Source organism: Melioribacteraceae bacterium (assembly GCA_035362835.1).
In the GTDB taxonomy this organism is placed as follows: domain Bacteria; phylum Bacteroidota; class Ignavibacteria; order Ignavibacteriales; family Melioribacteraceae; genus DSXH01.
Genome location: DAOSDY010000002.1, coordinates 490,705 through 548,375 on the forward strand (window position 1 = coordinate 490,705; position 57,671 = coordinate 548,375).

General features: G+C 39.3%; 40 protein-coding genes and 1 tRNA gene (2 of these 41 only partly in view). 34 read left to right on the forward strand and 7 right to left on the reverse strand.

The window, feature by feature from the left end; translation table 11 throughout:
• Positions 1-803, reverse strand: the 5' portion of a protein-coding gene (gene lat, locus PLZ15_09390) for an L-lysine 6-transaminase (protein ID HOI29955.1). It extends 556 nt beyond the left edge of the window; 803 of the gene's 1,359 nt are visible here — the first part of the coding sequence; it begins with the start codon at positions 801-803; the stop codon falls past the left edge of the window.
• A 267-nt stretch (positions 804-1,070) separates the two neighbouring features.
• On the opposite strand from lat, the gene PLZ15_09395 reads away from it, so the two are divergent.
• From PLZ15_09395 to PLZ15_09455, 13 genes are all read left to right on the forward strand, one after another.
• Positions 1,071-1,679 carry a hypothetical protein gene (locus PLZ15_09395; protein HOI29956.1) on the forward strand — a complete coding sequence of 203 codons (609 nt, stop codon included), beginning with the start codon at positions 1,071-1,073 and terminating at the stop codon, positions 1,677-1,679.
• Positions 1,680-1,751: 72 nt separating this feature from the next.
• Complete coding sequence (locus tag PLZ15_09400; protein HOI29957.1) at positions 1,752-3,284, forward strand: aldehyde dehydrogenase family protein; 1,533 nt, start codon at positions 1,752-1,754, stop codon at positions 3,282-3,284.
• Between the two features lie 99 nt (positions 3,285-3,383).
• Positions 3,384-4,103 carry a pyridoxine 5'-phosphate synthase gene (locus PLZ15_09405; protein ID HOI29958.1) on the forward strand — a complete coding sequence of 240 codons (720 nt, stop codon included), beginning with the start codon at positions 3,384-3,386 and terminating at the stop codon, positions 4,101-4,103.
• Between the two features lie 166 nt (positions 4,104-4,269).
• Entirely contained in the window at positions 4,270-5,784 is a 1,515-nt protein-coding gene (locus PLZ15_09410) for a T9SS type A sorting domain-containing protein (protein ID HOI29959.1), read from the forward strand.
• Positions 5,785-5,801: 17 nt separating this feature from the next.
• Positions 5,802-6,584, forward strand: coding sequence for a TIGR02757 family protein (locus PLZ15_09415; protein HOI29960.1), 783 nt, complete (start codon positions 5,802-5,804; stop codon positions 6,582-6,584).
• Between the two features lie 157 nt (positions 6,585-6,741).
• Entirely contained in the window at positions 6,742-8,691 is a 1,950-nt protein-coding gene (locus tag PLZ15_09420; protein HOI29961.1) for an oligopeptide transporter, OPT family, read from the forward strand.
• Between the two features lie 78 nt (positions 8,692-8,769).
• Positions 8,770-9,144: a PqqD family protein gene (locus PLZ15_09425; GenBank protein HOI29962.1), complete on the forward strand. Its 375-nt coding sequence runs from the start codon at positions 8,770-8,772 to the stop codon at positions 9,142-9,144.
• Positions 9,145-9,154: 10 nt separating this feature from the next.
• Positions 9,155-10,615, forward strand: a complete 1,461-nt coding sequence (locus tag PLZ15_09430) for an aminoacyl-histidine dipeptidase (GenBank protein HOI29963.1) — start codon at positions 9,155-9,157, stop codon at positions 10,613-10,615.
• Between the two features lie 78 nt (positions 10,616-10,693).
• On the forward strand, positions 10,694-11,956 hold the full coding sequence (locus tag PLZ15_09435) for an MFS transporter (GenBank protein ID HOI29964.1): 1,263 nt from the start codon (positions 10,694-10,696) through the stop codon (positions 11,954-11,956).
• A 54-nt stretch (positions 11,957-12,010) separates the two neighbouring features.
• Positions 12,011-12,757 carry a hypothetical protein gene (locus PLZ15_09440; protein ID HOI29965.1) on the forward strand — a complete coding sequence of 249 codons (747 nt, stop codon included), beginning with the start codon at positions 12,011-12,013 and terminating at the stop codon, positions 12,755-12,757.
• A gap of 16 nt (positions 12,758-12,773) precedes the next feature.
• Positions 12,774-13,736: an aminopeptidase gene (locus PLZ15_09445; GenBank protein ID HOI29966.1), complete on the forward strand. Its 963-nt coding sequence runs from the start codon at positions 12,774-12,776 to the stop codon at positions 13,734-13,736.
• Positions 13,737-13,840: 104 nt separating this feature from the next.
• Positions 13,841-16,015, forward strand: a complete 2,175-nt coding sequence (locus tag PLZ15_09450) for a UvrD-helicase domain-containing protein (protein HOI29967.1) — start codon at positions 13,841-13,843, stop codon at positions 16,013-16,015.
• A 19-nt stretch (positions 16,016-16,034) separates the two neighbouring features.
• Positions 16,035-17,081, forward strand: coding sequence for an ATP-dependent 6-phosphofructokinase (locus PLZ15_09455; protein ID HOI29968.1), 1,047 nt, complete (start codon positions 16,035-16,037; stop codon positions 17,079-17,081).
• Positions 17,082-17,133: 52 nt separating this feature from the next.
• Here PLZ15_09455 and PLZ15_09460 read toward each other — a convergent pair whose 3' ends face one another.
• The 4 genes from PLZ15_09460 to PLZ15_09475 all read right to left on the reverse strand — a co-directional run bounded on the left by PLZ15_09460 (position 17,134) and on the right by PLZ15_09475 (position 23,348).
• On the reverse strand, positions 17,134-18,747 hold the full coding sequence (locus PLZ15_09460; protein ID HOI29969.1) for an alanine/glycine:cation symporter family protein: 1,614 nt from the start codon (positions 18,745-18,747) through the stop codon (positions 17,134-17,136).
• 39 nt (positions 18,748-18,786) lie between these two features.
• Positions 18,787-20,154, reverse strand: coding sequence for a sodium-dependent transporter (locus PLZ15_09465; GenBank protein ID HOI29970.1), 1,368 nt, complete (start codon positions 20,152-20,154; stop codon positions 18,787-18,789).
• A 203-nt stretch (positions 20,155-20,357) separates the two neighbouring features.
• A complete protein-coding gene (locus tag PLZ15_09470) occupies positions 20,358-21,950 on the reverse strand; it encodes a sodium:alanine symporter family protein (protein HOI29971.1) in 1,593 nt (530 codons plus the stop codon).
• 33 nt (positions 21,951-21,983) lie between these two features.
• Positions 21,984-23,348 carry a sodium-dependent transporter gene (locus PLZ15_09475; GenBank protein HOI29972.1) on the reverse strand — a complete coding sequence of 455 codons (1,365 nt, stop codon included), beginning with the start codon at positions 23,346-23,348 and terminating at the stop codon, positions 21,984-21,986.
• A 437-nt stretch (positions 23,349-23,785) separates the two neighbouring features.
• Here PLZ15_09475 and PLZ15_09480 point away from each other — a divergent pair, with 437 nt between their 5' ends.
• The 13 genes from PLZ15_09480 (at position 23,786) to PLZ15_09540 (ending at position 46,531) form a co-directional block, all read left to right on the forward strand.
• Positions 23,786-28,141 (forward strand): fibronectin type III domain-containing protein, encoded by a 4,356-nt coding sequence (locus tag PLZ15_09480; protein HOI29973.1) that lies wholly within the window; start codon positions 23,786-23,788, stop codon positions 28,139-28,141.
• Positions 28,142-28,448: 307 nt separating this feature from the next.
• Positions 28,449-29,483 carry a dipeptide epimerase gene (locus PLZ15_09485; GenBank protein ID HOI29974.1) on the forward strand — a complete coding sequence of 345 codons (1,035 nt, stop codon included), beginning with the start codon at positions 28,449-28,451 and terminating at the stop codon, positions 29,481-29,483.
• A 208-nt stretch (positions 29,484-29,691) separates the two neighbouring features.
• Positions 29,692-31,347, forward strand: a complete 1,656-nt coding sequence (locus PLZ15_09490) for a glycoside hydrolase family 9 protein (protein ID HOI29975.1) — start codon at positions 29,692-29,694, stop codon at positions 31,345-31,347.
• Positions 31,348-31,499: 152 nt separating this feature from the next.
• Positions 31,500-32,759 (forward strand): ATPase domain-containing protein, encoded by a 1,260-nt coding sequence (locus PLZ15_09495; protein HOI29976.1) that lies wholly within the window; start codon positions 31,500-31,502, stop codon positions 32,757-32,759.
• On the forward strand, positions 32,759-35,860 hold the full coding sequence (locus PLZ15_09500) for a tetratricopeptide repeat protein (protein HOI29977.1): 3,102 nt from the start codon (positions 32,759-32,761) through the stop codon (positions 35,858-35,860). Before PLZ15_09495 ends, PLZ15_09500 begins: the two co-directional genes overlap by 1 nt.
• A gap of 87 nt (positions 35,861-35,947) precedes the next feature.
• The gene (locus PLZ15_09505) at positions 35,948-37,204 is read left to right on the forward strand and encodes a hypothetical protein (protein HOI29978.1); all 1,257 of its coding nucleotides are present in this window, start codon (positions 35,948-35,950) and stop codon (positions 37,202-37,204) included.
• 252 nt (positions 37,205-37,456) lie between these two features.
• A complete protein-coding gene (locus PLZ15_09510; GenBank protein HOI29979.1) occupies positions 37,457-38,893 on the forward strand; it encodes a glycosyltransferase in 1,437 nt (478 codons plus the stop codon).
• Positions 38,894-38,914: 21 nt separating this feature from the next.
• A complete protein-coding gene (locus tag PLZ15_09515) occupies positions 38,915-39,415 on the forward strand; it encodes a hypothetical protein (GenBank protein HOI29980.1) in 501 nt (166 codons plus the stop codon).
• Positions 39,406-41,307: a hypothetical protein gene (locus PLZ15_09520; protein HOI29981.1), complete on the forward strand. Its 1,902-nt coding sequence runs from the start codon at positions 39,406-39,408 to the stop codon at positions 41,305-41,307. The genes PLZ15_09515 and PLZ15_09520 overlap by 10 nt, the downstream gene beginning before the upstream one ends.
• Positions 41,308-41,534: 227 nt before the next feature.
• Positions 41,535-42,728 carry a fibronectin type III domain-containing protein gene (locus tag PLZ15_09525; GenBank protein ID HOI29982.1) on the forward strand — a complete coding sequence of 398 codons (1,194 nt, stop codon included), beginning with the start codon at positions 41,535-41,537 and terminating at the stop codon, positions 42,726-42,728.
• A gap of 15 nt (positions 42,729-42,743) precedes the next feature.
• Complete coding sequence (locus tag PLZ15_09530; protein ID HOI29983.1) at positions 42,744-45,869, forward strand: PAS domain S-box protein; 3,126 nt, start codon at positions 42,744-42,746, stop codon at positions 45,867-45,869.
• A gap of 15 nt (positions 45,870-45,884) precedes the next feature.
• The gene (locus PLZ15_09535) at positions 45,885-46,391 is read left to right on the forward strand and encodes a methylated-DNA--[protein]-cysteine S-methyltransferase (protein HOI29984.1); all 507 of its coding nucleotides are present in this window, start codon (positions 45,885-45,887) and stop codon (positions 46,389-46,391) included.
• A 67-nt stretch (positions 46,392-46,458) separates the two neighbouring features.
• Positions 46,459-46,531 (forward strand) — tRNA-Phe (locus PLZ15_09540).
• 183 nt (positions 46,532-46,714) lie between these two features.
• Here the strand turns inward: PLZ15_09540 and PLZ15_09545 are convergent.
• Complete coding sequence (locus PLZ15_09545) at positions 46,715-48,820, reverse strand: xanthine dehydrogenase family protein molybdopterin-binding subunit (GenBank protein ID HOI29985.1); 2,106 nt, start codon at positions 48,818-48,820, stop codon at positions 46,715-46,717.
• Position 48,821: 1 nt separating this feature from the next.
• Entirely contained in the window at positions 48,822-49,283 is a 462-nt protein-coding gene (locus PLZ15_09550) for a (2Fe-2S)-binding protein (protein HOI29986.1), read from the reverse strand.
• Positions 49,284-49,465: 182 nt separating this feature from the next.
• Between PLZ15_09550 and PLZ15_09555 the strand changes: the two genes are divergently transcribed.
• From PLZ15_09555 to recA, 8 genes are all read left to right on the forward strand, one after another.
• Positions 49,466-52,582 carry a hypothetical protein gene (locus tag PLZ15_09555; protein ID HOI29987.1) on the forward strand — a complete coding sequence of 1,039 codons (3,117 nt, stop codon included), beginning with the start codon at positions 49,466-49,468 and terminating at the stop codon, positions 52,580-52,582.
• 148 nt (positions 52,583-52,730) lie between these two features.
• On the forward strand, positions 52,731-53,627 hold the full coding sequence (locus PLZ15_09560; protein ID HOI29988.1) for a phosphoribosylaminoimidazolesuccinocarboxamide synthase: 897 nt from the start codon (positions 52,731-52,733) through the stop codon (positions 53,625-53,627).
• Positions 53,627-53,920: a DUF971 domain-containing protein gene (locus PLZ15_09565; GenBank protein HOI29989.1), complete on the forward strand. Its 294-nt coding sequence runs from the start codon at positions 53,627-53,629 to the stop codon at positions 53,918-53,920. Before PLZ15_09560 ends, PLZ15_09565 begins: the two co-directional genes overlap by 1 nt.
• A 12-nt stretch (positions 53,921-53,932) precedes the next feature.
• The gene (pgsA, locus tag PLZ15_09570) at positions 53,933-54,538 is read left to right on the forward strand and encodes a CDP-diacylglycerol--glycerol-3-phosphate 3-phosphatidyltransferase (protein HOI29990.1); all 606 of its coding nucleotides are present in this window, start codon (positions 53,933-53,935) and stop codon (positions 54,536-54,538) included.
• Complete coding sequence (locus PLZ15_09575; protein ID HOI29991.1) at positions 54,519-54,980, forward strand: phosphatidylglycerophosphatase A; 462 nt, start codon at positions 54,519-54,521, stop codon at positions 54,978-54,980. The genes pgsA and PLZ15_09575 overlap by 20 nt, the downstream gene beginning before the upstream one ends.
• 14 nt (positions 54,981-54,994) lie before the next feature.
• Positions 54,995-56,251, forward strand: a complete 1,257-nt coding sequence (locus tag PLZ15_09580; GenBank protein ID HOI29992.1) for a competence/damage-inducible protein A — start codon at positions 54,995-54,997, stop codon at positions 56,249-56,251.
• On the forward strand, positions 56,241-56,798 hold the full coding sequence (gene thpR / locus PLZ15_09585; protein HOI29993.1) for an RNA 2',3'-cyclic phosphodiesterase: 558 nt from the start codon (positions 56,241-56,243) through the stop codon (positions 56,796-56,798). The genes PLZ15_09580 and thpR overlap by 11 nt, the downstream gene beginning before the upstream one ends.
• A 10-nt stretch (positions 56,799-56,808) precedes the next feature.
• Positions 56,809-57,671, forward strand: partial view of a recombinase RecA gene (recA, locus tag PLZ15_09590; protein ID HOI29994.1) — the 5' portion only. The gene runs 190 nt beyond the window's last position; only the first 863 of its 1,053 coding nucleotides appear in the window; the start codon lies at positions 56,809-56,811; its stop codon lies off the right edge, out of view.

Sequence of the window (57,671 nt, forward strand, 5' to 3'; positions counted from 1 at the left end):
TCGTCGGCTATCTCTCTCAATTTTATGAAAAACTCTTTTCTGAAGAAATTGTCGCCTCCTTCACACTGAACAGGTTCAATAATAATTACAGCAATATCATCCTGATTTTTCGAAATAGCATCCTTAATTTCATCTATTGCCTGGTTTTCTTTTTTAATAATCTCGTTCAGGTGATTTTCTAAAGGGAAAGATATTTTGGGATTTATTATCCGGGGCCACTTAAACTTCGGAAAGTAATTTATTTTTGTCGGATCAGTATTTGTCAACGACATTGTATATCCTGAACGCCCGTGAAATGCCTCCTTGAAATGAATAACCTGATGTCCTCGCTCCTCACGATATCCTTTCTCGAGATTCTTTCTGACTTTCCAATCGAAGGCGGTCTTAAGACCGTTTTCAACTGCCAGAGTACCGCCGTCAATAAAGAAAAGGTGATTGAAATCGGCAGGTTTTGCGATCCTCGAAAATGAATCAACGAACTTTGCCATTTCAACAGTATATATATCTGAATTGGATGGTTTATTCATAGCAGCAATGGCCAGCTCCTCTCGGAACTCCGGCGTATTGATTTTATTATGATTCAAACCGACTGGCGAAGATGCAAAAAAGGAAAAGAAATCGAGGTATTCATCACCGGACCTTTCATCAACTATAGTCAATCCATAACTTCTTTCAAGATCGAGTACGAATTCGAACCCGTCGATCAGCATCGAGCGTTTCAGTATTTCATGTACTTTTTGAGCTTCTATCTTATCTTTTTGAGCCATAATAATCTCCTCGAATGAGTTTTCTTGATTACCCATAAACGGATTCCTCCCAAAATTAATTTGATATTTTAGAGATCTGTAAGTAAGAAAAGAGAATTAGAAGACTTCTTCGAGGCGGGAGGAGAAGTAATTACGAAGGTTTTTTCTGCCCGTTATTTTTTGATAATTAATGTATTTCATACTTCTTTTTACTCCTGGAACAAAAATAGGAAGTTAATAAAGGACTTACAAGAAAAGATTCATTTCATTTTATAGTTTTAACAAAAACATTTTTCTTAAATTTGTCCCGTGATAAAAAGCCATATGCAAAATTCGTTTAAGATAATATTCAGGTTCATTTTTCTTTTATTTCTACTTTCTTGTAAAGGGAATAATGACGGGGACTGGTTCAGCGGCGATTTCTATAATAACGATACGTCCAATCTTGCAGAAGAAATTGTTGATCAATCGCTCGGAACCAAATTCAATCCTCCCGCTAATTGGCTTATTCAGTCTGCCGAACTCTCCCGCAAAATAGAAACCAGAAACAAGTTTCAGGATTCCTCTCAAAACAGATTCGAATATTCACCTCAGTATCTATTCTTTAATCAGTCCGGCGGCAGTTTATTAAGTGTCGGTTATGTTGAATACTCGGATTCATCCTTGAATAGCGAATTATCGTTTAATAATTATAAAAATCTTCTCGGCAATAAACTGCGCAATGATAAAATATCCATTGCATCTTTTACTAAATCCGGGATTAAGTTCTTTCAGATAAAGAGTGAAAAAGAAGATCTAATCAATTTTAAAATTCTGTACCTAAACCAGAACTCAAGAATTATTCAGTTCGATTGTACTGTCCGAAGGGAAAATCTTGAGAGTGAATTGAAAAGTTTAAAGTCGACGATCGGTTCCATCCAACTGGTCAGGTGATCTGTTTCAATCGTGCTTTCTGAATTTTCTTAAAATAGAGTAATCTTTATACAAAACAAATCAGAGGTTATAATGGATTTTTTAAAACAGTTGGGGATTAAAGATGAAAATTACGGCGCCTCCACAGGATTAAATTGGTTCAAAACAAATGATCAGGGAATGATTAATGTGGTTTCTCCGGTGGACGGTAAACCAATTGCAAAGGTGTATCAGTGTTCCGTTAAAGATTATGATGAAGTAGTTGCAAAAGCCGACGAGGCATTTAAATTCTGGCGGACCGTTCCGGCTCCTAAGAGGGGAGAAGTTGTCAGGCAAATCGGAAATCAATTAAGACTTTTTAAAGAACCGCTTGGTCATCTTGTCTCTTATGAAATGGGTAAATCGCTTCAGGAAGGTTTAGGTGAAGTTCAGGAGATGATCGATATTTGCGATTTTGCAGTGGGTCTTTCCAGGCAGTTGTACGGATCTACAATGGTGAGCGAACGTGAGAAACACCGTATGTACGATCAGTATCATCCTCTCGGTGTAGTCGGTATTATAACAGCTTTTAATTTCCCGGTTGCTGTCTGGGCATGGAATAGTGCTCTTGCTACCGTTTGCGGTGACGCCAATCTCTGGAAACCTTCCTCAAAAACTCCTTTATGTGCCATTGCGGTGCAGAATATTATTTCTGATGTGATTAAAGAAAATAATTTGCCGGAAGGACTCTTCTCGCTGATTATTGGCAAAGGATCCACTGTCGGCGAAAAAATGCTTAACGATAAACGTGTTCCTCTAATTTCTTTAACTGGATCAACCGCTATCGGAAAACATGCAGCCGAAGTAATATCAAAAAGATTCGGCAAAACTATTCTTGAATTGGGAGGCAACAACGCAATTATAATTACACCAAACGCGGATTTTCAGCTGGCAATACCCGCTGTAGTCTTCGGAGCTGTTGGAACAGCGGGGCAGAGATGTACAACAACGCGCCGATTGATTATTCACGAAGATGTATATCCAAAAGTAAAGGACGCTCTTTTAAAAGCTTATTCCTCGCTTAAAATTGGCAATCCGCTCAATCCCGGTAATCACGTAGGTCCTTTGATTGATAAAGGCGCGGTAGAAGAATTTAAGCAAGCCCTAAAAATGGTTGAAAAAGAAGGAGGAAAAATTATCTTCGGTGGCGAACTCCTATCAGGCAGCGGATATGAATCCGGGTGTTATGTAAAACCGGCTATTGTAGAAGCAGAGAATAATTATAAAATTGTTCAGGAGGAAACTTTTGCGCCGATACTCTATCTGATCAAATACAAAGGCGACGTTCAGAATGCAATCGAAAAACAAAACGATGTTGTACAGGGGCTTTCTTCATCAATATTCACTACAGATATGCGCGAAGCCGAAACATTCCTTTCCCACTGGGGAAGCGATTGCGGTATTGCTAACGTGAATATTGGTACATCCGGAGCTGAAATCGGCGGTGCTTTCGGAGGCGAAAAGGAAACCGGGGGAGGAAGAGAATCCGGTTCGGATTCATGGAAACAATATATGAGAAGACAAACAAACACAATTAATTTCGGGACTAAACTTCCTCTGGCACAGGGTATTAAATTTGAAATTTGAGTGTGAGACTGTTTCAATTATATCAGTGACGTGGGATTTCACTTTAATTATTCTGAATATTTTTTTATTTATTGAATAAATAATTTAGAAAGGATTGATATGAGATTTTGTTTAAATGTTGATCATGTAGCAACTCTTAGAAATGCAAGAGGTGAATCACAGCCTGATCCTGTCTCATTCGCATTAATGGCGGAGCTTTACGGGATCGACGGAATTGTAGTACATCTTAGAGAGGACCGCCGTCACATAAATGAACGCGATCTGCGCCTGTTAAGGGAACTGATTACAACCAAACTCGATCTCGAAATGGCAGCCGTAGATGATATTATTAATATCGCTTGCGATGTTCAACCCGAACTGGCTACTATAGTGCCTGAAAAAAGACAGGAACTGACAACCGAAGGCGGTATTAATGTAATTGATAATATTAATCACTTAAGACTTGCAATCAGATCACTCCATGATGCAGATATCCCTGTATCACTTTTTATTGAACCGGATATCAACCAGATTGATGCGGCGGCTGAGATAAATGCCGACTTCATTGAAATCCACACTGGTCATTATGCCAATGCTGTGGGCGAGGAGGATATTTTCGATGAACTTGAAAGAGTACGTCTCGCGGCAAAACATGCTAAAAAGCTGGGACTCGGTGTTAATGCCGGCCACGGATTGAATTACAGTAATATGAAAGAATTTGTTGCAATTCCGGATATTGATGAAGTAAGTATAGGACATGCCGTTATTGCAAGAGCTCTTTATGTTGGCCTCGAACAGGCCATTAAAGAGATGATTAAATTAACCGGGGTGAATAAATGATTTTTGGAGAATTATTTTGGATTTGTAATTCGAAATAATTCTCCTTAATTATCTGTCGATTTATGACAAACTGCATATGATATTTTTTAAAAAAACTCTCTTCCTGTTTTTATTAACCCAACTTTTTTCTTTTTCAATAATATTCCCTCAGTTCAAAAATATTCAGGTGAACAATTCAACTGCCAGTCAGCCTAATGAAGTATCAATAGCTGTAAATCCGGTTAATCCAAATTTTATCTCAGCGGGCTCAAATCTGAACTTATTCTACTTCTCGAGTGACGGCGGCAATTCCTGGTCCCAGAAATTAATGAGCTCTGTATGGAGAGTCTGGGGCGATCCTTGTCTGGTCTATGATGCAAGCGGAAATTTATTTTTCGGACATTTATCAGATCAGAGAAATACAGGAACGGGCTACTGGATAGATCGAATTGTTGTTCAGCGTTCTACTACTAACGGATCTACATGGGATTATGATGTAGGTGTTGGCTTTTCACCTCCTTCCAGACAGCAGGATAAGGAATGGCTTTGTGCTGATTATTCCAACTCTCAATACAGGAATAACCTGTATATGGCATGGACTGAATTTGATAAGTACGGAAGTTCAAATCCCAATGATCGCTCAAGAATTCTGTTTGCGAGATCTACAAACAGCGGCGCTTCCTGGTCGTCTCCCATTAAAATCAGTGATATTGAAGGTGATTGCCTGGATGACGATAATACTATGGAAGGGGCCGTACCATGCACTGGACCTAATGGGGAAGTCTATTTGAGCTGGTCTGGTCCGCTGGGAATACAATTCGATAAATCAACGGATGGCGGTGTTACTTTTTCTGATGATATTCATGTTTCCAATCTTAATGCCGGTTGGGCATTCGATATACCCGGAATTTATCGCGCAAATGGTTTCCCTGTTACTGCTTGCGATATTAGCAATTCACCTCATCGCGGATCTATTTATATCAATTGGTCCGATCAGATCAATGGTGATACGGATATTTTTTTCTCGAAATCCGTTGACGGCGGCACTACCTGGAGTTCTCCTAAAAAAGTTAATAATGATCATTTCCCCAGGCATCAATTCTTTAACTGGATGACAGTAGATCCCGTTACCGGTAAAATCTATATTATTTTTTACGACCGGCGTGAAAATCCTGATCCAAATAACACTCAAACCCATGTTTATATTGCACGTTCGGATGACGGTGGAGAAACATTTTCTAATTATTGTATCTCTCAGTATTCTTTTTACCCTGTTAATACAGTTTTTTTTGGTGATTATACAAACATTGCAGCTTATGACAATAAAATCTTTCCGATATGGATGAGAATGGATGGTACTAAAATGAGCATCTGGAATTCGGTAATTAATGATTCCGAGTTCTTAACGGGAATTGAAGAAAACGGAAATCCTTTCCCGACACAAACCGTATTATTCCAGAATTTTCCTAACCCGTTTAATCCTTCAACAAAAATAAATTATGAAATTGAAAAAGAGTCGTTTGTTAGTCTCAAGGTATTTGACGTAATTGGTAATGAGATTAATTCACTGGTACATGATATTAAAAAGCCCGGGTCGCACAATGTTGTTTTCAACGGAAGCAGTTTAAGCTCGGGGATCTATTTCCTCAGACTTGTAACACCGACCCATCATTTTACAAAAAAAATGATTTTAGTAAAATAAAATTTGAAGAACTATTTTTGAAAAACAGAGGACTGAAAGAAAAATTAGATTTTTATTACGAGTTGTTCGATCGGTCAAGAATCTCTCCCGACCCGTTAGAATTTCCCCACAGATACAATAATCCTTCCGATATTGAAATATCCGGACTCATTTCTTCTGTATTTGCATACGGAAATATTAAGCAGATAATAAGCATTTTAGAGAAACTTAACGCTATTATGTCCGGCAGTCCATACAGCTTTGTGTTAAACTATGATAAAAATTTGGGATGCAGTTTTTTTAATCTGCTAAAACACCGGTTTTATTCCGGTGATGATATATCCCGATTGTTTCTTGCCTTAAATAATATTTATAATAAATACGAATCGCTTGAATCTTTTTTTATGGCCGGTCACACAGGTGATTCAATTGACATAAAAGAAAGATTATCAGTTTTTTCCGGAAATATGACCGGAATAATGTCTAAAGGGAAATCCGTTAGTTATGGTATTAGATTTATGTTCCCTGATCCGATGAAGGGGAGTGGATGTAAAAGAGTGAATCTCTTTCTGAGATGGATGGTCCGTAAAGATGATCTCGATTTCGGAATATGGAAAAGAATACCGGCTTCAAAATTGATTATTCCGGTTGATACACATGTGGCCAGAATCTGCCAAAAATTAAAACTGACCGGTAAAAAAAATATATCTTGGTTGATGGCCGAAGAGATAACCGGAAAGTTAAGTAAGTTCGATCCGGATGATCCTGTTAAATATGATTTTGCAATTTGTCACATCGGTATGAGAAAGATGAAGTTTTAGGTATAATATTCTCTCAAAGAAAAGATTAGTTATCCTCATAGATAGATTCATAAATTATCATGTTGCTCAGATATGTTGCGATATTTATATTAGCAAACCGTTAAACAAGATTTTATAATTAATTCATAAAATCCTCACATCAACACAGGAGAAAAGTATGACGGAACAGAAAAAGTTCGTCCCCTTCGTCTCTTCAGAAACTAATATGGCAGAATTTACAATCCGTGCTTTAATTATCGGATTGGTTCTGGCGGTTGTTCTCGGTGCAGCTAATGCTTATCTAGGTTTAAAAGCCGGAATGACAATTGCAGCCACATATCCGGCTGCAGTGATTGGAATGGCGATAATTAAATTATTCAAGGGTACCATCTTAGAAGAAAATTTTGCCCGTACTGTCGGCTCGATTGGCGAATCGATTGCAGCTGGTGCAATTTTCACTTTACCTGCCTTTTTTATTGCAGGAATCTGGGATCCTTTCTTTACACCGGGTAATTATATTATTTCCGCTGCAATAATGGTTGCAGGCGGTGTTCTCGGTATTATGTTCGTGGCACTCTTAAGAAGGGTTATGGTTGAAGATGTTGAACTTCCGTTCCCTGAATCTGTTGCGGCTGCAGAAATTCATAAAGCAGGTCAGCACGGCGGTTCCGGTTCCAAGTTCCTCTTCAACGCTATGGGCGTTGGAGCATTGATTCAGGCTCTCGGTCAGTTCAAATTATTTGCTACCAGTGCCGACGGGTTACTTTCATTGAGCAAAGGAAATATCCTGTTCCGATCTCCCGATGTCAGCCCTGCCTATATGGGCGTTGGATACATTATCGGTCCCCGTCTGGCTTCATTAAACTTCTCAGGAGGAGTTATTGCCTGGGGTCTGCTCGCTCCGATAATTGCTTACTTTAAATTCGGTAATACGCCGATGGAAGGTCAGGATTGGGCAGGTACAATTGTTCAGGTCTGGAGAGATTATGTAAGACCGATAGCAATCGGCGGTATGCTCGTTGGCGCCGCATTCACACTCTGGAGAATGAGAAAAAATTTAATAGCCGGTATTTCAAGATCAATTGGCGATGTTAAGAAAGCAGCCAGCGGCAGCCATACTGTTGATAGAATTGAAAAGGATATTGCTTTCAAGTGGGTTATGATCGGAATTCTTGCAACAGCAGTATTAACATTCATTATATATGAGTTCTTCGCTCAGAATTTAGTTGCAGCGTTTATTGCTACGGTAGTAATGATAATTGCCGGATTCTTCTTTGCGGCGGTTTCGGGTTATCTTGTCGGTATAATCGGTTCATCAAATAATCCTATCTCCGGATTAACACTTTCAACATTAGTTGTTGCTGCATTATTGATGGTTGTACTCGGTATGACGGGAACACAGGGAGTAGCCGCGGTTCTTGGCGTTGCAGCTGTTGTCTGTGTTAGTGCTGCAGTTGCTGGAGAAATGCTTCAGGACCTTAAAGCTGGTCATATCCTTGGCGGTACGCCCTGGAAAATGCAGATCGGCGATCTAATCGGAATTGCGGTATCGGCAGCTGTAATGTTTATTCCTCTTATTATACTTCATGAAGGCGATATAAAAATGGGAGGTACTGGATTCGGTGGAGAAAAATTACCCGCACCGCAGGCCAGCCTTATGGCAATTCTTTCAAAAGGAATTGTTGCCGGCGAAATGGAATGGATTCTTATCTTTACCGGTATGCTTATGGGTGTAGGTTTTATTTTAATGAATATTAAAAGCCCTATGCTAGTGTCTGTCGGTATGTACTTACCGCTCGGTACTACATTTGCAATTTTTGTTGGCGGTTTAATTAAAGGCGCCGTTGAAATGGTAAATGCTAAAAAGAAATTTAACGATGCACAGAAATCAAGAGTAGAGAATACTGGAATTCTGCTCGCAGCTGGTTTGATTGCAGGGGAGGCACTTATCGGACTTCTCTTTGCGGGTTTTGCGTTCTTCGAGATTTCCTTATTCCATATTTTCGATTCCCCGAGTTTCTACATTAGTCTTGTAGTATTTGCATTGATAGCCTGGTATCTGATCAGAATACCTGTTAAGAATGCCGGAAGTCCGGATCAACCGGCTCCGCCGCAAGTATCAATGTAATCGTATTATCATCATTATTTATTTCCCCGGTTCATTGCAGTGCAATGTGCCGGGGAAGATTTTTTTTAAGGATCGATCATGCCTCTTAGCTTTAGTCAACGCAGAAGAATTCTGAAAAATGCCAATTACCTTGACCTTAGACCTTTACGCTTGCACAAAGATGAAATAGGTGAAGATAATATAGTCACAATCCTTATTCCGAAATTCAAAAATAGAATTGCTCTCAAATATATTGTCCCGAAACTGAAATCACCCGAAATAAAATTAAAACTCGACGAGATCGGATCTCAGACATGGCTCCTTCTCGACGGCAAAAAAACTGTAAGAGAAATTTCAAGTATTCTTTTAAATAAATTCGGCGAAAAAATTGAACCCGTAAATCAGAGACTAACAAAATTTCTTACGGGCCTTTACGAACAAAGATTGATAACATTTCAAGAAATTAATTTATAGGAGGTATTAGATGGGAAACGTATTAGGAAATTTAAAACCAGGACTATTATGGAAACATTTCGAAGAGATTTGCAATATTCCGCACCCGTCCCGCAAGGAAGAAAAAATTGCTAAATATGTAACAGGATTTGCAAAAAATAACAATCTTGAATTTCAAACCGATGAATTCGGAAACATTGTTATCAGAAAACCGGCTACACCCGGATTTGAAAACCGCACTCCAGTGGTCCTGCAGGGACATCTCGATATGGTTGCTGAAAAGAACAATGATGTAGCACACGACTTCGATAAAGATCCGATTCAAGCGTATATAGACGGCGACTGGGTAAAAGCGCGCGGAACAACCCTTGGAAGCGATAACGGTATCGGCGTTGCTGCTGCGCTTGCAGTACTCGAATCGAATGATCTGCAGCACGGTCCGGTTGAAGCACTTTTTACACTTGACGAGGAGACCGGTTTAAACGGGGCACAGGCATTGAAACCGGGATTTCTGAAATCGAAAATACTTATCAACCTCGATTCCGAAGAAGACGGCGCTTTTTATATAGGATGTTCGGGTGGGCAGAATACTTTTGTAAAATTCACTTTCAAACCCTCGGAAATTCCTGCTAACACTATTGCTTTAGAATTAAAAGTTACCGGATTGAAAGGCGGCCATTCAGGTCTGGATATTCAAACCGGAAGAGGAAATGCGGTTAAATTAATGTCCAGACTTCTTCACGATTTAAACAATAAATTCGGAATACGTCTAGTCTCCATAAACGGAGGTAGCAAGCATAATGCAATTCCAAGAGAGACATTCGCTGTTGTTCGGATTGCGAAGAAATTATCCGCGGATATTTTTGCGTATGTAGAGAGTTATAATGGTATTGTTAAAGAGGAACTTGCAAGTGTTGAGCCGAATCTGAATGTCTCTGCATCCGAGATTAAATCGAAAGCAAAGGTTATGGATAAAACCTTAGCGGCTAACCTTATCGATTCTCTTTATTCAGTTCCTAACGGTGTTATTAAAATGAGTGCGGATATTGAAGGATTAGTTGAAACATCTTCTAACCTTGCAGTCGTTGTCACAAAAGGTAAAACAGTAGAGGTTATTTTAAGCCAGAGAAGTTCAGTCGAATCAGAGAAGAAAGACATTTCAAATTCTATCGTCGCTCTTTTCAGACTTGCAAAAGCTGAAGTTAAGCAGGGTGATGGTTATCCAGGATGGAAGCCTGATATCCACTCGCCGGTCCTCGCCGTTATGAAAAATGTTTATGAGTCGATGTATAATAACCACCCGGAAGTTAAAGCGATTCATGCCGGTCTTGAATGCGGAATAATAAAAGAAAGATTCCCTGATATGGATATGATCTCTTTCGGTCCTACAATCACAGGCGCGCATTCACCAGATGAACAGGTTCAAATCAGTACTGTAGAAAAATTCTGGAATCTCTTATTGAACGCTTTAAGGAACATTCCTGCTAACTAATATTTGTTTCTCTATCCTGATCGTGCGGCTGATTTGATCAGTGCATGATCAGGATTATTATTCTATTAAAGGGAGATAATGGAAAATCAATCCTCTGCAAAACCCGAACCATCACAGCTTTTCCGGTGGCTTATTCTTGTGTTCGTTTCACTTGCAATGTTCGGCAATTATTATATTTACGACAGCATAAGTCCGCTCGCCGACTTGCTAGTAAAACAACTGAACTTTACTGATTCGGATATCGGTTTGCTTCAGGGCATCTACAGTGTACCGAATGTATTAATGGTTCTTCTCGGCGGAATTATAATAGACAAAATCGGAACCCGAATTTCAACATTCATTTTCACAACATTATGCCTTGTTGGAGCCATAATTACGGCTTCATTCGACAATCTGACTATGATGGCAATCGGAAGACTGGTGTTCGGACTCGGTGCTGAATCGATGATTGTTGCTGTTACAACAGTAATCGGAAGATGGTTTAAAGGGAAACAGCTTTCGTTTGCATTCGGATTAAATCTAACACTTGCTCGGCTCGGTTCTTTCGCGGCACTTAACTCACCTACCTGGGCCGGGGGATTGTACGAGAACTGGCAGTATCCGCTCCTTCTATCAGTTGGCGCCGGGGTAATCTCTATTGCTTCTGTAATTATCTACTGGGGAATGGATTCATTTGCTGAAAAAAATTATTCTTTAAGGCCTGTCCCTAAACAGGATAAAATTATTTTCAGGGAAATCTTCTCTTTCTCCAAGTCCTACTGGTTTGTAGTACTGCTTTGTGTAACTTTTTATTCGGGAATTTTTCCATTTCAGACTTTCGCGGTTAAGTTTTTTATTGATGTGCACGGAACAACAAGGGAGTTCGGAGGATTTCTTTCCAGCATGCTAACTCTTTCGGCAATGGTCTTAACGCCTTTATTCGGTCTCTTTGCAGACTATATCGGCCGGCGGTCTCTGCTTATGATGATCGGTTCTCTAATTCTTATTCCTGTTTACCTCCTTATGGCCTACACGAATATCTCACTCTTTATTCCTATGGCGATGATGGGACTTGCATTTTCTTTAATTCCCGCGGTTATGTGGCCCTCGGTTGCCATTATTGTTGATGAATCGAAACTTGGAACTGCATATGGACTTATGACTATGATACAGAACATCGGTCTAGCCGGATTTAATTTTATGATCGGCTGGGCCAACGACTTTTCAGGAGGTTATACACTCGGTATGTGGATCTTCTCTTCACTAGGATTCTTCGGACTCCTTTTCGCGTTACTGCTAAGACGGAGTGAAATGGGGCCGGGTAGTCATGGTTTGGAAAAAGGGATTCGAAATAGCCCTTAAGAACTTAACACTTTTTTTTGTAAATTGTCCCGAAGCTATGGAGTATTTTATCTGATGCTGAAATTGAGTTCAAAAATAATATTTCCCCTTGCGTTGATCTTTTTGCTTCCGGCGGCTGTAATAAAATCCCAGACTTTCGGTTTCGGTTGTCTTGGCCTTAGCGGTTTCTATGCGGGGTTTTCGCAGCAACAGTATATTGTTGACGGATTGAACGATTACATTAAGCTGAATAATTACGGTCCGGCTCCTTCTTCAGTTGTTGAATTTAAAAAAGGTTCCGGTTACCGTATCGGGGCTAATTTCTTCAGGGCAAAGTTCGAAAATTTCTTTATCTCCGCAAAAGGATTTTATCAGTTTATGAGGGAGAACCTCGAACAAAATCAGACCGCACAAAATTCAGTATTTAAAAATAAATATCAGCTCTCGATGAATCATTGGGGATTGGCCGTTGATATTGGTGTCCCGCTCCTCTCTATTATTGATTTGAAAATTATAGAAGGCGGTGTCGTTTTCTACAACACAGAATTTGTTCATACCGTGCTTGAAAATGATAAGCAGCTCTATGAACTGAAGTATGAACCGGCTAATAAAAAAGTAAATTATTATATCGCCTCGGGACTTTTAATTCATATTGTCCCGGATTATATCAGTATTGAAGGTACTGCAGGATACAGCTTCCTTAAATATGATCAGTTCGATCTTAAAACTGAATTACCTGTCGGTGCAGGAAAAATCACGAATCCGGTCGCCAAAGGGGGCTTTTTAGCCACTGTTCAATTAAATATCGGTTTCCCACTCTAATTACTAAAGGTGAATTATGAAATTATCTCAACTCGACAAAGCTTCTATCATTGCAATTCGCGACTGTATGGGGACTAAAAAAGAAGAATCCGTTTTAATCATTACTGACGAGAAAAAGAAAAAAATCGGTTACAACCTTTATAAAAATTCTCTCGGTCTGGGTCATGAATCTTTATATGTTGAGATCAAATCGAGAGAGATGCACGGACAGGAACCGCCCGAACAGGTCGGCCGGTTAATGAAAATGTTCGACGTTGTACTTTGTCCTACTGCCAAATCTTTAACGCATACTAATGCAAGAAGGGAAGCTTCGGCACAGGGTTCAAGAATCGCTACTTTCCCGGGTATTACTGAAGAGATTATGGTAAGAGGATTAAATGCTGATTATAAAAAAATTGCAGCACTCACAATAAGATTAACAGATATTCTTACAAATACTAATATTGTCCGGGTTACGGCTCCTAATGGAACTGATATAACAATGGATATTTCAACCAGGCAAGGTCACGCTAGCAAAGGACTCTTCCACGCAAAAGGGGAGAGCGGAAATTTGCCTACCGGAGAAGCATACATAGCGCCACTCGAAGGAAAATCGAACGGCGTTTTTGTTGTTGACGGATCCATGGCCGGTATCGGCGTAATCAAAGGCAGACCGATAAGAATTGTTGTTGAAGACGGTTTCGCTGTAGAAATTTCAGGAGGTGCCCAGGCAAATAAACTTAACAAGATCCTAAGCAATTACGATATGCCTGCAAGAAATATTGCTGAGTTCGGTATCGGTACCAATGATAAAGCGAAACTGAGCGGACTTCTTCTTGAAGACGAAAAAGTAATGGGCACAATTCATATTGCCATCGGCGATAACAAATCGATGGGCGGACTGGTAAATGTTCCGATTCATCTCGATGGAGTCGTAAAAAGACCAACCGTATATTTCGACGGTGCAATGATTATGAAGAACGGAAAACTTCTTATTTAATTTTCCGTCTCTTTTAACACATATTATTTTCTTTAATCCGGATTGAAAATCCATCCGATTTTTCATACCTTTGCCAGCTAAAATTCCACAAAAACCAAGAAACCATGAAAATTCTAAATGATCTAAATCAGGAACAGCTCAAAGCTGTGGAGTACAATTCCGGTCCACACATGATTGTAGCGGGTGCCGGATCGGGAAAAACACGCGTTTTAACATATAAAATCGCATATTTGATCGATAAAGGGCTTGAACCTGATTCAATTTTGGCGCTTACTTTTACTAATAAAGCTGCCAAGGAAATGAAAGAAAGGATTAAAGTTCTGGTTGGAAAAAAAGCCTCATCTCTCTGGATGGGCACATTTCATTCCATCTTTGCACGGATTCTCAGGATTGAAGCAAAATCCCTCAATTATCAACCAAATTTTTCGATATACGACCGGGAGGATTCGGTCTCTCTTGTCAGTAATGTTTTGCAGAATCTGAATATTAACCTTGAAAATCTTACCCCGAATGGAGTTCAGCATAAAATCAGCTTTCTCAAAAACCAAATGATTAAACCGGAAAACTTCGGCAAAAATATGGCAACTACACTTGCCGATAAAAAATTTCTTGAAATCTATACCGAATACAATAAACGTTTATTCGAAAATAATGCCATGGATTTCGACGACCTTCTTCTGAAGCCGATCGAATTATTCGAAGAAAATTCAAAGATCCTATCCAAATACAAGAAGCAATTTAAATATATCCTTGTTGATGAATATCAGGATACAAATAAAGCTCAGTATCAGTTGCTTAAATTATTAAGTCCCACTAAAGATAAAGTCTGTGTTGTCGGTGATGATGCACAAAGTATCTACAGCTGGCGCGGTGCCGAAATAAAAAATATGCTCAACTTTAAAAAAGATTTTAAAGGGGCAAAAATTTTCAGGCTCGAGCAGAATTACCGTTCAACAAAAATGATTCTTGCCGCAGCGGATTCCATTATTAAGAATAATACAGAGCAGATTACAAAAACGTTATGGACGGAAAATAACGACGGTGAAGAACTTACTCTGATGCGGGCTTCTGATGAAAAGGATGAAGCGTTTCAGATCGCTAAAAAAATTAAGAAGGAAATCTCTACTCGTAAATTGTCCTTAAATGATATTTCAATTTTCTACCGGCTTAATTCTCAGTCGAGAGCTCTTGAAGATGCTCTTAGAAGAGAGAAAATTCCTTATAAGATTGTCGGCGGTGTTGAGTTTTACAGAAGAAAGGAAGTGAAAGACGTACTGGCATATCTTAGAGTTCTTACTAACCAGAATGACGAGGAAAGTTTACTTCGTATAATGAACTTCCCGCAAAGGGGCATAGGGAATACATCTATAACGAAAATGATTGCGTTTGCCCGTAAGCTCGAGCTTTCTCTCTTTACTACTATGTCCCGTGTGTTTGAGGTTATTGAAGTAAAAGAAAGAATACAGAAAAATGTAAAGCAGTTTAAGATGTTACTTGACAAGTATATTGATCTCAAGGATAAACTCTCGATTGGTGAATTGACTTCGGCGCTTGTTGACGAACTCGGTATATTGAAAATTTATAAGGAAGAAAATTCAGCCGAATCGATGGCCAGGTACGACAATATTCAGGAGCTCCTCTCCGCGGTTCAGCAGTACAGCAAAGAAAATCCGGATTCTAAACTTGATGATTTTCTTGCCGAAGTCTCTCTTGTCTCAGGTGTGGATCAGTACGATGAGAAGGTCAATTCGGTTACACTGATGACTGTTCATAGTGCAAAAGGATTGGAATTCCCGTTAGTATTTATCACCGGTCTCGAAGAGGATATTTTCCCCTTAAGTCCCCGCTTTGATTCGGATTCCAAGATTGAAGAGGAGAGACGATTGTTCTATGTCGCCATAACGCGCGCTCAGCAGAAAGTATTTCTAACGTATGCGCGTTCTAGATATCGTTTCGGAGAGGTGGCATATCAGAGCAAATCAAGATTTCTTGATGAACTGGATGAAAATACATTTGAAGAATTGAACGGCGCAGGTGGCAGAAAGTCCGGAAGACGCAAAAGGGATTTTGTAGATGAATATTATCAGGAGAGTTACGACGATTTTGATCAGGAGAGAAGATCTCTGCGTGTTGGCAGCCGGGTTACTCATCAACTCTTTGGAATGGGAAAAATACTTCAGATTGTTGGAACCGGTGATATGCAGAGAGTTACAATTGCTTTCGAAGAAAGCGGTACTAAACAGCTTCTTACTAAATTTGCCAATTTAAAACTGATATAATTTTTAAACCGGAGTATATATGAAAATAGGAATATTAACCGGCGGGGGAGATTGCCCCGGTCTAAATGCTGTTATTAGAGCTGTTGTTAGAAAAGCACTTCAAAGCGGTAAAGAGGTTATAGGAATTAGGGAAGGTTGGAAGGGGTTAATAGACAACAATTATTGTAAGCTCGACCGTGACACAATTTCCGGTATACTTCATCGCGGAGGTACAATTCTTGGCACATCAAGAACAAATATCTACAAAATTGAAAATGGTGAAGAGACGGTAAAAAACAATCTTGCTAAAAACGGAATTGATGCTATCGTTGCTATCGGCGGTGAGGATACTCTCGGTATAGCTTCCAAATTGTATAAAGCCGGTGTTAAAGTTGTTGGTGTCCCTAAAACAATTGATAATGATTTAAATGCAACCGACTTTACATTCGGATTCGATACTGCCGTTAACATTGCTACGGAAGCAATCGACAGGCTTCATACAACAGCGGAATCGCACAACAGAGTAATAGTTGTTGAAGTTATGGGAAGACATGCCGGATGGATTGCCATCTGGGCTGGGATTGCCGGAGGAGCCGATATCATACTTGTTCCCGAAAAACCATTTAACATTGATGAAGTTTGTTCTGTTTTAACAAAACGTCATGCCAGCGGAAAAAGCTTCAGCATAGTTGTAGTTTCGGAAGGGGCAAAACTTCAGACTGAAGACGAAGCAGATAAAGACGGATCATTTATTCTCAGCAGCATGAAGAAAGACTCATTCGGTCATGTCCGTCTCGGCGGAATCGGTAATGTGCTGGCTGATGAAATTGAAAAAAGAACCGGTTATGAAACCAGGGCTACTATTCTCGGTCACATTCAGAGAGGCGGAAGCCCTACAGCCTATGATAGAGTTCTTGCAACACGCTTTGGTGTTTTTGCCGCGGAACTGGTTAATAAAGGGGACTGGGGGAAAATGGCATCGCTGAGAGGTAATGAAATTATTGGAGTTGAACTTGCAGAAGCAACAGGGAAATTAAAAACTGTTGATATGGAATTAATGCAGGTTGCTGAAACTTTCTTCGGATAAGAGATTAAAATTCCGGGTCTCTGCAGTAAGTTGCAGAAACCCGGAAGACTTATTATTTATTCTTCTCTTTTAACAATTCTTTATACGGCACATGTTTCATCGAGAAATAATTCTTAACATCCTTCTTTAGCACACCCGACAATAAAATAATCGTTAGCAGGTTTGGTGCTGTCATGAATCCGAGTGCGGCATCCCCGAAAGCCCAGATAGCCTCCAGTTCAGCTATTGCCCCGATAAATACAAATACAATGAATACCCATTTATAAGGAAGGATTGCTCTCTCTCCGAAGAGATAATGCGAAGCTCTATCGCCGTAGTATGACCAGCTGATAATAGTCGATGTTGCGAAGAGCAGAACTCCGAGCGTTACAATTTTATCACCGTAACTGAAAAGCCAGCTTAAGCCCTGCTTGAACGCATAAGAGGTCAGTAAACTTGCGTTGTACATAGCCCCTGAGAAAGAAGGATCTATATGATTTACGTAGTACTGAGTATGATGCCACGCATCTGTCGTAATAATAACTAATCCTGTTAACGTACAGATTGTAATTGTGTCGATGAACGGTTCGAGCAAGGCAACAGTTCCTTCTCTTACGCCGTATTTAGTCTTTGCTGTTGAATGGGCGATGGGTGCGCTCCCCTGGCCGGATTCATTGGAGTAGAGACCTCTTTTCACGCCCCACAAAACAGTATTAAGCCAGATTAAAAATGTTCCCCCGCCTACTCCGGCAATTTGAGCAGGGGGATTGAATGCAAAATCGAATATCATGCCGAAGGCCGGCCCTAAATGAGGCAGATTGGAAATCAGAACAACTAGTGAAGTAAAAACATATATCACTGCCATGAAAGGTGAAAGAAATCCGGTTACATTTCCAATTCTTTTTATGCCGCCGATTATTACAAGGCCAATAAGGCTCGATAACACAAGGCCAATTATTATCTGAGTATAAGAAACAGAAAAATTTCCGATGATAGCATGCTGGATAGTCCAGAAACTTTCTGTACCTAGAATCTGTTTGGTTTCCGAAAACAACTGGTCGGAAAGTGTAAAAGCCTGAATCGCGTTACCCGTTGCAAACGAACATATGACAGCAAAGCTTGCAAAAAGAATAGCAAGCCATTTCCATTTAGGACCCAATCCTTTTTCAATTGTGTACATCGGACCGCCGGCCGCTGATCCATCCGGCAGAATATCCCGGTGCTTATGTGCCAGCGATACTTCGGCAAATTTGAGTGCGGTTCCGAACAATCCTGTCATCCACATCCAGAATAATGCACCAGGTCCGCCGTAATAAATTGCGGTAGCTACTCCGGCAATATTTCCAATTCCAACTGTTGCCGATATGGCGGTTGCGAGTGCTTTGAAATGACTGAGATCTCCCTGATCACTTGGGTCATCATATGTTCCGGCTGTTACTTTAATTCCGTGCCAGAAATATCTGATCTGCGGGAATAGCAGTTTAAATGTGATGAAAACACCTGTACCTAACAATAAAAGAAGCATAAGAGGGATTGAACCGAGAGGTACTTCTTTACTCGGAAAATTCTTAATGCTTTCAATATTTCCGGGGAAGGACCAAACGGTATTAAAAAATTCCTCTCCGCCAAATATGAATATTGAAAAGATGATTCCAAGTGTAATTAGACCGGCAGTTGATTTTTTCATATCTCTCTATTTTTTGTGATGAAATGAATTGTCAATGATCTAAATTATTCCTAAGGAACTAAGTAAAACAATTATGATTAATATCGGTGCAACGAATCTCAAAATTATTTTCCAGTAGCCTAAAAGCCACGGAAATTTGCCGAACACGGATTCGGCTCCCTCTTTAACATTCTGAATTACAGTTTCAAATCCCCAGTACCATCCTACAAACAGGGCAATGAAGAATCCGCCGATCGGTAATAATAAATTCGAGGAAATAAATTCTGTAAGTCCGAAAAAGGTTAGACCGAATATCTGTGCGTCTGCAAGAAGATTAAACGATAACGCGCTAGGAATACCAAGTAATAAAGAAAGCGAACCGAAAAAGAGTACTGCTTTTTTTCTGCTCCATCCTTTCTCATCTACAAAATATGCGGTTACTACTTCGAGCAATGAAACGGTTGATGTAAGAGCTGCTAATGTTAATGCAAAGAAAAACAGGATAGAGAAGAAGTATCCGCCCGGCATCTTTGTGAATACCACCGGAAGCGTGCGGAAAATAAGACTCGGACCTACGTCAGGATTCTGACCAGTAGCAAATACGACTGTGAAGATGCAGATGCCCGAAATAATTGCTATCGATAGATCAAGCATTGCAATCCATACAGATGACCCGGGTACATTTTGTTTCTTAGACATATAGCTACCGTAAGTAAGCATTGCCCCCATTCCAAGACTCATAGAGAAAAACGCCTGCCCGAGTGCTGAAAGTATAACTCCAGTGTTTATTTTACTGAAGTCGGGATTGAATAAATACTCAAGTCCTTTGGAAGCACCGTCAAGAGTTAATCCTCTAATCATAAGAACAATCAATAACACGAAGAGCATCGGCATCATTATTTTACTTCCTCTTTCAATCCCTTTCTGAACGCCGAAATAGACTATTCCCATTGTCAGCAGCATAAAAAGAGCAAGTAGTCCTACGTTCCAGAAAGAATTCTGAGTGAGTTCTGTAAAATGACTGTTTGCAGTTTCCGGGATATTATAATTCATTAAATTCCCGTTGACAGCTTCAATAATATATCCGAATGTCCATCCTGCAACAACAGTATAAAAAGAGAGGATTACAAATGCGGCGATCACTCCCATTCCGCCGATACCAGACCAGAACGGAGATTTACTTAATAATTTAAATGACCCTACAGGATTTTTCTGAGTTGTTCTACCGATCAGAATTTCTGCAACCAGTACCGGAATTCCGATAACAAACACGCAGATAATATAGACAAAAATAAAAGCAGCTCCGCCGTTTTCTCCGGCCAGATATGGAAACCGCCAGATATTCCCTAGTCCAACTGCTGAACCGGCAGCGGCCAGAATAAAACCGATTTTACTGCCCCATTGTTCGCGCTTAGAGTTTGAATGCATCTAAATACCTATTCTTTATTAATGATTACTATTTATGAGTAATGATTGATTGTATTAATAAGGATGCAACAAATCTGAAGGTTGCGCCACAATTTAATAATCTCAAAAATAAATCGCAGGAAAATCGAAGAATTATTGGAGATAAAATACGGGGATTAATTCATGACGATTAATCCCCGGAAGTGTCAGTTAATTTTATTTGTTCATCTTTTTTTGAACGGAATGTGCTTAATGGAAAAATATTCCTTCACATCTTTCTTAAGAACTCCGGATAACAAAATGATAGAGAGAAGGTTGGGGGCTGTCATGAACCCTAACGCCGCATCACCGAATGCCCATATAGCTTCAAGCTCTGCAACAGCTCCTATGAAAACGAATACAACAAAGACCCATTTGTAATAAATTATCGCTTTCTCTCCGAAAAGATAATGGGTTGCCCTGTCACCGTAATACGACCAGCTGATAATTGTTGAGATTGAAAAGAGGAATACTCCGATTGTAACTATCTTATCCCCATAGTCAAATAGCCAGCTTAAACCCTGCTTGAATGCGAATGCAGTAAGCAGACTTGCGTTCAATAATTCACCATCATACTCGGGATTCATCAATTTATAATACTGTGTATGATGCCAGGCGCCGGTAATAATTATAACGAGTCCGGTTAATGTACAAATGATTATTGTATCGATAAACGGTTCAAGCAATGCGACTGTACCTTCGCGAACTCCGTATTTCGTTTTAGCGGTTGAGTGCGCAATCGGTGCGCTTCCCTGACCGGATTCATTTGAATACAATCCTCTTTTAATTCCCCAGAGAGCCGTATTAAGAATAACGAGAAATGCACCGCCGCTAACGCCCGCGATCTGTGCCGGAGGATTGAATGCCATTTGAATAATCATTCCGAGGGAAGGGAAGAGCTGCGGTAGATTGGAAATAACTACTACCATCGCGGTAACAAAATAAAACACCGCCATAAAAGGGGAGAGGATACTTGTGACATTTCCAATTCTTTTTATTCCGCCTATAATTACAGATCCTACAACTGTTGAAATAAAAATTCCGTTTAAAATCTGAGAGACAGAAACAGAAAATCCGGAAAAGATTTCATGCTTCAGAGTCCAGAAACTTGTTGTGCCGGCTATCTGAGAATATTCGGAGTATAGCTGGTCTGAGAGAGTGAAAGATTGAATTGCGTTGCCGGTCGCGAATGAACAGATAACGGCAAAGCTCGCGAATAGAATCGCAAGCCATTTAAAATTTTTCCCGAGTCCTTTTTCAATTGTGTACATCGGTCCGCCCGCTACGGATCCATCGGGTAGAATATCCCGGTATTTATGTGCAAGAGAACACTCGGCAAATTTAAGCGATGTACCAAAGATGGCCGATATCCACATCCAGAAGAGCGCACCGGGGCCGCCATAGTAAATTGCTGTTGCAACACCGGCGATATTTCCGATGCCTACGGTTGCCGAGATTGCCGTTGAAAGCGCTTTAAAGTGGCTGAGGTCGCCGGCATCTTTCGGATCATCATATACACCTGCCGTAACTTTTATTCCGTGCCAGAAATAACGGAATTGCGGAAAGAAATTTTTAACGGTTATAAAAATCCCGGTACCGAGTAGTAGAGCTAGTATCAGTGGAATAGAACCTAACGGTAGATCTTTACTCGGGAATTCTTTAATACTTTCGAAATTACCGGGGAATGACCAGACAATATCGAAAAAGGATCTTCCGCCGAAAATAAAAAGCAAAAAGATTATTCCGATAGTTACAATACCTGCAGTGGATTTTTTCATGGATTTAGATTGGTTAGTTTCGGATTCATTTAATTAAAGTAATCCAATTGAACTTAACAGGACAATTATTATTAATACCGGTGCAATAAACCTTAGAATAACTTTCCATAACCCGATTATCCAGGGAAATTTATCGAATATTTTTTCACTTCCGTCTTTTAGAAAATTGAGTACTTTATCAAACCCCCACAACCATCCGACAAAAATCGCGATAAAAAATCCGCCAATCGGAAGCATCAGATTTGACGAAATGAATTCTGTGAGATCGAAAAAATTAAGTCCGGCAATCTTAAAATCGGAAAGTAAATTAGTTGAGAGTGCGCTTGGAATTCCGAGGATTAATGAAAGTGTTCCAAACACTATAACTGCTTTTTTACGTGCCCAACCTTTCTCATCTACAAAATAGGCAGTAACAACTTCTAAAAGTGAAACTGTTGATGTAAGTGCAGCTAGTGCGAGTGCAAGGAAAAACAGAATTGAGAATAAATGCCCGCCCGGCATTTTTGTAAATACAACCGGCAATGTTCTAAAGATAAGGCTTGGTCCGACGTCCGGATTCTGTCCCGTTGCGAATACAACCGTAAATATGCAGATGCCTGCAATAATGGCAACAGATGTATCAAGAAATGCAATCCATACCGATGATGTAGGTATATTATCTTTTTTACTCATATAGCTGCCGTAAGTAAGCATTGCACCCATTCCAAGACTTAGAGAAAAGAATGCCTGGCCCAGGGCAGCGAGAATCACTTTTGTATTTATCTTACTCCAGTCGGGATTAAAAAGATAATTGATACCTGCCGACGCTCCGTCGAGTGTTAATCCTCTGATCATTAAAACAATAAGTAGAACGAAGAGGAGAGGCATCATAATTTTGCTGCCGAGTTCAATTCCTTTTTGAACACCGAAATAAACTATGCCCATCGTGAGGATCATAAATATCGCGAGCTGCGATACGTTCCACATCGGATCTAAAGTCAAAGTTGAGAAATGCTCGCTGGTTTTTTCGGCAACGTCATAGTTTAGAAGGGATCCGTTTACAGCTTCAGCAATATATCCGAGAGTCCATCCGGCAACAACAGAATAGAAGGAGAGAATTACAAATCCGGCAATAACACCCATTCCGCCTATGCCATGCCAGAATTTTGATTTTGTAAGGACCTTAAAAGAACCGACAGGATTTTTTTGCGCGGTTCTTCCAATCAATATTTCAGCAATGAGAACCGGTATACCGATTGCGATTACACATACTACATAAACAAAAATAAATGCCGCGCCTCCGTTTTCGCCGGCCAGGTAGGGGAATCTCCAGATATTTCCGAGACCTACTGCAGATCCCGCCGCCGCAAGTATAAATCCGATTTTGCTTCCCCATTGTTCTCTTGGACCCGAATTCATAAATTGGTTTTACCTTTTTAGTTTAAAAATTCGGGCAAATATTCAATATTAAATTCTGATAAGCAACAGAAAAATTCACTTTTACTATCTTATATATATTCCTGCTGCAGGGGATTATTGCCTGAACTCCAGATTAAATATCCCGGTTTCAGAATGACCAATAAAAAGCCCTGAAGAAGTGTCGAAATTTTTTTTTAAATGAATTTCAATTTTTTACTTGACAATAAGACATTCAGTCCTTAGCTTTGAACCAGTTACCAGCCGAAGTTCATATAAGAGTATTATTCTTTAATCAGTAATAAAGAAAGAAGGTAATCTGAGGGGATTAGCTTTTTCTTATTTTAATTACCAGCCGACAGCCGAAAATAGATACAGCCGAAAGGGTAAAACAGCCGAGCTTAAACTATAAGTTTGTTTAATTTCTAAAGAGGGTGCTTATGAAAAACAAATTTACTGTTTTTGCACTGTTCATCTTCCTGTTCACAGGAATGAACTTTGCACAAACGTATTACGTCAGTACAACCGGGAATGATGCTAACGACGGTTCTCCCGGAACCCCCTGGTTAACAATTCAGCACGCAATTGATAATGTCGCCTCTGGTTCTACGATTAATGTTGCTGCAGGTACCTATACTGAGGACTTAACAATTCCTGTAGGAAAGACCGGTATTGAATTTATTGGTGCTGGTGCCGGCTCGACATTTATCCAGGGCGTTACAAATGTGCCTATCGCAAGTTGGCCGTTAGCTGATCCAAATATTGAGATACTTGGGAATGGTACAATTATTCATGGTTTTACTATTGTCAGCCCATTATGGGTAGATGGTTTTTACAGCAGCGGAATTGTCATAGGCGCAACTGATGTTGAGATATATGACAATGAATTTCGGATTGCCGGTTCTGATGACACTGATGATATATCTCAAGGAATTCAGACTGTCTTTAATGCCGACATCTCCGGATTGAATATTCATAACAATGTTTTTACACACAATGCAGTTTCAGCAGCTGGTTACGAAGGAATTTATATAAATAAAAATTCCGGCGTAGGTACGATTACAGTAAAATGGAATTCATTTACAGGTAATGTACTAAGAGCTATAACAACTGAAGCTTCCAATTCATCAATAATTGAGAATTCGATTGTAACAGATTTATCCGCTGGTTTGCCCGGAGGTTATCAGGGTATTAACATTACTTATGCTATCGGATCCGGAACAGTTGATAATGTTATTGTTGATGGAAATACAGTAACCGGAACAGGTGGCGGTGGTTTCCAGTTTGGTGTCAATATCGGAACAGGAGCCAATAATAATACCTTTACAAATATTCTGATCCAGGGTAATGACATTAGCGGAAATCAAACTGGAATCAGAGTCCGTGAAGATGCCGGTGATGTGATTGTTACTGACAATGATTTAGATCTAAATACTACTTATGGTATAAACAATGCAGATCCCGGTTTAAATCTTCTTTCTGCTGAAGCCAATTGGTGGGGTAATTTATCTGGTCCATTTAATGCAACTACTAATGCTTTAGGTACCGGAAGCCCGGTTTCTGACAATGTAGATTATTCCCCCTGGTACGGTGCAGACCGCACTACTACTCCAATGACATATTATGGCGATACATCCGATCCGGATTATGTTGATGACGCTATCGATAATGCACAGAACGGTGATGAAGTTATTATTCAGGCAGGTACTTACAATGCTTTCACCGTGGATAAAGAAGTAACACTTACTGCTGAACCCGGAACAATTGTTAATCACGGGTCACCGGCAATTACTGTTGCCGCAGATAACGTGACAATCGACGGTTTCACTTTCAGTTACCTCGATCCTGATTATGCAATTCAGATCGATCCGAATTATACAGGTACAGTAATTGTAAATTGCAATTTTGATGTGCCTAACGCAGTTGATAACCAGAGCAATCAGACGGTACTCGCAGAAAATAACTACTGGGGATTCAACGGTGCCTACGATGGCCCGACTATTAGTACAAATCCGGGAGGAACCGGAGGCGTAATAAGCGAAAACCCGGGTGCCGGTGCTGTTGATTACGATCCATGGGTAGGTAAAACTACCAGCCCTGTTACAGGTTATGTTGGAACATCCAATTTAAATATTCTGGTTTCATGGGACTGGCTCAATTTCTTCGGACCGGATTTCGATTTTGAACTTGATCACGGCGGAGTTCAGGGTGAGGATTTGAGTACAAGCGTAAATACAAACAGCATTAATATTGCGGGTCCACTTCTTTTCAATACAACTTATAACTGGTATGTAAGAAGCCAGACTGATCCTCTAGGAACATGGATTGGTCCATTCTCCTTTACCACTACAGCAGATGATATTACATTAATTTCTCCTGCTGATTTATCTGAAGGAGTTGCAACATCCTTCACATTTACATGGAGCGCAGCTCCCGGTGCTGACGATTATCAAATTCAGGTTGATGATGATCCTGCATTCGGTTCACCTTTCATTCAGACAACAACGGGCGGAGCTACTTCCTATGCTGCAGTCGGTTTAACTCCGGGAACAACTTACCATTGGAGAGTCCGTGCAACAAATAACGGCGGAGTAACTTGGGGTCCTTGGACTGCATCCTGGGAATTCTTTACGACATTCTTAGTCAGTGTTTCCAATCCTTCACAGACCAATTACGCTGTCGGAATTTCTGTTCTGCCAACATTTACCTGGTTAGCAGTGGCTGGCGCAGCAAGTTACGATCTTGAAGTATCTACGGATCCTGCTTTTGGTGCACTTGTTCCGTTGACTTCAAGTACGAGCATAGGAGCTTTAACTTACACTGTTGCCAATTTTGAACAATTAACTTCCGGTACACTTTACTACTGGAGAGTTAAAGCAAATGGCGGTCCGAGTGACGGAAAATATTCCGGCTCCTGGGAATTCACAACACATTTAGGAAATCTTACAATTACAACTTACTATGCATCCGGCACATCTGTTAACCTTGCCTGGTTACTGTTGCCTTACACTGCAAATGTTAAATATGACATTTATTATTCTGATGATAGTTTCTTATCCTATACTACGATTCCAAATCTTACAAATGCATTTTATACAATTAACGGTTTAGCGGCCGGCACAACTTACGATGTTATTGTTAGAGCTAAGAATAATGCCGGTACAGTTATTATCACATATTCGTCGGCTGTTAGTTTCACAACACCCGGATTACCGACACCTTACCAATCGTATCCGATTGGAGGAGCTACCACTTATTCCAATCCTCCATATCTATACTGGTACACAGGAACGTTATTCTCAGGTCAGTATCAGGTTAGATATGCAACTGATCCTTCAGTTGACGGATTTGGGACATTAAATCACGGATCGGCTACATTTTTAGCTTATACTTCAAACCTTTATACAGTTTTCCCTGCTCCTTTAACAGCAGGTCAAACTTACTATTGGCAGGTTAGAGTATTTGATGGTGTTAACTACGGCAGCTGGTCTTCGGTTGAAAGCTTTGTTGTTTACAGTTCAACACCTACTGTTGCGCCAGTACCTTATCCTTCCTGGCCGGTTGGCGGTTATTATTATTACATTAATCCGCCTACCTTCTTCTGGTATACAGGCACATTTACAACCGGATTGTACTTCCAGGTACAATGGGATGACGATTCGGACCTTAATGTAGCTCCACTCGGAACATCGGCATGGTTTGCATCAAACCTCTACTATACTCTTGGTGCAAGTTTAACTTCGGGTACTTACTGGTGGAGAGTCAGATCATCGGTTGATAACGGTTTAACATGGTCAGCCTGGTCAACAACTGAGAGCTTTGTAATACCTGCTTCAATTAATTCAGTTTCAGTTGCATATCCGACTTCACCTGTTGGTGTTGAAGTATCAACATTGAATCCTACACTCTCATGGTTTGCGGTTACACCTCCTGCACTTCAGTACAAAGTAAGAATTTCACCTTACTCGAGTACTGATGGAAACGGAATGCTGAATCACGTTACTGCTACCGAAACAGGATGGATTGGAGTAACATCATCAGCATTTAATTCACTGACATTTACTCCTTCAATCACATTATACGCAGGAGCAACATATTACTGGCAGGTTCAGTCCCGTCTGGCTGCAGCACCGAATACTGAAGCAAGCTGGTCTTACGTTGCAAGTTTCCAAACCGCCGCCGGAGCCATGGCTATCGTCCCGTTTGCTGTTAGCCCGATTCAAGGACAGCCGATCAATAGTACAACAGCATTGCTTTCATGGGCATTGCCTTCCCAGCCTTCTACTCATCTGAAATATGATGTTGAATACTCGAAGAATGCTGACTTCAGTGGTGCAATCAGAATAAGCAGTGTTGATGAGAAATTTGCAAAAGTCGATGGATTAGATCCTAATACAAAATACTATTGGAGAGTTTATTCTAAAAATAATACCGGTTCTCAGTCAGTCTATTCTGCTGTCGGTTCATTTAACACCGGCGGATTGACAAGCGTAGAACCAGAGCATCAAGTAATACCAGCCAATTTCATATTAGAGCAGAATTATCCTAATCCGTTTAATCCGTCCACAAGAATTAACTATGCTATACCAAACGACAATTTCGTTACTGTTAAAGTATACGATATGCTTGGTAGAGAAGTTAATACACTTGTAAACGAATACAGAAATGCAGGCAGTTATTCTGCTGTCTGGAACGGGGAGGACAGTTCAGGGCAGAAGGTTGCCAGCGGTACATATGTGTACAGAATTACAGCAGGCAGCTTTGTTGCTACAAAGAAAATGGTTCTCTTAAAGTAATTTCAAAATTGTTGAATTATGAAATCTATTTTACAACAAAAATTTTAAGAGGAAAATAAAATGGGAAAACTTGGTGCAACAATATTCGTCTTTATCATGATTGCTGTGATCGGACTGGCTCTATATGCCTGTCATCAAGCATACTTTGCTTAGATTCATTTAGTCACCGGAATTAAAAAATTTTGGTGATTCTTAAATAAACATTAGAAAGGTCACCCCGGATTTCTGGGATGACCTTTTTTTCTTTAAACATATTAATGGTCTGAAATGATTTTATGTCACTGTAATAAAGGACGAGAATAATCGGGTGGAGATAAAGTTTCAGAAATACACCCTTGAACTTAAACATCAGTTCAATATTTCCTTCAGTTCCAGAAAAACTACTCCTGCTGTAATAGTAAAACTTATTCAGGACGGTATCGAAGGTTATGGGGAGGCAAGTCTGCCTCCTTACCTGAAAGAAAATCAGGAATCGGTAACTTCATTTTTAGAACAACTAGTATACCCCGATCTCACTAGATATGAAAATATTATTGAAATTAATCGAAGCATGGAAAGAGAGTTCCCAGGGAACACTGCTGCAAAAGCAGCGGTTGATATCGCAATGCACGACCTTCTGGGTAATTTATGGGAGCGACCCTGTTATGAATATTTAGGTATCAGCACGAAAGATCCGCTATTTACATCTTATACTATCGGAATCGATAAACCGGAAATCATCGAACATAAAATAAAGGAAGCCTGCGATTTTAAAATCTTGAAAATAAAACTCGGTACGGCTGATGATTATAGAATAATAAATACAGTAAGAGAACTTACAGATAAGAGACTATATGTTGATGCGAATCAGGGCTGGGCAGATAAATATGCCGCACTTGAACTGACTCATTTCCTTAAAGAACATTCTGTTGAACTGATTGAACAGCCCTTTCCGGTATCTAGAATTGAAGATACTTCCTGGTTGAATGAACGATCTCCTTTACCGATTATCGCTGATGAGTCGATGCAAACCTTTAACGATATTGAGACGGTTAAAAATTGTTTTGCGGGTATCAATATTAAATTAATGAAATGCAGCGGAATAGCTAACGCTCTAGAAATAATTGGAAAAGCGAGGGAATACAACCTTAAAATTATGATCGGATGTATGACGGAAACTTCCTGTGCAATTTCAGCTGCAATGTTATTGTCCCCTCTTGCTGATTATGCTGACCTAGACGGCAATCTGCTGATTAAAAATGATCCGTTTGTTGCTGAGACAGTTAGAAACGGACAACTTTATTTCAGCGGTAATAATGGGCTCGGAATTAAGATTAATAACAAATTTAATCTGCAGATTTAGAAATCTTATTATGTTTTCCGTTATACATCTATTTAATTATATTTGCCTGCAGAATTTCAAGTCCTGAAAGGAACAATATCCAATTTCCTGTTCGATTAATTTCCAATTTATAATGTACTATGTGATGTAATATGTCATTGTTCTTCATGATTCAGTATAATTCTTATTATTGAATTATCTAACATTTATTTGTTGTTAAAGAGGTTAAATGTCCCGTACGAAGTTTGTTCTGGTTTGTCTTTTTCTTGTAGCTCTTATTCCAAACTGCACTGTAAGTCTTAAAGCGGAATCGGAAATTTATTTCAGAATTAATCAGGTCGGATTTCTTCCTTCCGAACATAAATCTGCTATTGTATTATCCAATATTCCGCTTGAGGGGATGAAAGCTGAATTAAAAAACAGAAGATCAGGTAAAAATGCAGGTAGTTATACTTTTTCGAACAACCTCGGGCAGTACGGAAATTTTAAATATTCTTACGTAATCGATTTTTCTGAAGTAAGAGATACAGGCGAGTTTATAATCGGTATCGCCGACAGGCAATCCTATCCTTTTACCATTAATTCCGATCCCTACAAAAATATTGCTGAAATATTACTCCAATTTTTTAAAGTTCAGAGATGCGGTTATACAAATCCCTCTGAGCATGAGGTTTGCCATATTTCGGATGCAACTTCAATTATCGACGGAAGGAGATCAATCAATAGGAAAGTTGATGTAACCGGCGGATGGCATGACGCGGGTGACTATGTTAAATTTCTGAATACAACAGCCTATTCAACGTATATGCTTCTATTCTCTTATGAATTCGATCCGGTAAAATTCGGTTTCGACAGAGATAATAACGGTGTGCCGGACATGCTCGAGGAAGCTAAAGTTGGACTCGACTGGCTTCTCCGTGCGGCATATTCAAATGACAAGTTTATAACACAGGTTCAGGATCTGCGTGATCATGAAGTAGGGTGGAGAATGCCGGAAGATGATCCTCTCGGCTTCGACAGACCTGCTTTTTCCGGGATGGGAAAGAATCTGATTGGAATCTATTCGGCAACAATGGCTCTGGCTTCCCGAATCTGGAGGAGTAAAATTCAGTTCCCCGAATTCGCTGATAAGTGTTTAAATGCGGCCGAAAAATATTATGCTATAAAGGATAGAGTTCAGAATATCGACAGCAGCGGAACCGGAATGTACATTGATAACAGTTTCGAAGGTAAAATGGCTCTTGCGGCTGTAGAATTATATCTTACTAACAAGAATCAATCATATCTGGATGACGCTAAAGTTTTTGCAGACTCGGCAGGTGCAGATTTCTGGTGGAGCTGGGGAAATATAAACTCGATTGCTCATTACAGGTTATCGAGGTTTGTAGAAAGATATAAGGATTACATTAAAAAGAATCTCGACCATTTTAAGGAAAATAGTGGCGGCAATCTATTTGGCATTGGGGCTTCACTTTCATGGGGAACAAATCAGACAATTATTGGAATCGCTCTCCAGGAGATTCTCTGGCAAAAATTGACCGGTGACAAGTCCTATGATACACTCGCGACTATACAGAAAGATTTTATACTTGGCAGAAATCCATGGGGTGTCAGTTTTATACATAATGTTGGTGATAATTTTACGAGGAATTTTCACCATCAGATTTCTCACTTTAAAGGGAGACTACCGGGTGGTTTTGCCGCCGGACCGGCTACAAAATCATTCTTAAAAACTTACAATCTCCAATATGAAAAGGGAGATATTTATGAAAAATTTCAGAGTGAGGATATCTATTACAGAGATGACAGGATGGATTATATAACAAATGAACCGACAATTACGGCAAATGCTACGGCAATTTTTGTTTTCGGCAACCTGAAATGACTTGAAGAATAAGATGTATTATTTTGAACCATCTTATCAGAATTTACACTATTTTAGAATACAAAATTTTGTTTTTTGAATGTTTTCGAACTTTTTAATGGCATATTTATTGGCTGGATATACCTTAGAAAAAGCAAAAAATAGGTTAAATCATGGTTAGTTCAGTTAGAAGAATTCCCTCCGGTTTTTCATTTATTGATAATAACTGGGGAGGTATTTATAGAGGTGGAAGTTACCTCGTTGTTGGCCCGCGAAAATCCGGGAGAACACTTATTGGTTTGCAGTGTGCACTTGAAGCGGCTAAAAATGCTGAAGTATGCCTGTTTTTTACTATTATGCGCCCTAAGGATCTAATGATTCAGGCAGCTTCTTTGAATTTTGATATTCAGTCATATATGAATCAAAATCTCATTATTGTTGTCCGGGTCGCTCCTCCAAATGATATTTACGACATGTATAATCCGGATGATTATCTGGTAGAATATTTTAATGATATAATTACGGTAGTAAACCAGTATAACCCTACAAGAATAATTTTTGATGAACTGACACCCTTTGTTGGTTTCAGAAACCTTGATCATCTTCGGAATACTTTTTTGCACACTCTTGAAATAATTGAAGAGAGGGATATTACAAGTCTCTTTGTTATCAGTGAACCGGCTACTCAAAAAGCTCAGTCGATTGTGGAAGGCCTCTCACAATTTGTTACTGGTGTTGTTCAGCTCAAGAAGCAATCAGTCAGAGGGGAAAGACTTCATAGCGGACAGGTCACAATTTCACCCAACGTGGGACATACCGAAGGGGAATTTACAGCGGAGTATAGGATTGAACCATATAAAGGAGTAACAACTGAGTTTTCAAGAGAACAGTTCACCTCAACCGATGAATTCACACCTTCAATTACTAAACCCAGAATGATTAATCGCCCCACCAGAATCGACGTTCCTACAGAACCTTATGCTTTTTCTAATATTTATAATTACAATGATTTTCTGCTGATTCTAAATAACCAGATTGCCCTTTACAAAAGTACTGGTCAGACATTTAATATCATATCCTTTAAACTGGATCCGGCCGGTCAGATAAAAGGAATACTCAACGTTACGCAATTGCAGAATGCCGTTAAACAATCTACCAGCAAGAAAGACAAAATCTGCATTATTGAAAACAAAGTAATTGTATTGCTTGTAAGAGGAACACTGAAAACAGTTGTAGATTTAATGACTAATGTGCAGAATAATCTTCCGAGTCACGATCCAAATTACATCAACGCCGCTCTTGACTATATATCAATCTTCAATATTGAGGTAGATGAAAGAGTTGAAAATGCTGAATCAATGATGGAATTTGTTCTGACTGCAGAAAATTCATCAACGAATTCATATCAGCCACTAAACAAATATATCGGTTAATGAGGCATTGTGCTAAAATACTTTTTACATTATTACTCATTACTTCTTTTGCCTTTGCTCAGGTAAGGTCGGACGGGTTAAGACGTCAGGCGGATCTCCTGATAAAAGAAGGTCGTTTCAAAGAAGCAATTGATCAGTTAAATAAATTTATTTCTGCTAATCCTCAGCTTGCCGATGGTTATCATATCCGTGGTTTGTGTTACGAAAAAACAACCGAGTACCAGTATTCTGTATTGGATTTAAGAAGAGCACGCCGGCTTGACCCTTCTAATGGACAAATTCAGACAGACCTCAACCGTGTTATTTCGATTTGGCATGCTCAGCTTTACCGTAAAATTGAAGGTCATAAAAGAGATATTGCCATCGATCCTAATTATGCATTCAGTTATCTGGAAATCGGAAAAAGTTATCGATGGCTTGAAGAATGGAGTAATGCCGAACTCTGGTACGATGAATATCTTAAAAGGGATGATAATGCCTCTCCCGACGAAATAATCCGTTATACTGAAATTCTTGCAAAAACAGGCTCGATTGTTAAAGGGGAGAGAATATTAAAAAAATTTGTTGAAAGATATCCTGAAGACTGGAGGTTATGGAGCAGGTACGGTTATTTTACCCTCTGGCTTAGCAAATTTAAAATTGCTGAAGATGCATTTCGAAAAGCTTTATCCTTCAAACCGTTTTTTAAAGAAGCCGAAGACGGACTGGATCAGGCAATTAACCAGGCATATCTGCTTCAGTATCAGCCCCGGGCTTATGAAAAAGTTTATCCAATCGACCGTTATACAAGTATTCTTACAAGAGATCCCGAAAATATTCAGATCCGATACCAGCTTGTAAACGAATTGATTGGTGCAGGCAGATATGAGGAAGCCTATCAACAGCTGCAGGTCCTTCAGAATACAGAAGCCGACAATGATGAATTTAAGAACTTATTAAATACCGTTACAACATACAGAGACAGTACATATAACAACGCGGTATCTTTCTATACCGAAATGCTTAAAAATAATCCCTCCGATAAAGAAGCGGTTAAAAAGCTTTCTGAAGCATACGCTAATTTGTTCTATTTCGACAGCGCTATTGAAATTTTGAATGAGTATCTGGAAAATGTCCCGGAGGATCAGGATCTTGATATCAGGTTTTTATTTGCAAAGTATTGCGCCTGGAATTATGAATGGGAACGCGCTATCGGTCAGTTGAGTAAATTACTCCAATATGAACCTAATAATCTCGACTATAAGCTGCTAAGAGGTCAGATTGCAGTCTGGACTGTGCTAGATTTTGATATTGCGGAGAATTATTTACTTAACGTAGCACAAAACAGGCCGAATGAAATTCACTCCTATCTCTCACTTGCTTCCATGTACTCATGGCAGAAAAAGTTTGAGGAAGCCAGAAAATATATCGACATTGCTAAGAGTATTTCGCCTAATGACCCCGAAGTTGAACTTGCAGAAAGCAATTATGCAATACATCTGTCCGCTCACGAAGAACAGCTTGTCTTCGAAATTAAGAGTGATGCCGGTAAACTTGCCGGCGAAGGAAATTGCGAAGAAGCCCGTTTAAAATACGAGGAATATTTTTCGCGGAGGACAGCTCCGACAAGAGATGAGTTGATTGAATATGCGGAAATAGTATCATGCACTCGGGATTTCCAGAAAGCAATTGAAATCTATGATCAGCTTCTCAATCAGGAATTTGATTACAAGGTTGCACTGCATAGAGCGAGAAATTATTACTACAATAAAGATTCTACATTGGCACTTGCAGAACTCGAAAGTTTATATAAGCTTAAACCTGAAGACGAGGATCTCAAACTGTTTCTTGCGGATGCTTATGCTGCTACCGATCAACCGGAAAAAGCAGAAGCGATCTACAGAGAACTGATGCTTGATAATCAGAATGAAACTGAAGTAAAAGAACTGAACAAACGGCTTGCCCTTCTGGGTGAATATTATATCCGGAATAAAAAGCTTGAAGAGGCTGACGAACTTTATGAGGAACTTCTTGAACTGCCAGATAACGAATACTTAAGGGAGGATATTGATTTACGAAGAATGTATTTGGCCGATGCATATGTGTTAAACGAAGAATACGGCCGGGCTGAGGATATTTATGAAGAATTACTGGAGACTACAACTGATACCTCGGAAGTTCGCATACTGAACCAGAGAATCAGCTGGATTCCTCCATCCGGCTTCAGCAGAGGTATTTCCAGTATCGGGAATTTTCTTTATGGCTTCATCCCTACGAATATCGGTATTACACCTTTTTCAAATTATTATGCCGATAATCAGAATTTGAAACTCTGGAATTACGGTCTTCGATTGGATGCCGGACTTATGGGATTTTTTGGATTAGGTGCACAGTGGAACAGAACCAATATTAAAACGGATATTCTAAGCAGGGATTTTACAACATTAAAAGGAATTCTTTCTATTTATTTATTCCAGAATCTTACTATCTCCGCAGGTTACGGTACATTGAATATTCTTGGCGAACCGACTAAAAATGTCGGAGATATTACTTTACGTTACGAAAAGCCGGACTATTTTTCTCTGGTTGCTAATTACGAAAATAATGACGCCCGACTGCTGCTCTATTCACCAACATTAATCTATGTCCGCTTGAAATCTGAACTGTACAGATTAACCGGATATTATCAGTTCAAAGATTTAATGAAGATTTCAGGTTATTATAGCTATTATCAGATTTCGGATAACAATGAAGGAAATGATCTTCAGTTAAGGTTTGGCAGGAAATTTTTCAAGGATGCACTTTTTGGTTATGAGTATTTCTTCTCGGATTTTGCATTTGTTGCAACTACATATTATTCTCCGCAGGACTTCGATTCGCACAGTATCTGGGGAGAATATTCATGGCAATTAGAGTCGAAGTTAAAAGGAAAATTTGGTGGTAAAATAGGTTATGTGCCAATGGCTGATTTTATTATTAGCGAAATTTATGCGGAAGCGAGTTATAAACCGATCGATCTCCTGATAATAAGCGGGAGATTAGGATTCTCTAATAGCTTTAGGTACGATACCGGTTACAGGTCGTTTTCTGCATCGTTGTCGGCGTACTGGAGTATCTATTAGTATCAGTCATTTCTAATTGGCTCGATTTTAATTTGGAAAAAATCCATTTTTTTTATAACTAAACACTTCAAAAATTCTCCTGTTTATATGAAAAAATTATTCAAATATTTTATCCTTTTTGTATTTCTTTGCTCGTCACCTCTTTTCTCATTCGGAAAAGATGAGGGGATTGTTCCAATTAATAAGTTCTTATTAGAATCAAGTAGTTCAACTTATACTCAGCAATTAGGTAAGTTTATCCCTCTGAGTGGAAATATTGAGCAGATGGGAAAATTCTTTGCTGCTCTTAAAAACTCTAATAATAATGTAATCAAAATTGCTCATTACGGCGATTCTCTCATACAGGGAGATATTATCAGCGAATTTCTCCGCGAAAAACTTCAGCAAGCCTTCGGTGGGAAGGGTGCAGGGTTCCTTTCGATAGTCTCTAACGATATTAAGATGAGACAAACAACAATACACACTTATTCAGATGACTGGAAATATGCCGCTATAATTACACGTAATCAGGATCGACTTCCTTTCGGAATAAGCGGTTCTGTAGCTGTGCCGCAAAAGAACAGCTGGGTTAAGTATGAATCGACTAATTACTTATCTTCTACAAGTTCCTTTACCAAAGTGAAAATTTATTACAGTAATGCGAGCGATGAATCAACAATTGAATACAGGATTAATAATAATTCCAGAAAAACAATTCGTCTGCAGCCGGGAACTGATGTTCAGGAATCTTTAATCGATCTGAATCGACCGTCGACTTCAATTGAAATCAGGTTCGTTTCAGGCCAGGCTCCTTATTTTTACGGTGTAAGTCTTGAATCTGGTAATGGAGTTTATCTGGATAATTTCCCGATGCCGGGTAATACCGGTGTTTCGCTTCTGGATATTCCTAAAAAGATTTTTCAGGATTTCACGAAGCTGATCGATTACAATCTAATAATTTTAACGTATGGTGCAAATGTATCTTCGCCGAATAAGGGAATTTTTAACCTTTATGAAAACAAAATGATAAATGTGATAGAAGAATTGAAAAAGAATTATCCTGAGGCAAGCATTCTTCTCGTGGGAGTTGGCGATAAAACAATGAAAAGAGGAAATCGATTCATAACCAATCCTGATGTAACTTTTCTGCTCGAAACACAAAAAAGAATAGTAGAAAAGACAAAAATTACTTTCTGGAATTTATGGGAAGCGATGGGTGGGGAGAATTCGATGGATCAGTGGGTTAATTCAGCGCCACCTCTCGCTTTGAAAGATTATTCGCATTTTACACAGCTTGGCGGACAAAGAATATCGCAACTCTTATTTGAATCTGTTATGTATCATTATCAAAAAATGAGTAAATAAACTTTACTACATTGTAATGAGTTAATTAACTTTTTTACACTAAACTCTTAACTTCTCTTATTAACTTATTTGCTTGCAATAGTTTAATGAATGAATTATATTATTTCCGGATTTGTATATTATTGAGGCATTTTTTCAAATTGAGTTTTTTAACATTAAGTAGATGCCGTTTTTAAGTCTTTTTTTAATCTTTAGTCAGAATTGTTGTGGCATTTTATTTGAACATCATGGATGAATAGAATACCAAGATAAATGGATTTAAAACCGAATAAATATCAAATCGCGTTGGATAATAGGGAGGTCAAACCTCCTTCGAGAAATCTTGCCCGCGAAAAGAAAAGAACAATTTTGGTATCAGGAATATTCTCAATTCTGCTCTTCATTGCCATTCTTATTACAATGCCTCTCACAATTCTTACATGGAGCGGTCTTTTTGTTTATTCATCAATTGTTTCTCTTGTAATATTCCTTTTCGTTCTATTAATTCGTTATTTCGGCATTCTTTTCATGGCCTATTTTTACACAACCAAATATTCTGTTCAAAATAAACCCGGTTATTATCCTTTTGTCTCAATTATAGTTCCGGTTTATAATGAAGGAAAAATCCTTTATTCATCTATCGAATCTCTCCTCGATATCGATTATCCGAACTACGACATAATTATTGTAAATGACGGTTCTACGGATGATACGGCGGCTGTTGGAGAATCACTCGTCGGGTATCACAAAGGAAAAACCGGTCTTATTAAAGTTTCGCTTATTAATAAACCGAATGGCGGTAAGTCGAAAGCTCTGAATGCCGGAATCCAATATTCCGAAGCTCAATTCGTTTTATGTATGGATGGTGATTCTCAGCTTACTCCAAGCACACTTAAGATGGCTATGCGTCATTTTGATGATCCGTCCGTTGGTGCTGTAGCCGGTAATGTGAAAGTTCAGAATAGAAGAAAAATTCTGACTGACCTTCAGGCACTCGAATACCTCGAAGGTTTGAACCTGGCTCGTAGCGCTCAGGGATTCCTCCAGATGGTCAATATCATCCCCGGTCCTATTGGTGTATTCAGAAAAGTTACTTTAAGGGATGCAGGTTTCTATTCAAGCGATACATTTGCCGAAGATGCTGATGTTACACTTAAAATACTGGCTAAAGGCTGGAAAATTATTTACGAACCGAATGCTGTCGCTTATACAGAAGCTCCTATAACTATTTATCAGTTATTAAAACAAAGATACAGATGGACAAGGGGAATTCTTCAGGCTATTAGAAAACACAAAAGATATCTTTACAATCCGACTGTAAATTTTAATAACAGTTTTATAATGTGGTCTATGTTTTATGAAGCCCTAATCTGGCCTGCAATGAATATCTTTGTTAATCTTTACTTTATTCTTGTAGCCTTATTATACGGCATTCACATAACTCTATTCCTGTGGTGGGTCGGAATTGCGGTTCTTGACCTTATGTCGGCGGTTTATTGTATTGCTGCCGAGAAGGAGGAATTCAGACTTGTTCCTTATGCCATTGTCTATCGTCTTGTTTTCATTCTTCTGATCGATGTAACAAAAGCGATGGCGACAATTGAAGAATTTCTCGGTGTCAGAATGACTTGGGGTAAGCTTGAAAGAACCGGTTCCGGAGGTTCTAATTCAGGCATGAAATCGGCTCCAGCTGTTGCCGGGTCAAAATAAAAAATTTTATTTGAGGTTAATATGGAATTAATTCCTATTCTTTCGCTTATAATACTGGTTGCCACAATATCGACTTTTATTCTTGCTGTCGGCGCATATATCCTTTATAAAATCAGGGAGCGGAAAGGTGTGCTTTCACAAGCACCTCAACCTTCTGCTATACCAGCAGAGCTAATCGCACCTGCGCCTCTAACTGCTGATCAAAGAGGTGTTTCTCCTGAAAGGCGTACCTTTGAAGTTGTTGCCCCGCAACAGGAATCCGGCTTCGACTATCAGAGACAGCCGACTTATGGAGGCAGGGAGGAAGTTTCGAGAGGTCCTGAACTGAGACCTACATATGTGGGAAGCGGACCTTCCTATTCTGAAGGAAGCAGGTATCAGAAACCGACAGGCGACAATGTCAGACGAACTGATTCAGAGAAAACCCCTTCGAAGAAAAAATTCATGAGATATACTAATGAAGGGTATATTGAACCTGCAGCTAAAGATAAAAAACAAGAGGATAATCTGAGGTGGAGGTAAAAGAATCCAAAGGCCTCAGGGTAAATTATCTTATTATTTTCCTTAGCGGCCTTGTTTTGCTAATTACCGGTATTCTTGTATTTCTGCTCATAGTTCGAAATATTTATGGAAGCTATGAGATAAAAGAAATATTACCTACTAAGCAAAATCTTAAAGTCCTTTCCAGCGAGGATAAAACCGGTAAAGCTGCAATACTTTATTCGAAATATACTGAGAATATGCTCCCTTCCGGCAGTACCTGGCTTAAAGATAACGTGGATACCTGGAAAAAATTTGTCGGTAATTCGCGGATGACTTACGATGTTATTTCAGATCAGACAATCGAACTTGGCGAACATCTCGGATATAAAATTCTAATTCTTCCCGGATCCAAATCCTTAAGCGATAAACAATTAATTCAACTCAAAAAATATCTTGAGAATGGCGGAAGTCTCTTTGTATCCGGCGGACCGGCAACTTTTTCGGATGAAGGTAAATGGCGCGGATGGGATTTCTTTACCGAAGTTTTCGGTATGAAATTTAACAGGGAAATAAAACCGGAAGAGTTTTATAAAGTCCATACCTTAAGAGGTAATTTACCGATCACAGCTGAAATTCCAACCGGCTATGCTCTAAAAATTGCGACCTGGGACCGACCGATTTATGCCGAGGTACTTGAACCGAGAACAACTCAGGTTAGTTTCTGGTATGATTTCAGAAGTGAAGCCGGTCTTGTAAGGGAAGAAATATCTAAAAGCGCCGGTATTGCTTTCGGTACTTATGGTAAAGGCAGGTTTGTCTGGTATGGTTTTGAAATTAATTCTGTGCTGGGTGTTCAGAAAGATTATATTTTCTTCGAAAAGCTTTTTAATAATTCTATTAACTGGCTGACTTATCAACCGACAGCATTTATTAAAGACTGGCCTGCGCCGTACGATGGTGCAATGATATTTGTTCCTACGCTTACAGAAAATATTGGTAACGCATCCAATCTTACAGGCATCTTAAACTTTTCTCAATTCCCGGCTACTTTCTTTATTAATCCTGATCTTGGAGTCAAGTACCCAGGTTTATTAAAATCACTTGCATCCAAAGGTGAATTGGGAGCTATTATTGATATTGGTTTTCTCGAATCTCCGGAAGATACAATGAATAAACTCTTCAGCCGGGAGACTCAATTTTCGAATGTTACTTTCTCAAAAGATACGTTAAGTAAAATAACCGGAAAAGAGGTGAAAGCTATTATGCCTCTCTATGGTTATTATGATGATAATACACTTCAGGCGATGGCTGCAAGGAATATCGAATTTCTTCTGACTGATTCATTAACTGACCGTTCAGTTCCTGAAATAAGAATCCGTAATAATAAGCCGATTATGATAATTACCAAGACTGCAAGGGACGATATCGAAATTGTAAAAAATTACGGCCTTACAAACACTGATTTCCAGAGATATACATATGAGGAGGATATTGATAGAATTCTGTTTGAAGGCGGACTTTACGTCTTTAAAGTTCATTCTGATCTCCAGCTGCAACAGCAATATGCTTCTGTAATCCGGGACGTTATGCGCTATGCAAGAAGCAAAAATATGTGGATCCCCTCCTTGGCACAGTTAAAAGAATGGTGGAATAGAAGACAGGGAGTTGAGGTAAGATACGATACAAGAAGTAACAGGAGAATAGCAATCGAATTTACTAATCCGAGCGATAAAATGACCGAAGAACTCGTTGTTCAGGTTAATTTGAATAAAAAGGTCAGAAACGTAAATGTTTCGTCGGATATTATTAACACTAAAATTCCACGATATGAAGTGAAAAACGATCGTCAGACTATTTATTTCTATATCGATAAAATGGAGCCGCACGAAACACGCTCTTTGCTAGTTGATTTCGATAATATCCAGTTATAAAAAAAAATATTGATTAGTTATTAATTGTCCGGATGATAAATATCAGAATTAATAAAAACTTCCAGCCGCGTTACTTCACAAAATCTGATTGCAAATTGTTTATCTGTGCGATTATTTCAATTACCTTTACATTAAAGTATTTCTTAACTTAACAAGCGGAAAAAGAATATTTAATACTGGTGAATGTGAAAAGATCCTTTAAAAAAATCATAATAGGATTTGCATTATTGTTAATTATCCTTAATGCAGGATGTGTTGAAAATCTGACGGATGTTCAGCAGGCTACAAATCCTACTATTGAAATCGGATCCCCGATTACAGGCGATACTGTAATGGTCGGCAATAATAATATTGTTTACCAGGCCGCTGATGGCTCGGGAGGACAAGGAATATCCTTTTATGAAATTTACCTTAACGGCGTATTTGTACAAAAGTTTCTGCAGAATACCGATGGTACTAATCCGTCGCTAATTCTAAATGTCGATTCAACTTTAATCGGTTCCAGGATCAAATATTTCGTAAAAGTCTACAACACAACAGGCAGATCAAAAGAAAGTAAAGTTCAGGAGAATATTTACGTAAAGGATAAAGTACCTAATACACCGCAGAATCTTTTTCTTACAAAAGTTAACGACTTTACAGTTAGTCTTTTATGGGATGATAAATCTTCCAACGAAACCGGATTTGAATTATGGAGAAAAGATGACGGCGCAGGAACCTACAGACGAATTAAAACTATGCCCACGAACACTATAAGTACAACAGACGGCGGGCTATCAGCATTTGTTGTTTATTATTATAAGGTCCGGGCTTTTAACAATTCAGGTTTTTCAGAATTCAGCAATGAAGTAAGTACATCCAATATTCCCGGAGGCCCCTGGAATCTTTCCGCAGAGGCAATCGGTGCAAGTTATATTAATCTAAAGTGGGTCGATTTTGCCGTTAACGAATCGGGATTTATTATTGAACGAACAGATCCTAATACTACTCAATTTAAACGCCTGGCAATTGTTCCTTCTAATACAGAAGAATATCAGGATATTGATATCGCCCCGAGTACCGGATATAAATACAGAGTTGCATATTTTACTAATACATCCGTAAGCGGCTTTTCAAATGAGGTCTCGGTTTCCAGTTACTATACTGATGTGTCCGGTCCCTCTAATTTAACTGCAACACTCGGCATCAACGTTGTAAATCTTAAATGGGATGATAACACTCCACTTGAAAAAGAGACGATCGTTGAGAGAAGAACAGGGAATGGTCCTTTCCAGGAACATATTAAACTGGCAGCGGATTCAAAATCGGCTACTGATATAAACGTTCAAAGAGGAATTACATATCAATATAGAGTAAGACAATCTTTGGGGACACGAACCTACACTCCTTATTCCAATACTGTTACAATTCTGGTTCAGTGAGAATGGATTACTGATATGGATGATCAGAAGAATATTAAAACTTCAGCCGGCAAGCAATTAGATCTACCGTGCATCATAATTGATAAATCCGGACGGATAATTGCGCTTAACGGTGATGTAAAAAAAATAATTCCTTCCGCACTTCCTCAGTTAAATTTCTTCGATCTATTCGACGAAAATAATCTCCTTACGCTGCAAAGAGTCTTCATAGATGCAAGGAAATATGATACTGCTGTAAAGGATATACTTGAAGTAAAATCCGGTTCCGATAGCAAACAATATGAGGTCACATTTTCACCTCTAAAAAGTGAAAACAATATCTATTTTATTGTCTGTTTTTCTCTATTGACCGGGTCAAAAACCGACCAGGAAACCAAAAAGTTTATTATTGCTACTGCAGAAATTGAAAGATATACTTCCGATAAAAGAATTCTTTCAACTATTAATAAGATAAAACTTACTTATCCCTTCACATTTATCGAGAAAGCTAAACTTCAGAAAGAGATAAACGAGATTGAGAATTTTTTCTGGGTTAAAGATCCGTCGGGCAAGTTTATTCTTATCAATGAATCTTATGCTAAAGCTCTCGGCTTTTCCTCTGCTCAGTTGGAAAACAAAAACGAAATCGATTTTCTTCCAAAGTATCTGATCCCGTTATACAGGACCGTAGACCAGTATATTGGCGATACTTCGAATGCTTTGATATTGGACAGCTCATCATCCCCGATATCTCCTGATCTTAGAAAAGAGATTCAAATTATTCAATTTCCTATATGCGACCTTGAAAATAAGACGGTTGCTATTATCGGATTTTCTCAACCTGTGGCAGAAAAAAACTTTAAGGACCCTGAATGCATTGACAGGAATTTCATTAAAAATCTGCCTTTGGCACTGCTCTTTATTGATAACGAAAACAAAATAGCATCATACAGCACCGAATTAATGCAGTTATTGCTTATTCCTGAACGCCAGGAATTTGTTAAGTCCAGCCTGAATAGATTGTTCGATAAATCCTTCACAAAAACTATTGAGGATTATACTTCCGACATTTCTAGAACCGATGAACTCGATTTCAATTATACATTTGAAGAGAAAGGGAAATTGACGGTTGAGGTTAATGTTCAGAAAATATTTGATAGCAATAACATTTATATCGGTGCAAAAATTCTCCTTAATCAGAAAAATGAAATTCAGATTCTCAATGAGAACAAGGCGCAGCTTTACGATTCGCTCATACACAATATTCCGGAAGCAATGTTTATTTATGACCTCGACAACCTTAAATTTCTGGAAGTAAACGATGCTGCTCTTAAACTCTACGGATACAAAAAATCGGAATTCCTCAATATGGATCTTACCGACCTTTATGCTCCCGAGGATATCCAGACTCTAATTCAGTCTTCAGATACAAAAACAGTTAATTCAGGTCCGTGGCGTCATAAAAGAAGTGATGGCTCTTCAATACTGGTTGAACTGACACGCACATCGGTTGAATATAAAGGCAAGAAAGGTCATCTTAATATTATTAAGAATGTATCGGAACGAATTGAAGAAAAAAAGAAAATTCAGTTACTCCAGTCGGTTTTCGATCATACTGCTGATCTTATAATTAATACGGATAAAGATGGATTTATATATTCCGTAAACGAACAAGTTTCTAAAAAACTTGGCTATTCGAAAAAAGATCTTGAATCTCGTCCTTTTATTTCGCTTGTCTCGGACGACGACAGGGCAAAAGTAAATAAGAATATTTTTCATTCAGGTTTACTTAAAACTATCTCACTCGAGCTCGAATTCAAAAAACCCTCGGGCACTCTCCTTAAAGCGATTGTAATTGCAACTCCAATTAAAGACTATAACGGTGAAATAGAAAATTATTCCATTCTGATTAAACCGGTTGAAGATAAGCAGGAGAACGGCGACATTCAAAAACTTGAAAATGAAGCTGCCGATAAAATTGATGCACCGTTCCTCTCGCATATGTTTCATGAGCTTCTGACTCCAATAAATGTAATATTAGGGTTTGCGCAGGAACTCTGGGAGAGTATCGATAAACCGTCGGAGGAACAGAAGGAGGCAGTTGAAATAATAAAAGAGAACCAGAAACTTCTTCTTCAGATTATGGATAATGCCGTTGAATATTCAACTCTTCAGCAGAAAATTGTAAAGTTCAAACCTGAGCTTATTAAATTTGTTGACCTTCTCAATCCGCTCAAAGAGAATACAAAAAAATTGAGCGAGTCTAAAAAAGTAGAACTTGAATACGGTAAAATATCATCATCGCTCACTCTTGAAAGCGATAAACAGAAATTCATTTCTCTGGTAAGCCTTCTCATTAAAATTGGTATTCAAATTACAAAGGAAACTTCCATTTACCTTTCCGCTTTTAATTCTGATGAAAACAATATAGTGGTATCAATTAAGGATACCAAAAAAGCAATAACTCCGTATTTACTGAAAGGTTTCAATGATGTTTTCTCTGATGAAGAATCCGTAATAAGGAGAAATTATGGATTTTCAAGATTTTCCTTGCGACTAGCGAATAAACTTATAGAGCTTCTTTCGGCAAATAAATATATTGTTATGAAAGGGGATGAAGCTGTTGAGTTTGGATTTTCCTTCCCGGTCAAATTCAATATAAGCGAAAAATCGAATATTGAAGTCGAGAGTGTAAAAGCTGTGGAAACCGACCGGAAGTCTGCGGGAAAAACTCCGCTTCAGGATATCCCCGATAAGCCGGCGGCCACCGCTAAATTTACCGAACTCGATCTTTCGCAACTTAATGTTTTGTACTTTGAAGACCAGGTAGATTCTCAGATACTCTTTAAGAACCAGATGAAAGACCTTAGGAGTATTGAGTTCGCCCCCAGTTTCGAGTCCGCTCTTCCTTTGTTAAAGACTAAACGTTTCGATGTGATAATAATGGATATTAACCTGCAAGGTGAGTATAACGGACTTGATGCTCTCAGGATTATCCAGAAAATGCCGGGGCACAGGGATATACCGATTATCGCTTCAACTGCTTATACTCAGCCGGGTGCCAGGGAGAATTTTATGGCTGCCGGTTTTACTGAATTTTTAGCTAAACCGCTTCTTCGCGAGAAAGTTATTGACCTCTTAAGGAAGCTTCTTGTTAAGTAGACAATATCCGGAATTATGACCGATTTATATTCACACCAGGACTTTATCGATTCACCTCTCGGAACAATCTGTATCCGTGCATCAGAAAGGGGTATTACAGATATAATTTTTTCTAGCGAACCGGCAGCAGATCTTCTATCAAAAAACAGGTTTATTAAAAAATGTAAATCTCAACTCCAGGAGTATTTTGAAGGGAAGAGAAAAGTTTTTGATTTGGAGATTGATTATTACGGGACGCAATTTCAAAAACTTGTCTGGCTTGAACTTTTAAAGATCAGGTTTGGATCATCGATATCATACTTAGCACTTGCATCCCGGTTGGGAAATAAAAATAAGATCCGCGCAGTTGCTAAAGCCAATTCGCAGAACCGTATAAGCATAATAGTCCCTTGTCACAGAATTATAGGTGCAAACGGGGAACTGGTTGGATATTCAGGCGGCTTATGGCGTAAAAAGTGGTTATTGGAACATGAAGAGAATATTGAACATAACAGAAAACAACTCTCTTTCTTTGAAACGTGATCTTTATCTGCATTGGGATTTTGATTTTTAATCCATTTTATATAGATTTGTCCCACTAAAAATTGAAGGGCAGATAGCTCAGTCGGTAGAGCAAAGGACTGAAAATCCTTGTGTCGGCGGTTCGATTCCGTCTCTGCCCACAAAAGCGAGAATAGACTCTCGCTTTTTTATTTTTTAAAGAATATTCACGCATTTGACCTTTAAAACAGAAGAAGTTTCGGTGGTTCGATGTAGTGAATCCAGCGAATATTAAATGCAGGTGTGTATTCAACACATTAAAGCTAGTATATTTTAACATAAGCCTGCAATCTGCGGGCTTTTTCTTAATCCATTCTTAGAGGAAGCTTCCTTACCCTTTTACCTGATGCTGCAAAAATCGCATTAGCGAGCGCTGGTGCACAAGCTCCTATTCCTAATTCTCCAACACCTCCAACTTTTTCAAAATTTCTGACAATATGAATTTCTATAACCGGTGTTTCAGAATAGGTAAGCAGCTGATAATCATCATAATTCTTTTCTACCACACCGCCGGAACGGATTGTTATTTCTCCCTTCATCGCAGCAGTCAATGCGAATACAATTGCCCCTTCCAGCTGAGCTTCTACAGTATCAGGATTTACAACCGTACCGCAGTCTATTACTGCTGTTACTTTTTCCAGTTTAATTTGATTTTTACCAACGGAGACTTCCACAACTTCCGCGCAAAAACTTCCGTAACCTTCAAAGCATGCTATGCCCCTGCCTCTTCCATCCGGTAGTGGAGTACCCCAATTCGATTTTTCCGCTGCCAGTTCAAGTACATTTTTCAACCGCGGATTTTCTTGAATCATTTCTCTTCTTATTTCGAATGGATCCCGTTTGGCTAAATCCGCAAGTTCGTCTATAAATGATTCCACTACGAATGGATTCTGGGTATTATAAACTGATCGGTACCATGAAACCGGAACATGCGTTGGCACAATTGTACCAGTTATTTTCATATTCGGAATATTATATGAAAGCCTTCTGGTTCCTTCACCAATATCAGCGTCCTTAACAGGAATGTTCCGGTTAAATCTTTGTGCAGTAATCGATTCTGAAATTACATGATGACTGAAATTAGCAATCCGTCCTTGCTTATCAACCGATCCTTTAACTTTATGCATGCTTGCGGGCCGGTAAACACTGTGCTTCATATCGTCCTCACGGGTCCACGTCAACTTTATTATTCTTCCGGAAGCTTTGGCAATAAGTGCAGCCTCCACCGCCCAATCAGAAACCAGACGTCTTCCGAATGCACCGCCTATTAAAGTTACATGCACTACTACATCATCCTCTTTAAAGCCAAGGGCTTTTGCAACTTCCGTTCTCGCATTTTGAGGATTCTGCGAAGGGGCCCATAGTTCGGCTTTACCGTTTTCAACTTTTGCAACGCAATTCATCGGCTCGAGGGGTGCATGAACCAGAAATGGCAATTCATAAACGTTTTCTATTGTTTTTAAATCAGGTGAATCGTAATTAACAACCCCTCTGAATTCTATTTCAGATCCCTCTTCAACTAAATGAGATGCCATGTTATTCCGTATTGCAGCCGAATCAATATTAGCATTCGGACCGTAATCCCATTCTATTTCAAGCGCATTCTTTCCTTTGAAAGAGCTCCATGTAGAATCTGCAATCACTGCCAAACCCTGCGGTATTTCAAATACATCTATAACTCCCTTAACCGATTTTACATTGTCTGACTTAAAAGATTTTACCTTTCCGCCAATCGCAGGGCATCGCGATACTGCGGCATATACCATTCCGGGAATTACTATGTCAATTCCGAACTTAGCTGTGCCGTATATTTTAGGAGGAGTATCGAGTCTATGAATTCTCTTACCGATGATTTTATAATCTTTTGGATCCTTAAGTTTCACATCTTTCGGTACAGGTAATTTTGATGCATCCTCAACAAGTTCACCATAACTTAACTTTTTACCGTTAAGTTTATTTGTTACAAATCCGTTCTCTGCGGAACAATCTGTAACCTGAATATTCCATTTTGCAGCCGCCGCACTCAAGAGCATTGCTTTCGCAGTTGCGCCAGCAACTCTGAATGGATCGAAAGTTCTTCTGATGCTTTGACTGCCGCCAGTAGACTGATTCCCGAAAACCGGATTCCCGTCGGCCTGCTCAATCCTTATTTTGGACCATTCGCATTCCAGTTCTTCAGCTACGAGCATCGGAAGGGAAGTCTGAACGCCCTGACCCATTTCGGATCTGTGCACGGTGATTGTAACAATTCCGTGAGAATCGATTTTAAGATATACACTTGGAGCAAATATTTTAGGCTCATCACCCGGTAAGATGTTAAATCCGTATGCTGGTACATAAGCAGCTAGGAAGAGGCCGCCACTGCTGATTCCGACAACTTTAACAAATTCACGTCTTGAAATCTTTTTCATATCAGATGCCCTCCCCGGCTATTTTCTCCGCAGCTTTCCTTATCCTGGGATAAGTTCCGCACCTGCATAATACACCGGATAATGCTTCGTCGATCTCTTCTCTTGTTGGTTTGTTGTTAGAGTTGAATAGAGCTGCGAGAGTCATAATCTGTCCTGGTTGGCAGTAGCCGCATTGAGAAACTTCCAGTTCTATCCATGTCTTAAAGATTTTATGATCCGGATTTTCCGCAAGCCCTTCAATTGTAGTTATTGACCTTCCGACAGCATCTTTAACAGGAATTGAACAGGATCTTTCAGCTTTGCCACTGATATGTACAACACATGAACCACATATCCCTTCACCGCAGCCGTACTTTGTACCGGTCAAACCTAGTGTATCGCGCAGTACCCATAGAAGCTGAGTATCGGCTTCCACATTTACCGTGTAGGATTTGTTGTTAATATTTAATTTTAGTTCAGGCATGATATACCCGCTTTTTAGTTGGAATTCTGAAATCAAAATAAATTATTAAAAATCATTCTTCAACAATCCCTGAATTCACCGTTCATTATCAAATAAGAAATTTGTAAAATCGTATTTATAGAATAGGTTGAATATTATTATATTCATCAGTCATTTAACTTGAAACATCCAAGGGGCTTAATATGAAAAAGATAATACTGTTTATCCTGATCGGTTTTTCGATTTCTTCTTCCGGTATTTATGCTCAGAAATTAAATATGGAATTATTTAAAGGTTTGAATCCCCGTAGTATCGGTCCGGCAGGGATGAGCGGTAGAGTAACTTCAATTGATGTTGTGTCGAAAAATCCCGATGTAATATTTGTTGGAACGGCATCAGGTGGATTGTGGCGCTCTAATAGCGGAGGTGTAACCTGGGAGCCGATCTTCGATGATCAACCTGCCGCTTCAATAGGCGCTGTTGCTGTTGACCAGAATGTCCCTGATATAATTTGGGTTGGTACAGGGGAAGGGAATCCGCGTAACAGCCAGACCAGCGGAAATGGTGTTTATAAAAGTATTGACGGCGGAAAGACCTGGAAATTTCTTGGACTTGAAAAGACTTTTAATATCCACCGGATTATTATCGATCCAACTAATTCTAATATTGTTTATGCCGCTGCTCAGGGCTCTGCGTGGGGTGAAGGTTCCAATAGAGGTATTTTCAAAACTACCGACGGCGGAAAATCCTGGCGTAAAGTTTTATATGTTGACGAGAAAACAGGTGCTGCGGATTTAATTTTAGATCCCTCGAATCCTAATAAATTGATTGCAGCGATGTGGGAATATAGAAGATGGCCCTGGTTCTTCAAATCCGGAGGGCCGGGTTCCGGATTGTATGTTTCATTTGATGGAGGTGAATCATGGCAGAAACGGACAGATAAGGACGGTCTGCCGAAAGGGGAATTGGGAAGAATTGGGCTTGCTGTTTCCAGAAACAATTCAAAAGTCGTATACGCTCTTGTCGAGGCACAAAAGAATGGTTTTTACAGATCCGATGACGGAGGATTCAAATGGCGTTTTGTTGCCGATGAAAATATTGGGAACAGACCTTTTTACTACCACGAAATACATGTCGACCCTGAAAACGAAAATCGGATTTATAACCTTTACTCTATTGTTACTATGAGTGAAGATGGAGGTAGAACGTTTAATACATTGATATCGGGAAATGAAGTTCATCCCGACCATCATGCCTGGTGGATCAATCCTGCAAATGGAAATCATATCATCGATGGAAATGACGGAGGACTTGCAATATCCTACGACCGGGGCAAGACCTGGAGGTTTATCGGCAATTTACCGCTGGGTCAGTTTTATCATGTCAATGTTGATATGGAAACGCCGTATAATGTTTACGGTGGTTTGCAGGATAATGGTTCGTGGAAAGGTCCCGGTAGAGTTGAAGCTTCGGGAGGAATAAGGAATTCATATTGGGAGGAAGTCGGTTTTGGTGACGGATTTGATGTAGCCGCCGACCTATCTGATTCACGTTATATCTATTACATGTCCCAGGGCGGAAACCTCGGACGGTACGATCATATAACGGGAGACAGGAAACTAATCCGGCCTGTTCATCCTGAAGGTAAGAAATTAAGATTTAACTGGAATGCCGGTTTTGCCCAGGACCCGTTCAATAAAACTACTATTTATTACGGTTCTCAATACCTTCATAAAAGTGCCGACAAGGGAAATAATTGGGAAATAATCTCGCCGGATTTAACAACCAACGATACAACAAAACAAAAACAAAAAGATAGCGGTGGATTAACATTTGATGTAACAAATGCAGAAAATTTTACTACAATTATTGCAATTGCTCCTAGCCCTGTCAAAGAAGGTATTATATGGGTCGGGTCCGATGACGGAAACCTTCAAATTACTAAAGATGGCGGACGGTCATGGGAAAACCTTACTAAAAATATCAAAGGTGTTCCGGATGGATCCTGGATACCTCAGATCAGCGCATCCGTATATAATCCCGGAGAAGCGTTTGTTGTTATAAACAATTACCGTCGTGACGACTGGAAACCGTACCTGTATCATACTTCCGACTACGGCAGGACCTGGAAATCATTACTGAAAGAAACTGACGTTGCCGGATATGTATTGTCTTTTGTTCAGGACCCTGTAGAAAAAAATCTTTTCTTTACCGGCACTGAGTTCGGACTTTATGTAAGTATTGACGCCGGAAAAAACTGGACTAAGTGGACAAGCGGTTATCCAACAGTTTCAACATATGATATGGTGATTCATCCCCGAGATCATGATCTGGTGATCGGAACTTTCGGCCGTTCAATTTATATTTTTGACGATATTAGGCCGCTTCGACGAATGGCAAGAGAGGGTTTTAAGATGCTCGATAAACCTTTGATTCTTTTCGAAACCCGAGATGTTACAAAAATCTCACAGAAGCAGGCGCCGGGATTAAGATTTGCTGCAGCCGCAGAGTTTAAAGGTGACAACCTTCAAGCGGGAGCTATGATAACTTATTATTTAGTTCCTGATTCTTCAACTGCATCTGAAAAAGTAAGAATCGATTTTTTTGACGAAGAGAATAATCTTATAAGAACCCTTTTCCAGAACTATGAACCGGGATTCAATAGAATTTTCTGGGATCTTACACGTAAAGGAATGCGATTCCCCGGGATGCCGAAACCGGGACAATATGACGAGCCTTCCGGACCAGCGGTACTTCCGGGGACATATAAAATTAAGATCAGCTTCAAAAAGAATTACGATTCAACTTTCGTTAATGTTAAATCTGATCCGCGTCTTGAAGTTGATTTAAGTAATTTAAAGGAACGCGAGAAAATGCTAAACGAGCTCTATCGGTTTGTTGAAGTTACCACCGATATAACAGACAGGATTGAAAGTGCCAATAAAACCATTAATCTTGTGGAAGAGAAACTCAAATTAAGAAACGATGATTCCGCAAGGGAATTATTAAAGAATACTAAGCTGCTTAAGGAGAATCTTAAAATTCTGAATGAGTTTATTAATCAGCCGCGTGTTCAGGGTATTAGAACTGATGAGGAAAAATTCTCTGTTAAATTGCGCCGTGCTTATTCGGCTCTAACAGGTTACTGGGATAAACCAGGTGAGAGTGAAAAGGTTGCGATGAAACTGGTCAGCGATTCGTTCGGCGGAATTCTTTCAAAAGTCAATTCATTTTTCGATACCGACTGGCAGAAATTTCAAAATTCGGTCCAGCAAATGAATATTAATCTGTTTGAGGAGTATTCTACCTTTAAGTTATAAATTGTTGAATGGCAGATACAAGAGAAGGGGACAGCATACTGTCCCTTTCGAATAAATAGCTTAATATTCGCAACAAATTATTAATTTTCAGCATATTGAATCACTATATACCTCTCTTTATATTTCACAACCTAATTAAGGCGGGAATATGACTTATAATACATTGACAACTACAGACTTTAAGGAATTGAAGCTCTTCAAGCGCGGAAAAGTACGCGATGTTTATGATCTTGGTAAGTATTATCTGATTGTCTCGACCGACCGGCTCTCTGCTTTTGACGTTATTATGAACGAAGGCATACCGCATAAGGGTAATGTCCTTAACAGAATTTCCGCATTCTGGTTCGATTATACAAGTGATTTGATTGAGAATCATATAATTAGTATGGATGTTGATTCATATCCGGAAATTTGTAAGCCCTATAGAGAAGAACTTATTAATAGGTCTATGCTTGTAAAAAAAGCGGAACTGATACCTATAGAATGTATTGTGCGTGGATATATCACCGGTTCGGGTTGGAACGATTATAAAAAGACCGGCCAAATATGCGGTATTCAGCTCCCGTCCGGATTAGTCGAATCTGAAAAACTCTCCGAACCGATCTTTACTCCATCAACTAAAGCCGATATCGGCCTTCACGACGAGAACATTACTGAAAAGCAGGCGATCTCTATAATCGGAAGTGATGCTTATAATAAACTGAAAGAAATTACAATTTCTGTTTATGAAAAAGCTTCGGAATATGCTCTTAAGAAAGGGATTATTATTGCTGATACAAAAATGGAATTCGGGTATTATGACGGAAAAATAATTCTTATTGACGAGCTGCTTACACCGGACTCCTCCCGTTTCTGGCCATTGGACCAGTACCGGGCAGGTACTTCTCAGGATAGTTTCGATAAACAATATGTAAGGGATTATCTTATTTCGATAAAATTCAAAAAACAACCCCCTCCGCCGCCATTACCTGAAGATGTTGTATTAAATACGAGCAGGAAATACCAGGAGGCACTTTTTATGCTTACCGGAGAAAGAATATCCTGATGGCACCGTTACAGATCAAGATTGAAGGGAGAGATTCGATTATTATAAATTGGGATGACGAGACAGAAAGCAGAATAAAATTGACCGCTCTAAGGTTAAATTGTCCGTGCGCGTTATGTGCCTCCGACAGGGAAAATAATGGGAATCAGTATTTCCCGATTTTGAGTAATGAACAATTAACGGTAACAAATATTAGTATTATTGGTAATTATGCTGTTGGTATTTCCTGGATGGATGGTCACAATACCGGTATATATGAATTTAGTTACCTGAAGAAATTATCTAAAAGCTAACTTGTCAATTAAATGATACTTCCAAATCAACTGACTGTTTTAAGGATTATTCTTACGCCTGTCTTTTTGGTCCTCTTTCTCTCGGATGACCCTGTTTTAGTCCAGATCTCATTGGGAGTGTTTTTAATTGCTGCAATAACAGACTGGTACGACGGCTGGCTGGCAAGAAAATTCAATTATATTACTGAATGGGGTAAGTTTCTTGATCCGCTGGCAGACAAGATTTTAACTTCTACAGCATTTGTTGCATTTGTTGTTTTGGGAATTCTGGAGTTATGGATGGTTCTGCTTATAATCATAAGAGATCTTATCGTAACTGGATTACGCTTAATTGCCGATCATCGTAAAATATCATTTTCTACAAGCAGATCTGCCAAGTGGAAAACATTTCTTCAAATGTTTTTCCTCTATTACATTTTACTGCTATATACTGCCGGCACAGTCGAATGGATTAATGTATGGAATAGAGAATTAATTGAGCTGCTTTTAAATCCTACTTTAATCTACTATTCAATGCTCTTCATTACAATTTTTACTGTTTTTACCGGCATCACTTATATACTGTCAAACCGATTTTTAATTAAACAATTATTCAATATTGAAACTAAATCAGATTGAAAAATTTATAGGATCCGGATTCTATACCGGGTATATTCCAAAAGCAAGCGGTACATTTGCAAGTCTCCTTGCAATGCTTCTGTTTCTTATCCCCGGATTTGAAAATCCTTCAATTCTCATATTCATAATTTCTTTATCAATTGTTGCGGGTGTTAAGATTGCAAATAGATTCGAATCGGTTTACGGAAAAGACCCGTCTCAGTTTACATTTGATGAGTTTATCGGAACATGGATTACGCTCCTGTTTATTCCTAAAAAAATCTGGTATCTTGTACCTGCCTTTATACTTTGGAGATTCCTTGATATTGTAAAACCTTTTCCTGCAAAGAAATTGGAATTGTTGAAAGGGGGCTGGGGGGTTGTGCTTGACGATGTTATGGCAGGTATCTATTCATTCATTGTAATCCAGATAACAATACATCTAATCAACCGTTTTTTATAAAATAATAAAATAATATGAAAGCAAAAATTATAACAATTGGTGATGAAATTTTAATTGGTCAGACTATTAATTCCAACGCAGCTTATATCGGGGAACAATTGACTTCTTTACAGGTTGAAGTTGCTTCCTCCGTTGTTGTTGGTGATAACGAACAGCAGATCAGAAATGAATTCAAGAAAGCAATGGACCATCACGATGTTGTTATCGTTACCGGTGGTTTAGGCCCAACTCACGACGATGTGACGCGGAAATCTGTGGTGGAATTCTTTAACACTGAGCTTGTCAGTAACCCTGATGTACTGTCAGATATCAAAAAATTCTTCGAAGTGAGAGGAAGGCAGTTAACCAAAACTAACGAGGACCAGTCACTGGTACCTAAAATCGCACAGCCGATCAGAAATGGTAGAGGCACTGCACCTGGATTCTGGATCGAAAAAGGGAAGAAAGTCTTCGTAGCAATGCCCGGCGTTCCTTATGAAATGAAGGGCATGATGGAATCGTTTGTAATTCCCCAGCTCGAAGAGAGAATCGGTCTTCGTAAAGTTTTCAAGAAAACTATCAACCTTCTGACTACTGGTATACCCGAATCAGTTTTATACGACCGGCTTGGTAATCTTGACGAGCTTCTCGGCGGAGCAACTATGGCGTTTCTACCGAGTCAGTTTGGTGTTAAAATGCGTATTACCGCTCTGGCAAATTCAACTGAATTAGCTCAGAATAAAATTGAGGATATTGAACAGAAAATCAGAAGTCTTGTTGGCAGATATATTTTTGGTAAAGAGAATGATACTATGGAAAGTGTCGTCGGTAAGTTATTGGTAGACAGGAATTTAAAGCTTGCAGTTGCAGAATCTTGTACAGGGGGTTTAATCAGTCATCGTTTGACAAATGTGAGTGGTAGCAGCGGATTTTTGGAACGAGGTATTGTAGCTTATAGTAATGCCGCCAAAGTAGAACTTTTGAAAGTTAACGAGGATTCTATAGCAAAAAACGGTGCGGTTAGCCTTGAAATCGCCCGCCAAATGGCTGAAGGGATTAAGGCCGTTAGCGGTTCGGATATTGGATTGGCTGTTACCGGGATCATGGGGCCTACGGGAGCAACACCCGCAAAACCGGTCGGATTAGTCTTCATCGGTATTTGCGATGATAAAATCTGCACGGCAAAAGAATTCAGGTTCGGCGATGATCGTCTCCTGAATAAAGATAGAACCTCTCAGGCGGCTCTCGAAATGCTGAGAAGAAACCTGCTCGGTATTACTTATGATGATTAGAAGTTTTATTGCCCTCGAGCTGCCGGAACCGGTTATCGGCCGGCTGGTCTCTGCAGAACATGAGCTCGAATTGGCTCCCGGGAAAATTAATTGGGAGGGAAAAGATAAACTTCATGTCACTCTTAAATTTATAGGTGATATAACAGAGAATAATTTGATAAAGTTGTCACACCTTCTTGAAATTCTCGTTTTACGTTTTAATACTTTCGAATTGTCTTTGGATCAACTCGGTTATTTCAAGTCGAACGGAATACCCAGAATTTTATGGGCCGGATTAAAAGAAAATGGTAATCTGACAAAACTTGCCGGCGAAATTGATATATTGTGCAGTGAATTTGGTTTTGAAAGGGAAAAGAGAAAGTTCAAACCCCATATCACACTTCTCCGGATCAAAAACGAGGATATCATTAATAATCTGAAACCGGTTGGAGAAATTGATTTTGATCAATTAAAATTTGAGACCGGGAAGGTGACTTTATTCCAGAGCATTCTTTCAAAAAATGGATCTATCTACAAACCGATAAAAAGTTTTTTAACTAAAAAATAGTGGAGGGAATATGGCAATGGAAAAAGATGCCAGAATTAAAATTTTAGAGGATACAATTTCCAATATCGAGAAACAGTACGGTAAAGGTACTATAATGAAACTGGGAGATGGAGTTATATCCGAAGTAGAATCGATCTCAACAGGATCTTTATCACTCGACTATGCTCTCGGTATTGGCGGGGTTCCACGTGGACGTATAATTGAGATTTACGGCCCTGAATCATCCGGTAAAACAACTCTCTGTCTTCATATTATTGCCGAAGCTCAGAAAAAGGGTGGACTTGCCGCGTTCATAGATGCCGAACATGCTATGGATCTGAATTATGCAAAAAGGTTGAATGTTGATACCGCCAACCTTCTGCTTTCACAACCCGACTTTGGTGAACAGGCTCTCGAAATTGTTGATACACTTATCCGTAGCAATGCTCTCGATATAATTGTAGTAGATTCTGTTGCTGCCCTTGTACCGAGATCAGAAATTGAAGGCGATATGGGCGATCCGCAGATGGCTATGCAGGCACGCTTAATGTCGCAGGCCCTAAGGAAAATTACCGGTGCTATAAGTAAATCCAAAACCTGTGTTATATTTACAAATCAATTGAGAAGTAAAATCGGTATTATGTTCGGTAATCCCGAAACTACTACTGGCGGTAATGCGCTTAAGTTTTATGCATCTGTCCGCCTCGATATTCGTAGAGTTGCTGCTATAAAAGATGGAAATAATGTTATCGGTAACCGGACAAAAGTTAAAGTGGTTAAAAGCAAAGTTGCACCTCCGTTCAAAGAAGTTGAATTCGATATTCTTTATAATGAAGGAATAAGCAAAGCCGGAGATATAATTGACCTCGCAACAGACAAGAATATTCTGAAGAA

Excerpts from the sequence above, each read along its gene's own strand:
- PLZ15_09440 (HOI29965.1), top strand. The coding sequence starts at position 12,011 with ATGCTGAAATTGAGTTCAAAAATAATATTTCCCCTTGCGTTGATCTTT.
- PLZ15_09395 (HOI29956.1), top strand. The coding sequence starts at position 1,071 with ATGCAAAATTCGTTTAAGATAATATTCAGGTTCATTTTTCTTTTATTT.
- PLZ15_09480 (HOI29973.1), top strand. The coding sequence starts at position 23,786 with ATGAAAAACAAATTTACTGTTTTTGCACTGTTCATCTTCCTGTTCACA.
- thpR (HOI29993.1), top strand. The coding sequence starts at position 56,241 with ATGATGATTAGAAGTTTTATTGCCCTCGAGCTGCCGGAACCGGTTATC.
- PLZ15_09530 (HOI29983.1), top strand. The coding sequence starts at position 42,744 with ATGGATGATCAGAAGAATATTAAAACTTCAGCCGGCAAGCAATTAGAT.
- PLZ15_09535 (HOI29984.1), top strand. The coding sequence starts at position 45,885 with ATGACCGATTTATATTCACACCAGGACTTTATCGATTCACCTCTCGGA.
- PLZ15_09455 (HOI29968.1), top strand. The coding sequence starts at position 16,035 with ATGAAAATAGGAATATTAACCGGCGGGGGAGATTGCCCCGGTCTAAAT.
- PLZ15_09490 (HOI29975.1), top strand. The coding sequence starts at position 29,692 with ATGTCCCGTACGAAGTTTGTTCTGGTTTGTCTTTTTCTTGTAGCTCTT.
- PLZ15_09450 (HOI29967.1), top strand. The coding sequence starts at position 13,841 with ATGAAAATTCTAAATGATCTAAATCAGGAACAGCTCAAAGCTGTGGAG.
- PLZ15_09505 (HOI29978.1), top strand. The coding sequence starts at position 35,948 with ATGAAAAAATTATTCAAATATTTTATCCTTTTTGTATTTCTTTGCTCG.
- PLZ15_09425 (HOI29962.1), top strand. The coding sequence starts at position 8,770 with ATGCCTCTTAGCTTTAGTCAACGCAGAAGAATTCTGAAAAATGCCAAT.
- PLZ15_09500 (HOI29977.1), top strand. The coding sequence starts at position 32,759 with ATGAGGCATTGTGCTAAAATACTTTTTACATTATTACTCATTACTTCT.
- PLZ15_09545 (HOI29985.1), bottom strand. The coding sequence starts at position 48,820 with ATGAAAAAGATTTCAAGACGTGAATTTGTTAAAGTTGTCGGAATCAGC.
- PLZ15_09475 (HOI29972.1), bottom strand. The coding sequence starts at position 23,348 with ATGAATTCGGGTCCAAGAGAACAATGGGGAAGCAAAATCGGATTTATA.
- PLZ15_09445 (HOI29966.1), top strand. The coding sequence starts at position 12,774 with ATGAAATTATCTCAACTCGACAAAGCTTCTATCATTGCAATTCGCGAC.
- PLZ15_09470 (HOI29971.1), bottom strand. The coding sequence starts at position 21,950 with ATGAAAAAATCCACTGCAGGTATTGTAACTATCGGAATAATCTTTTTG.
- PLZ15_09510 (HOI29979.1), top strand. The coding sequence starts at position 37,457 with ATGGATTTAAAACCGAATAAATATCAAATCGCGTTGGATAATAGGGAG.
- pgsA (HOI29990.1), top strand. The coding sequence starts at position 53,933 with ATGATACTTCCAAATCAACTGACTGTTTTAAGGATTATTCTTACGCCT.
- PLZ15_09400 (HOI29957.1), top strand. The coding sequence starts at position 1,752 with ATGGATTTTTTAAAACAGTTGGGGATTAAAGATGAAAATTACGGCGCC.
- PLZ15_09460 (HOI29969.1), bottom strand. The coding sequence starts at position 18,747 with ATGAAAAAATCAACTGCCGGTCTAATTACACTTGGAATCATCTTTTCA.
- PLZ15_09580 (HOI29992.1), top strand. The coding sequence starts at position 54,995 with ATGAAAGCAAAAATTATAACAATTGGTGATGAAATTTTAATTGGTCAG.
- PLZ15_09555 (HOI29987.1), top strand. The coding sequence starts at position 49,466 with ATGAAAAAGATAATACTGTTTATCCTGATCGGTTTTTCGATTTCTTCT.
- PLZ15_09430 (HOI29963.1), top strand. The coding sequence starts at position 9,155 with ATGGGAAACGTATTAGGAAATTTAAAACCAGGACTATTATGGAAACAT.
- PLZ15_09565 (HOI29989.1), top strand. The coding sequence starts at position 53,627 with ATGGCACCGTTACAGATCAAGATTGAAGGGAGAGATTCGATTATTATA.
- PLZ15_09550 (HOI29986.1), bottom strand. The coding sequence starts at position 49,283 with ATGCCTGAACTAAAATTAAATATTAACAACAAATCCTACACGGTAAAT.
- PLZ15_09435 (HOI29964.1), top strand. The coding sequence starts at position 10,694 with ATGGAAAATCAATCCTCTGCAAAACCCGAACCATCACAGCTTTTCCGG.
- PLZ15_09405 (HOI29958.1), top strand. The coding sequence starts at position 3,384 with ATGAGATTTTGTTTAAATGTTGATCATGTAGCAACTCTTAGAAATGCA.
- PLZ15_09465 (HOI29970.1), bottom strand. The coding sequence starts at position 20,154 with ATGCATTCAAACTCTAAGCGCGAACAATGGGGCAGTAAAATCGGTTTT.
- PLZ15_09560 (HOI29988.1), top strand. The coding sequence starts at position 52,731 with ATGACTTATAATACATTGACAACTACAGACTTTAAGGAATTGAAGCTC.
- PLZ15_09420 (HOI29961.1), top strand. The coding sequence starts at position 6,742 with ATGACGGAACAGAAAAAGTTCGTCCCCTTCGTCTCTTCAGAAACTAAT.
- PLZ15_09515 (HOI29980.1), top strand. The coding sequence starts at position 38,915 with ATGGAATTAATTCCTATTCTTTCGCTTATAATACTGGTTGCCACAATA.
- PLZ15_09495 (HOI29976.1), top strand. The coding sequence starts at position 31,500 with ATGGTTAGTTCAGTTAGAAGAATTCCCTCCGGTTTTTCATTTATTGAT.